The sequence below is a fragment of the Tumebacillus permanentifrigoris genome (genome assembly GCF_003148565.1).
Lineage (GTDB): Bacteria > Bacillota > Bacilli > Tumebacillales > Tumebacillaceae > Tumebacillus > Tumebacillus permanentifrigoris.
The window spans coordinates 57672-115342 of the sequence record NZ_QGGL01000005.1 but is presented as its reverse complement, the minus strand read 5'-3'; the positions used below and the strand labels follow the sequence as shown (position 1 = coordinate 115342).

The 57671-nt window shown below is 54.3% G+C and carries 56 protein-coding genes, 1 tRNA gene, 1 pseudogene and 1 riboswitch (2 of these 59 cut by a window edge); of the genes and pseudogenes, 41 read left to right on the top strand and 17 right to left on the bottom strand.

Annotation, left to right across the window (positions count from 1 at the left end):
• Positions 1-558, bottom strand: the 5' portion of a protein-coding gene (locus C7459_RS07020) for a metallophosphoesterase (protein WP_109688111.1). 135 nt of this gene lie to the left of the window's left edge; only the first 558 of its 693 coding nucleotides appear in the window; it begins with the start codon at positions 556-558; its stop codon lies off the left edge, out of view.
• A 39-nt stretch (positions 559-597) separates the two neighbouring features.
• Between C7459_RS07020 and C7459_RS07015 the strand changes: the two genes are divergently transcribed.
• The 6 genes from C7459_RS07015 to C7459_RS06990 all read left to right on the top strand — a co-directional run bounded on the left by C7459_RS07015 (position 598) and on the right by C7459_RS06990 (position 6265).
• Positions 598-1806, top strand: coding sequence for a rhomboid family intramembrane serine protease (locus C7459_RS07015; RefSeq protein WP_170119323.1), 1209 nt, complete (start codon positions 598-600; stop codon positions 1804-1806).
• A gap of 256 nt (positions 1807-2062) precedes the next feature.
• Positions 2063-2251 (top strand): NUDIX domain-containing protein, encoded by a 189-nt coding sequence (locus C7459_RS07010; RefSeq protein ID WP_109687784.1) that lies wholly within the window; start codon positions 2063-2065, stop codon positions 2249-2251.
• A gap of 5 nt (positions 2252-2256) precedes the next feature.
• The gene (locus tag C7459_RS07005; RefSeq protein WP_109688109.1) at positions 2257-2724 is read left to right on the top strand and encodes a SprT family protein; all 468 of its coding nucleotides are present in this window, start codon (positions 2257-2259) and stop codon (positions 2722-2724) included.
• Between the two features lie 70 nt (positions 2725-2794).
• A complete protein-coding gene (locus C7459_RS07000) occupies positions 2795-3745 on the top strand; it encodes a hypothetical protein (RefSeq protein WP_109687782.1) in 951 nt (316 codons plus the stop codon).
• Between the two features lie 26 nt (positions 3746-3771).
• Positions 3772-4017, top strand: coding sequence for a hypothetical protein (locus C7459_RS06995; protein WP_109687780.1), 246 nt, complete (start codon positions 3772-3774; stop codon positions 4015-4017).
• Positions 3986-6265, top strand: coding sequence for an ATP-dependent helicase (locus C7459_RS06990; protein ID WP_109687778.1), 2280 nt, complete (start codon positions 3986-3988; stop codon positions 6263-6265). The genes C7459_RS06995 and C7459_RS06990 overlap by 32 nt, the downstream gene beginning before the upstream one ends.
• A gap of 64 nt (positions 6266-6329) precedes the next feature.
• Here C7459_RS06990 and C7459_RS06985 read toward each other — a convergent pair whose 3' ends face one another.
• Complete coding sequence (locus C7459_RS06985; RefSeq protein WP_109687776.1) at positions 6330-7658, bottom strand: MFS transporter; 1329 nt, start codon at positions 7656-7658, stop codon at positions 6330-6332.
• Positions 7659-7879: 221 nt separating this feature from the next.
• Between C7459_RS06985 and C7459_RS06980 the strand changes: the two genes are divergently transcribed.
• The 3 genes from C7459_RS06980 to C7459_RS06970 are packed head-to-tail and all read left to right on the top strand — an operon-like array spanning position 7880 to position 10004.
• Positions 7880-8620: an SDR family NAD(P)-dependent oxidoreductase gene (locus tag C7459_RS06980; RefSeq protein ID WP_109687774.1), complete on the top strand. Its 741-nt coding sequence runs from the start codon at positions 7880-7882 to the stop codon at positions 8618-8620.
• Between the two features lies 1 nt (position 8621).
• Entirely contained in the window at positions 8622-9653 is a 1032-nt protein-coding gene (locus C7459_RS06975; RefSeq protein WP_109687772.1) for an S-adenosylmethionine:tRNA ribosyltransferase-isomerase, read from the top strand.
• A gap of 24 nt (positions 9654-9677) precedes the next feature.
• The gene (locus C7459_RS06970; protein WP_109687770.1) at positions 9678-10004 is read left to right on the top strand and encodes a VOC family protein; all 327 of its coding nucleotides are present in this window, start codon (positions 9678-9680) and stop codon (positions 10002-10004) included.
• A gap of 44 nt (positions 10005-10048) precedes the next feature.
• Here the strand turns inward: C7459_RS06970 and C7459_RS06965 are convergent, their stop codons facing one another.
• The 5 genes from C7459_RS06965 to C7459_RS06945 form a co-directional block, all read right to left on the bottom strand.
• Positions 10049-11521, bottom strand: a complete 1473-nt coding sequence (locus tag C7459_RS06965) for an amidase family protein (RefSeq protein ID WP_109687767.1) — start codon at positions 11519-11521, stop codon at positions 10049-10051.
• Between the two features lie 109 nt (positions 11522-11630).
• On the bottom strand, positions 11631-12716 hold the full coding sequence (locus C7459_RS06960) for a GDSL-type esterase/lipase family protein (RefSeq protein ID WP_109687765.1): 1086 nt from the start codon (positions 12714-12716) through the stop codon (positions 11631-11633).
• A gap of 4 nt (positions 12717-12720) precedes the next feature.
• The gene (locus C7459_RS06955; RefSeq protein WP_109687763.1) at positions 12721-15801 is read right to left on the bottom strand and encodes an efflux RND transporter permease subunit; all 3081 of its coding nucleotides are present in this window, start codon (positions 15799-15801) and stop codon (positions 12721-12723) included.
• The gene (locus C7459_RS06950; protein WP_109687760.1) at positions 15798-17057 is read right to left on the bottom strand and encodes an efflux RND transporter periplasmic adaptor subunit; all 1260 of its coding nucleotides are present in this window, start codon (positions 17055-17057) and stop codon (positions 15798-15800) included. The genes C7459_RS06955 and C7459_RS06950 overlap by 4 nt, the downstream gene beginning before the upstream one ends.
• 360 nt (positions 17058-17417) lie before the next feature.
• Positions 17418-17759, bottom strand: a complete 342-nt coding sequence (locus C7459_RS06945; protein WP_109687758.1) for a hypothetical protein — start codon at positions 17757-17759, stop codon at positions 17418-17420.
• 131 nt (positions 17760-17890) lie between these two features.
• Here C7459_RS06945 and C7459_RS06940 point away from each other — a divergent pair.
• Both C7459_RS06940 and C7459_RS06935 read left to right on the top strand, forming a co-directional pair.
• Positions 17891-17966: transfer RNA gene (locus C7459_RS06940), tRNA-Thr, on the top strand.
• Between the two features lie 68 nt (positions 17967-18034).
• The gene (locus C7459_RS06935) at positions 18035-18352 is read left to right on the top strand and encodes a hypothetical protein (RefSeq protein WP_109687756.1); all 318 of its coding nucleotides are present in this window, start codon (positions 18035-18037) and stop codon (positions 18350-18352) included.
• A 36-nt stretch (positions 18353-18388) separates the two neighbouring features.
• On the opposite strand, the gene C7459_RS06930 is transcribed toward C7459_RS06935, so the two are convergent.
• On the bottom strand, positions 18389-20026 hold the full coding sequence (locus C7459_RS06930) for an alpha-glucosidase (protein ID WP_109687754.1): 1638 nt from the start codon (positions 20024-20026) through the stop codon (positions 18389-18391).
• 56 nt (positions 20027-20082) lie between these two features.
• The gene (locus C7459_RS06925) at positions 20083-20514 is read right to left on the bottom strand and encodes a hypothetical protein (protein ID WP_109687751.1); all 432 of its coding nucleotides are present in this window, start codon (positions 20512-20514) and stop codon (positions 20083-20085) included.
• A gap of 157 nt (positions 20515-20671) precedes the next feature.
• Between C7459_RS06925 and C7459_RS06920 the strand changes: the two genes are divergently transcribed.
• The 4 genes from C7459_RS06920 (at position 20672) to C7459_RS06905 (ending at position 24857) form a co-directional block, all read left to right on the top strand.
• Positions 20672-21673, top strand: a complete 1002-nt coding sequence (locus tag C7459_RS06920; protein ID WP_109687749.1) for a substrate-binding domain-containing protein — start codon at positions 20672-20674, stop codon at positions 21671-21673.
• 89 nt (positions 21674-21762) lie between these two features.
• Positions 21763-22737 carry a 2-hydroxyacid dehydrogenase gene (locus C7459_RS06915; protein ID WP_109687747.1) on the top strand — a complete coding sequence of 325 codons (975 nt, stop codon included), beginning with the start codon at positions 21763-21765 and terminating at the stop codon, positions 22735-22737.
• Between the two features lie 30 nt (positions 22738-22767).
• On the top strand, positions 22768-24150 hold the full coding sequence (pepV, locus tag C7459_RS06910; RefSeq protein WP_109687745.1) for a dipeptidase PepV: 1383 nt from the start codon (positions 22768-22770) through the stop codon (positions 24148-24150).
• Positions 24151-24245: 95 nt separating this feature from the next.
• Positions 24246-24857, top strand: coding sequence for an adaptor protein MecA (locus tag C7459_RS06905; RefSeq protein ID WP_109687743.1), 612 nt, complete (start codon positions 24246-24248; stop codon positions 24855-24857).
• A 102-nt stretch (positions 24858-24959) separates the two neighbouring features.
• Here C7459_RS06905 and C7459_RS06900 read toward each other — a convergent pair whose 3' ends face one another.
• The 3 genes from C7459_RS06900 to C7459_RS06890 form a co-directional block, all read right to left on the bottom strand.
• A complete protein-coding gene (locus tag C7459_RS06900) occupies positions 24960-25421 on the bottom strand; it encodes a DUF441 domain-containing protein (RefSeq protein WP_211320355.1) in 462 nt (153 codons plus the stop codon).
• A gap of 90 nt (positions 25422-25511) precedes the next feature.
• Positions 25512-26315, bottom strand: coding sequence for a phosphosulfolactate synthase (gene comA / locus C7459_RS06895; RefSeq protein WP_109687741.1), 804 nt, complete (start codon positions 26313-26315; stop codon positions 25512-25514).
• 63 nt (positions 26316-26378) lie between these two features.
• Complete coding sequence (locus C7459_RS06890; RefSeq protein WP_245884433.1) at positions 26379-27653, bottom strand: MFS transporter; 1275 nt, start codon at positions 27651-27653, stop codon at positions 26379-26381.
• 109 nt (positions 27654-27762) lie between these two features.
• Between C7459_RS06890 and C7459_RS06885 the strand changes: the two genes are divergently transcribed.
• The 19 genes from C7459_RS06885 (at position 27763) to C7459_RS06795 (ending at position 46286) form a co-directional block, all read left to right on the top strand.
• A complete protein-coding gene (locus C7459_RS06885; protein ID WP_170119322.1) occupies positions 27763-28422 on the top strand; it encodes a nitroreductase family protein in 660 nt (219 codons plus the stop codon).
• A gap of 99 nt (positions 28423-28521) precedes the next feature.
• A complete protein-coding gene (locus C7459_RS06880) occupies positions 28522-29040 on the top strand; it encodes a DUF3231 family protein (protein WP_109687737.1) in 519 nt (172 codons plus the stop codon).
• A gap of 78 nt (positions 29041-29118) precedes the next feature.
• Positions 29119-29238: riboswitch (SAM riboswitch) on the top strand.
• A 90-nt stretch (positions 29239-29328) separates the two neighbouring features.
• Positions 29329-30513: an aminotransferase class I/II-fold pyridoxal phosphate-dependent enzyme gene (locus C7459_RS06875; RefSeq protein WP_109687735.1), complete on the top strand. Its 1185-nt coding sequence runs from the start codon at positions 29329-29331 to the stop codon at positions 30511-30513.
• Positions 30506-31654: a trans-sulfuration enzyme family protein gene (locus tag C7459_RS06870; protein WP_109687732.1), complete on the top strand. Its 1149-nt coding sequence runs from the start codon at positions 30506-30508 to the stop codon at positions 31652-31654. Before C7459_RS06875 ends, C7459_RS06870 begins: the two co-directional genes overlap by 8 nt.
• Positions 31655-31762: 108 nt before the next feature.
• Entirely contained in the window at positions 31763-33016 is a 1254-nt protein-coding gene (locus tag C7459_RS06865) for a cation:proton antiporter (protein WP_109687730.1), read from the top strand.
• Positions 33017-33046: 30 nt separating this feature from the next.
• Positions 33047-33226: a hypothetical protein gene (locus C7459_RS06860; protein ID WP_109687728.1), complete on the top strand. Its 180-nt coding sequence runs from the start codon at positions 33047-33049 to the stop codon at positions 33224-33226.
• 70 nt (positions 33227-33296) lie between these two features.
• The gene (locus tag C7459_RS06855) at positions 33297-34775 is read left to right on the top strand and encodes a DnaB-like helicase C-terminal domain-containing protein (protein WP_170119321.1); all 1479 of its coding nucleotides are present in this window, start codon (positions 33297-33299) and stop codon (positions 34773-34775) included.
• 173 nt (positions 34776-34948) lie between these two features.
• A complete protein-coding gene (locus tag C7459_RS06850) occupies positions 34949-36238 on the top strand; it encodes a Glu/Leu/Phe/Val family dehydrogenase (RefSeq protein WP_109687723.1) in 1290 nt (429 codons plus the stop codon).
• A gap of 158 nt (positions 36239-36396) precedes the next feature.
• Positions 36397-37257, top strand: coding sequence for an MBL fold metallo-hydrolase (locus tag C7459_RS06845; protein WP_109687721.1), 861 nt, complete (start codon positions 36397-36399; stop codon positions 37255-37257).
• Positions 37254-38069 (top strand): metallophosphoesterase, encoded by an 816-nt coding sequence (locus C7459_RS06840; protein WP_109687719.1) that lies wholly within the window; start codon positions 37254-37256, stop codon positions 38067-38069. Before C7459_RS06845 ends, C7459_RS06840 begins: the two co-directional genes overlap by 4 nt.
• Before the next feature lie 50 nt (positions 38070-38119).
• Positions 38120-38506 (top strand): winged helix-turn-helix domain-containing protein, encoded by a 387-nt coding sequence (locus C7459_RS06835; RefSeq protein ID WP_109687717.1) that lies wholly within the window; start codon positions 38120-38122, stop codon positions 38504-38506.
• The gene (locus C7459_RS06830) at positions 38418-39182 is read left to right on the top strand and encodes a hypothetical protein (RefSeq protein WP_170119320.1); all 765 of its coding nucleotides are present in this window, start codon (positions 38418-38420) and stop codon (positions 39180-39182) included. The genes C7459_RS06835 and C7459_RS06830 overlap by 89 nt, the downstream gene beginning before the upstream one ends.
• Positions 39183-39243: 61 nt before the next feature.
• Positions 39244-40467: an MFS transporter gene (locus C7459_RS06825; protein ID WP_109687712.1), complete on the top strand. Its 1224-nt coding sequence runs from the start codon at positions 39244-39246 to the stop codon at positions 40465-40467.
• A gap of 806 nt (positions 40468-41273) precedes the next feature.
• Positions 41274-41624 (top strand): hypothetical protein, encoded by a 351-nt coding sequence (locus C7459_RS06820; RefSeq protein WP_109687710.1) that lies wholly within the window; start codon positions 41274-41276, stop codon positions 41622-41624.
• The gene (locus C7459_RS06815) at positions 41618-42187 is read left to right on the top strand and encodes a VanZ family protein (RefSeq protein ID WP_109687708.1); all 570 of its coding nucleotides are present in this window, start codon (positions 41618-41620) and stop codon (positions 42185-42187) included. Before C7459_RS06820 ends, C7459_RS06815 begins: the two co-directional genes overlap by 7 nt.
• Positions 42188-42900: 713 nt before the next feature.
• Positions 42901-44088, top strand: coding sequence for a helix-turn-helix domain-containing protein (locus C7459_RS06805; RefSeq protein WP_109687704.1), 1188 nt, complete (start codon positions 42901-42903; stop codon positions 44086-44088).
• Positions 44088-44234, top strand: coding sequence for a hypothetical protein (locus C7459_RS23230; protein WP_170119319.1), 147 nt, complete (start codon positions 44088-44090; stop codon positions 44232-44234). The genes C7459_RS06805 and C7459_RS23230 overlap by 1 nt, the downstream gene beginning before the upstream one ends.
• A 169-nt stretch (positions 44235-44403) precedes the next feature.
• The gene (locus C7459_RS06800) at positions 44404-45705 is read left to right on the top strand and encodes a helix-turn-helix domain-containing protein (RefSeq protein ID WP_342766660.1); all 1302 of its coding nucleotides are present in this window, start codon (positions 44404-44406) and stop codon (positions 45703-45705) included.
• Positions 45702-46286, top strand: coding sequence for a hypothetical protein (locus C7459_RS06795; protein ID WP_109687702.1), 585 nt, complete (start codon positions 45702-45704; stop codon positions 46284-46286). The genes C7459_RS06800 and C7459_RS06795 overlap by 4 nt, the downstream gene beginning before the upstream one ends.
• A gap of 493 nt (positions 46287-46779) precedes the next feature.
• Here the strand turns inward: C7459_RS06795 and C7459_RS06790 are convergent, their stop codons facing one another.
• Entirely contained in the window at positions 46780-47205 is a 426-nt protein-coding gene (locus C7459_RS06790) for an Rv0361 family membrane protein (RefSeq protein ID WP_170119318.1), read from the bottom strand.
• A 167-nt stretch (positions 47206-47372) separates the two neighbouring features.
• Between C7459_RS06790 and C7459_RS23800 the strand changes: the two are divergent.
• Positions 47373-47519 (top strand): annotated as a pseudogene (locus C7459_RS23800) (site-specific integrase); the annotation flags it as partial.
• Positions 47520-47672: 153 nt separating this feature from the next.
• On the opposite strand, the gene C7459_RS06780 reads toward C7459_RS23800, so the two are convergent.
• A complete protein-coding gene (locus tag C7459_RS06780; protein ID WP_109687699.1) occupies positions 47673-51296 on the bottom strand; it encodes a rhamnogalacturonan endolyase family protein in 3624 nt (1207 codons plus the stop codon).
• A gap of 544 nt (positions 51297-51840) precedes the next feature.
• Here C7459_RS06780 and C7459_RS23615 point away from each other — a divergent pair.
• Together C7459_RS23615 and C7459_RS06775 are read left to right on the top strand one after the other, a co-directional pair.
• Positions 51841-51966, top strand: coding sequence for an FDLD family class I lanthipeptide (locus C7459_RS23615; protein WP_211320354.1), 126 nt, complete (start codon positions 51841-51843; stop codon positions 51964-51966).
• A gap of 345 nt (positions 51967-52311) precedes the next feature.
• A complete protein-coding gene (locus C7459_RS06775; protein ID WP_109687698.1) occupies positions 52312-53520 on the top strand; it encodes a BtrH N-terminal domain-containing protein in 1209 nt (402 codons plus the stop codon).
• 33 nt (positions 53521-53553) lie between these two features.
• Here C7459_RS06775 and C7459_RS06770 read toward each other — a convergent pair whose 3' ends face one another.
• Both C7459_RS06770 and C7459_RS06765 read right to left on the bottom strand, forming a co-directional pair.
• Positions 53554-54072 carry a hypothetical protein gene (locus tag C7459_RS06770; RefSeq protein WP_109687697.1) on the bottom strand — a complete coding sequence of 173 codons (519 nt, stop codon included), beginning with the start codon at positions 54070-54072 and terminating at the stop codon, positions 53554-53556.
• Entirely contained in the window at positions 54069-54545 is a 477-nt protein-coding gene (locus C7459_RS06765; protein WP_109687695.1) for a hypothetical protein, read from the bottom strand. The genes C7459_RS06770 and C7459_RS06765 overlap by 4 nt, the downstream gene beginning before the upstream one ends.
• Before the next feature lie 160 nt (positions 54546-54705).
• Between C7459_RS06765 and C7459_RS06760 the strand changes: the two genes are divergently transcribed.
• From C7459_RS06760 to C7459_RS06745, 4 genes are all read left to right on the top strand, one after another.
• The gene (locus C7459_RS06760) at positions 54706-55425 is read left to right on the top strand and encodes a polysaccharide deacetylase family protein (protein WP_245884431.1); all 720 of its coding nucleotides are present in this window, start codon (positions 54706-54708) and stop codon (positions 55423-55425) included.
• Between the two features lie 101 nt (positions 55426-55526).
• On the top strand, positions 55527-56105 hold the full coding sequence (locus tag C7459_RS06755; protein WP_109687694.1) for a GNAT family N-acetyltransferase: 579 nt from the start codon (positions 55527-55529) through the stop codon (positions 56103-56105).
• An 89-nt stretch (positions 56106-56194) separates the two neighbouring features.
• Positions 56195-56725, top strand: a complete 531-nt coding sequence (locus C7459_RS06750; RefSeq protein ID WP_109687693.1) for a nuclear transport factor 2 family protein — start codon at positions 56195-56197, stop codon at positions 56723-56725.
• A gap of 81 nt (positions 56726-56806) precedes the next feature.
• Positions 56807-57304: a nuclear transport factor 2 family protein gene (locus C7459_RS06745; RefSeq protein WP_109687692.1), complete on the top strand. Its 498-nt coding sequence runs from the start codon at positions 56807-56809 to the stop codon at positions 57302-57304.
• A gap of 37 nt (positions 57305-57341) precedes the next feature.
• Here C7459_RS06745 and C7459_RS06740 read toward each other — a convergent pair whose 3' ends face one another.
• Positions 57342-57671, bottom strand: the final stretch of a protein-coding gene (locus C7459_RS06740; RefSeq protein WP_170119317.1) for a C40 family peptidase. 426 nt of this gene lie beyond the right edge of the window; the window shows 330 of its 756 coding nt (coding positions 427-756); the start codon falls outside the window, past its right edge — the gene reads right to left on this strand; the stop codon is at positions 57342-57344.

Genomic DNA, 57671 nt, shown 5'->3' with positions numbered 1-57671 from the left:
GGGGTACTGGCGCAGGACGTCGAGGAAGCCGGTCTCTTGGTGTTTCTCGTTGGTCGGCGGGTAGTGCAACATCACCCACAGTCGCTTCGCACCTGATTTCATCGCGTGGTCGAGCGACAGTTTTAGCCGTCCGATCTCACGCTCGTAGACTTGGCGGTCATGTTCGTCAAACGAATAGCTGCCCGGACAATCCCATCCGCGTGTGGCGGCGAATGTGATGTCGCCGATGGTGATCGAGTCGTTTTGCAAGACTTGTATCGAAGGGTCGAGCGCCTTGCGTACTTTGGAGACGGTCGACCACCAATAGTCGTGGTTGCCACGGATCATCAGTTTGCGGCCAGGGAGTGCGGCGATGAAGTCGAGGTCGAGTCGGGCCTCGTCGAGCGACATCGCCCACGAGATGTCGCCGGGGATCAACACGAGGTCGTCCGGTGACACCATCGCTTCCCAATGCTGACGGATCTTCTCCGGGTGATCCGTCCAATTCCCGCCGAAGATGTCCATCGGTTTCGGGTTGGCGAAGGACAGATGCAAATCGCCGATGGCGAAGATGTTCATATGTACACATCCTTTCAAGACAAGGGAGGGAGCAGTTCTGTGAGCGAACAACAGCAGTTTAGCACCTTTCTCTATGGAATGGCGCAATACCTTATCGCACATGATGACTTTACTATTTTGCCACAGGACGCAAGTGAGGGGCAAGGCACTCCGCAAGTTCTGCTCGCTCGGCAGCAGTTTCAGTCTCTCCAATACGTGCGTCTGCTCCCAGCAGATGGACTGACTGTTGAGCGCATTCAAGCGATCATGGAGCATGATGCCAAGAGTTTTGGCGAACGGCAACGGTCGCAGAATGTGTACAGCGTTACCTTTTTTATCTTCTCCCAATGGCGATCTGATGAAAACATGCGGGAGATCGCCCGCACGACACAGTATCTCGGGTATCTAAAAAGTATCGGCGCTGCCGCCGTCGCTGTCGATCTCTCACGCGGCGTGCTAGGCGAGTGGCCGGACGGCAAGGCGGTGCGGGGGATCACGGTGGAGCCCTTGCGCGAACTGATCGCCAACTATCCGAATCGAAAGTACCCGGACGAACTGCTCTGGCGCACGAGCGAGCAGTGGGAGGACCAACTTGTCGAACTCTCTGAGCGTCGCCAAGAGCGCATCCTCTCGCCGCTCAACGAAGGGAAGAAAACGATCTTCACGATCGGCATCCTCGCGCTCACCGTGCTGATCTTCTTGATCGGGCGGCTCGACACCAGCGAGCAGTTTTTGTACAACGGGCTCATGGTGCCGGAATTGATCCGCAACGGGGAACTGTTCCGCCTGCTGACCCCGGTGTTTTTCCATTATGATGTGTCGCATATCTTTTTCAACATGTGGAGCCTCTGGGTGCTCGGCCGCTATGTCGAGCGCATCTACGGCGGTACACGGTTCCTGATCGTGTATGTGTTGGCGGGGGTCGCCGGGTGCATGCTGTCGTTTGCCTTCAATGACAATCCGTCGCTCGGTGCATCTGGAGCGATTTTTGGCTTGATGGGTGCGTTGCTGGCCTTCGGGCGCACCGATCGCAAGGCGTTCTCGATGAGCATCGGATCGTCGGTCTACTATTTGTTGGCGCTCAACCTTGTCATCGGATTTATCATCCCGCGCATCGACTACTGGGGTCACCTCGGCGGTCTGGCGGGCGGGTTCTTGATCGGAATGGTAGTCGGAATGCCTGGCTACGAAGCGAAGCAACGTTGGTTGTATGGCGCAGGGTACCTCGCGTTTGCAGCCCTGACGCTGTTGATCGGTTGGAACGCGTAAGCACCCAATCAATCGAATCATAATCATCTAGTAAACCCCGCCTCTTCTGAGGAGGGGTTTACTTTTGTTCGTTGTTTATGCGGTTTCTGTAGAAGTGATCGGACAATTTAAGATCTAGTGCGCATGAGGGCACAGCAGGAAAAAAGAGCGGGGAAGCACCCGCTCTTTTTTTGTCATCTTGTGTCAAAAAGGTTGCTTTTTTGATAGATTTTGGATAGCGTTAGAGTAGGTTTGTGGACGAGAGGAGGTCGGAAGGATGATTCGATTTGATCTGCCGGGTGGGCGTGTGGATATCCTCGAACCCTCCAACGTGACGATCGTGCGCGAATTCGCCGAGGAGTTGGGTGTTGAGGTGCAGGTCGATCGCTTGCTGTGGGTGGTGGAGCGGTTGCCGACAACCGTTCAACATGTCGTCCATGCGGATGTCGAGGACAATTTGAAGTGAGTTCGATGACGGAGCAGGAGTTGCAACGTTTCGTCGAACAGATCTCGTTGGAATCGTTCGGATGGCCGTTCCAGCACCGAGTTACTTGGAATGGGCGTCTGCGCACAACCGGCGGTCGCTATCTGTTGCGAACGCATGACATCGAGATCAACCCACACCATTACGAGGCGCATGGCCTCGACTCCATGATCGGTACGATCAAGCATGAGCTATGCCATTACCACCTGCACCTGCAAAAGCGCGGATACCGGCATCAGGACCGCGAATTCAAGGAGCTGTTGGAGCGCGTCGGCGGTTCGCGTTATTGCCCGGATACCGGGCTGCGGCGCGAAGTGAAGACCCGCTATCTCTACCATTGTGAGCAATGCAAGCAACCCTACGAGCGCAAACGTCAAATTGACGTGCGTCGCTACGGCTGCGGCAAGTGCCGCGGAAAATTAAAGCTGGTGGCAACAGGAACAGTTGGCAAATGACGGACAGGAATAGTTCCGCGAATGTCGAATCTATAGAGCGAAGCAGTTTTTTGAAGGGGATGACAGCAACATGTTGCAACAAGGAGCTTGGACGTTTCGCTATAGCCTAGAAGGCTTTTTGAAACGCGTGTTGCGCATCGCGACCGGTCCGATGAGTGAAGCGGAACTGGTCGAAGCTGTGCACAGCGAGTGGGCGGTGCAAAGTGAGAAGTCTCTCGATACGATTCCAGATCGTGTCCGTGCGGCGCTACTATCGAGAAATGGATGCTTCCGCAAACTGGATGACGAGCGCTATGCGTTGCGTGAACACTCAGGCGATGACCTGGGCGAACGCGCCTATGAATTTCTCAAACAAGTGGGTCACCCGCAGAAGCAAGGCGAGATTCTGCGCCATCTGCAGCAATCGACCGGTCGCAATCGCGGCGAGTTGATGTCGCGCGTGGATTTGGACAGCGACCCGCGCTTTGCCCGCTTGGAAGCAGGCGAATACCTGCTGACCGAGTGGGAGCTGGTGCATGACGCCATCGCTGATTTGATGGCGGAGTTGGGCCAGCGTCGGGCGGACCGTCAGGACTTGCTGGCATTAGTCAGTGAGGATGGCGTGTTCTACCCGGAGCTTGACCCGCGCTTTGCTGTGGCGGGCGATTCTGTGGAGTGCCTGTTGGTCGAGCCGGAAGCGGCGGCGACCGCTGAACGTTTGGATGAAGTCGCAGTAGAAAAAGAAACGGAGGAATCCCCGATGAACGCGCTGGAAACGATGGCAACTGTGGAAACCAACACCGAAGAAAAAGTACAGATTCCGACCGAAAAACTGGTCGATCTCGTTCTGGAACAGCTCACCCAAGCGGCTTCCGAACTTGCTACTCGCAACCAAGGACTGCCGACCGAAGTGTTGACCCTCTTCAATCTGGAAGACCTCAAGGGGATCGAGTCCCTGATGCAACAGCGCAAGCGCATCGGCGCACTCGCAGAGGACCTGCAGGCGCTGGTGGCGAAGTGGCAAGAGGAGCAAAGCGAGTAATCGCCGCGTTCGAGGGTGCTTGACGCATGCGTATGCAGCCTGAGAGCCTGGACGAGCGTTTCCTGAGGTTGCGAACGGTTGTTTCAGCTTGGGAGATTCGGTATAATCAATTGCCCGCACAAGTCGTGGCCTGCTTCAACGCGGCCGACTTGGAAACCATTGAGAACTTGATGGTCGAGAAGCGGCGATTGCAGATGTTGATTCCTGAATTTCAGGATTTTATTCGAAAGTGGGAAGACGATGCTGATTTTGAGCGAGACAGGCTTTTTTGAGGGGATCGCAAACAACGGCATACGACTCAACCCGGAACAACGAGAGGCGGTCCGCCATGTGGCGGGGCCTCTCGTTGTTTTTGCTGGGCCAGGCAGTGGGAAAACGACGGTGCTCACCTGTCGCGCCGCCTACATGATGCAAGTGGCCCGCATCCCGGCGAACCAGCTCCTGATCGTCACGTTCACCCGGGCCGCGGCGGAGGAGATGCAGACCCGGCTCGGGGTGATGCCAGGGATTGGCGAGCAGGCGGTACGCGCAACGGAGATCGGGACGTTCCACTCGGTGTTCCTGCGGATGTTGCTTCAGCAGAATGGCGGGCGGATGCCGCAGTTGTTGGAGGAGACGGAGCAGCGGACGCTGATCCGGAACCTTTTGCGGGAAGCGGGCGAGGACGGCGACGACGAGGAAGTCGCGGACACCCTGCAGAAAATCGGGCTGTGCAAAAACAACCTGATCCTCCCCGCCCGGATCAAAGCGACCAAGCCAGAGAATCAAAAGTTCCGCGACCTGTATGCCGGCTATGAAAAAGCGAAAGCGCGGATGGATCGCTGGGACTTCGATGACATCCTCGTGGAGTGTTACCACATGTTGACGAGCAACCCGCTGGCGTTAGCGTACTACCAGCGCAAGTATCGCTACATCCTCGTCGACGAGTTTCAGGACACGAACCTCGCGCAGTATGAGGTGATCAAGTTGTTGGCGGGGCATGGGAACCTGTGCATCGTCGGTGATGATGACCAGTCGATCTATCGGTTCCGGGGAGCGCGAGTGGAGTTCCTGCTGGACTTTGAATCGCTCTATCCGGGTGCGGAGAAAGTGATTCTGGCTACGAATTACCGCTCGACCGATCCGGTGATCGAGACGTCCTCGCGCCTGATCATGCACAACCGCAAGCGCCAAAGCAAGCATATCAAAGGCACGGGCCGCGAAGGAGAGCGACCGGTGCTGATTCGTCCCGAGGGCGAGCGTGACGAGGCGGAGCAGATTCTCACGCAGGTCGAAGCGTTGCTGGCGAGCGGTCAGGAGGGGCGCGAGATCGTCGTGCTGTACCGGACGAACATTCAGGTGCGGGCGGTGATCGACGGGCTGGTGCAGCGGAATTTGCCGTTCACCTTGCACGATTCGGACGGGGACTTCTACCGGCGTTGGCAAGTGCGCGATGTGCTGACCTACTTCAAGTTGGCGCTGGAACCGGATGATCTCGACGGACTGACTGCGATCATCAATCGTCCGAAGCGGTATCTGTACCCAGAGCGCTGGGTGGATGAGGTGCATCACATCCGCCGTGAGCAAGGGGATTCGTACTTGGAAGCGTTGCAGAAAGTGGCGAGCCTCGAACCTTACCAGCGGCAAAAAGTGGAGCAGTTGGCGAAGGACCTGCACAAGCTGCGGTTCCTGTCGCCGTCTTCGGCGTTGCAGATGATTCGCAAAACGATCGGGTATGACAAGTACTTGGAAGAGTATGCGCAGAAGTCGGGCAATGACCTGAAAGCAGCATCAGAGCCGCTGGAAGAGTTGGAGCAGGCGGTGATGGGGCATGGGACGATCGCCAACTTCCTGCAACACGTCGCGGAAGTCAACGAGACGATCCGCAGGAGTCGCAACAAGGGTGAAGGCATCCAGTTGATGACGATGCACAAGGCGAAGGGGCTGGAGTTTGAGCACGTCTATTGCATCGGGCTGGTGGAAGAGATGGTCCCGCACAGCAAGGCGATCAACGTCGAGGGAGATAAAAAAGACGCCGCCTACGAAGAGGAGCGGCGTCTGCTGTATGTCGGGATGACGCGGGCGAAGCGTTTCCTGACGTTGTCGGCACCGATTCGGTATCACGGCGGCAAAGCGGAGCCGTCGCCTTTTCTCTATGAGACGGCGCTGTTGCAGCGGCCGAAGAAAGTCGAGCTGAAGTCGACCGGGATGCGGGATGGTGTTCCCATCGGCAGTCAATTGGGTGGCCGCTATGGTCTGGGAACAGGACGAACGGGCGCCGTCACAGCTCCCGGCAGCATGATCTCGCCACAGGACCGCTTGAAGCTCGCCTTGGAAAAGTACGGAACCCTGTCACTCACCGCAGGCGACACGCTGCAACATCGCGAGCTAGGTACAGGTGTGATCGAGGAGATCAAGCCCCTGTCCGGCGATGGCGGTCGTCGTGTCCTCCTGCGCTTCGAAGGCCGGGACAAGCCGTTGGATGTGCATTTGGAACTCAGCATGTACCTCGAACTCATGACTGCGCCTGTGAAGGCGTGAAAAAACCTCCGGACCCATTGGGTCGGAGGTTTTTTGTGTAACGCATCGCTCGTATCGATCTGACCTACATCATCTTCTCACGATCATATGGCATGCGTGCATGAACCGCCAGACCTACCAAAACCAGAATTCCCAGCGATCCAATGGCGATGCGAGACGCGAGGTTCCCATGATCCGCCAGCAGGAGGGTGATCGTCCCGTAGATCGTCGGGCCGACAATCGAGGAGACCTTCCCGGAAAACGCGAACAGGCCGAAGAACTGCCCGCGCTTCTCTGCGGGGGTCAATTGGACGATCAGCGTCCGCGAAGTGACCCATGTCGCGCCCATCGCCACACCGTACAGCGTGCCGCAGATCCAGAACATGATCTGGTTGACGGCTAACGAAGCCATCGTCAAGGCAATCAGCAGGATGATCGCCACATAGAGGATCGCCCGCTTCGCTCCGACTCGCTTGGTCACATATCCAAATACAAACGAGCCTACGATGCTCGACACCGTCGAGACGAGGTAGAGCAGGATGAACTTGCCCGTGCTGAAGCCGACGACCGCTTTGGCATAGACCGCCATCACGGAGACCGCCGTCGCAATCGCGTCATTGAAGAAAAAGTACGCGATCATGAACAGGAAAATCGCTCGGTGCGCCCGCGCTTCCCGGAACGTCGCCAGAATTTCACGATAGCCGCTGAAAAATGGCTTTTTCTCCTGCACCTGTTTGGCCGGTTTGTCCTTGTAGAACAGGAACATCGGCAGGCTGAACACGAGGAACAGCAGGGCGGAGGGGATGAAGGCTTGATGGAAACTGTGTGCGCCGATAAAGGGGTAGACCACAAGCCCCATCAGCGTTCCCACGTAGCCGATCGCCACGCCAAACCCGGAGATCAGCGGCAGTTCTTGCTTGGTTCCGAGGTCGGAGATCATCGGGTCGTAGAAGACGAGACTGGAGTTGTAGAAAAACTTGGCGATCATAAACGCCAACAACACACCGGCTAATGACAGCGGCAACCCGAATAACTCGGCATCTGTCTTCCACATCGCGGACAACCCCATCAGGATTGTCGCGAGGATCGAGATCAGTGTGAAGGGGACGAGGTAGGCTTTTTTTCGACCCGTTCGGTCCATCCAGACACCGAATAAGGGCGAGAGGAGGACTAAGAAAACGCTTACAATTGCATTCGTGTACGTGATCATCGTGCTGGCGATCTGGTTCATCTGCTCATTGCCGCCGACCGCGTCCTGCAAATAGAACGGGAAGAAGATCGTCACGATGTTCGAGGAGAAAATCGTGTTGGCAAAATCATAGAAAGCCCAAGAGAGAATCGGCAACGCGAAATACAGTGCGAGCCCTCGTCGTGGTGAGGGAGCAGGTTGGCGCTGGAGGTTCAGTTGTGCCATCATGTCACACCTTTCGAAATTGGTCTTGCTTTTCTTCTATTGTAACTTGTATGAGCGAAATGTCCTACAATTTTGTGATTTATTTAGAAAATCGCAAGGTTTGGACATTGTATACTTTTTTGTATGGAAAGTATTGACTCAGGAAACTTCTGGAGGTATGATGAATACATAATCAATATAAAGGTTTAGAAAGTTTCTAAACCGCGAAGGGGGTAAGGAAAATGGAGAAGCAAGTCGTGATGATCACGGGAGCATCGAAAGGGTTAGGTCGGGCGTTGGCACTGGGGTTTGCAAAGCGCGGGGCGCGGTTGGCGATCAGTGCGCGTGGGGAGTCCGGGTTGCAGGAGGTTCGGCGTGCGGCAGAAGCGTTAGGAGCAGAGGTGCTGGCGGTGATCGGGGACATGTCGGTGCCACGCGATGTGGAGCGCTTTGTGGCGCAGGCGGAGGCGACCTATGGCGGAATCGACGTCTTGATCAACAACGCTTCGATTCTGGGGCCGAGCCCGATGCCGTACTTGCTCGACTACCCGGAGGAGGACTTTGCCGATGTGTTGCGGGTCAACGCAGTAGGGCCGTTTTTGGTCACGCGCCGAGTGATTCCAGGGATGCTGCAGAGAAATCGAGGCTCGGTCATCAACATCACCTCCGAAGCAGGGCATGTCGGGTATGCAGGCTGGGGGGCTTACGGGATCTCCAAGTTTGCGGTGGAGGGGCTGACCCAGACTTGGGCTGATGAAGTGAGCGAGACGGCGGTGCGCGTGAACATGGTCGATCCGGGCGAGATGGACACGGAGATGCATGCGTTGGCGGTGCCGGATTGCGACTATGAATTGGCAGATCCGAACGATCTGCTCGCTGTGTTCCTCTACCTCGCGTCGGAGGCGTCACAAGCTGTGAACGGCCAGCGGTTCCAAGCCCAAGAGTTTTCAGCCCAAGAGTTTCAAGCGGAAGGGGAGAAGTAACATGGAAGCGCGCCACCTACACCAGTTCCACCTGCCAGATGCCCTCAACGCCACCACTCCGCCCGAGCGGCGCGGGGTGCGGCGGGATCATGTCCAGATGATGGTGCTCGACCGTGCGACGGGGCAGACCCAGCACGAGACATTTTTTCAACTGGATCGGTTCTTGAAACCGGGTGATCTGCTGATTCTGAACGCTTCGAGGACAGTGCCTGCTGTTTTGAAAGCGACCCGACTTGCAGGTGCAGAGCATGTGGAAGTTCGCCTCGCCCACCGCTTAGATGAATCGGTGTGGCAGGCGCTGGTGGTGGCGCAGGGGGTCTGCATAGGTGAGCGGCTGCGTTTTTCCCCGACGCTTGAGGCAGAAGTGGTGGCGCAACAGACAGGGCGACCCTTTGTGACGTTGCAGTTCTCGCGGGAAGGTGCAGCGTTGTATGACGAGATCTACCAGCTCGGCGAGCCGGTGCGCTATGAATACATCCACACCGATTGGGGCCTCGATTACTACCAGACGGTCTACGCCTCCGTGCCAGGCTCCGTCGAGATGCCGTCCGCCGGGCGCGCGTTCTCGTGGGAATTGTTGTTCAAGCTCCAGCGCAAGGGGGTGCGCCTCGCCTACATGCAACTGCACACCGGACTGAGCTACTTGCTCGATGACCGCTGGCACCAAGACCCGCGTGAGAACATCGAGCAGTACATGATTCCACAGGAAACGGTGGAGGCGGTCGAACAATGCAAAGCGGCAGGCGGTCGCGTGATCGCGGTCGGCACCACCGTGGTACGCTCGCTGGAAACGGCCGTCGACACTGACGGCATCCTCCGCGCTCAATCCGGCTGGACGAATCTCTACATCCATGACCGCTATCCGTTGCGTGTCGTCGACGGTCTGATCACGGGCTTCCACGAACCGGAGGCCAGCCATCTGGACTTGCTGTCTGCGTTTGTCAAGCCAGAGCTGCTCTATGCCGCGTACCAAGAAGCGATCGACCGCCAGTATCTCTGGCATGAATTTGGCGACATGAACTTGATCTTGTAAGCCAAATAGGAAGGTTGTGTGCCCATGAAATTCCACCACCTCGGTCTTGAAGTTGGCAACTTGGAACGGGCGGTGACGTTCTACCGCTCGCTCTACGGCTTCGAGGACATGCAGCGGCTGACGTTGCTCAACGAATCGATCGTCTTTTTGCAAAAAGGCGAGTTCCGGCTCGAACTCTACGAAGGTCCAGATCCTTCTGCGTCGCATCTGTGCTTTGAAGTGCCGGAACTCGAACCCTTGCTGACCACACTACCCTTGCTGGAAGGGCCGAATGAGTTCGAGAACGGCTGGCGGAACGCCTTTTTCCAAGGGCCGGACGGGGAAGTGTTGGAGTTTTTGCAACTGGAATAAAAAATAGACAGTCCCATGTGGGAACTGTCTATTTTTTTCATTTCCTATAGTTGTGGTGGCTTGCGATGCTTCGTTCCTTGTTCATAGGCATAGGCGAGCTTGATCAGCTTCGGTTCGCTGTATGCGCTCGCTGTGAAGGTGAGCCCGACCGGAAGGCCGGCCTGTTCACCGCTGGCGAGGGTGCCGCTCGGGACGACGACCGACGGATACCCCGCGCGGGCGGCGAGCCAGCAGCCCCATGTGCTGAAATAGACGAGGGCATCGAGGTTGTGTGTGGCCAGCACATCGTCGATGTCTTGGGCATAGACCGTCTGATGCGAGATCAGCTCACGGATGTAGTCTGGCGAAGTCAGCGTGCCGCTGGTTTGCTGCGCGTCGAGGAGATGTTTCTGCCCATATCGCAACGCCACTTCGGCATGGGCTTCATTGAATGCGATCAAGTCTTCCAATGAATGCACAGGCACGTTCGGTCCGCAGGTGGCGAGGTATGCGTTGAGGTCGATTTTAAATTCCTCGGTCATGACGTGCGGTGTCCACGGCAGTTTTCCAGTCGCGACTTCTATGCCCTCGATCACTTCTGCACCGAGACGGCGCAGGTCTTCTAGGGCTGCTTGGAACAGCGCGGACTCCTCCTCCTTCAACTCCATGAAGTCTGCCACGCCGATCCGTGCACCCTGAAGCCCATCGGCTTGCAGGAACGGCGTGTAATCGCGATGTGCTTGTGCCGCACCGCTCCAAGTCGCCGGGTCTTGGCTGTCCTCGCCCGTCATCGCGCCGAGCAGAACCGCCGCGTCGCGAACGGTGCGCGCCAACGGGCCTGCCGTGTCTTGGGTGTGGCAGATCGGGATGATCCCCGTGCGCGAGATCAGGCCAACGGTCGGCTTGATGCCGACGACGTTGTTTTGCGAGGCGGGTGAGAGGATCGAGCCGGACGTTTCCGTGCCCACGGTGACCGCTGCGAAGTTCGCGGCACACGCCACACCTGCCCCGGCGCTGGAACCGCCTGTCGAGTAGTCGCCCGGTTTGTACGGGTTCAACGCTTGCCCACCGCGAGAGCTGTACCCGCCTGGCATGTTCTCCGCCATGAAGTTCGCCCATTCGGTCATGTTGGTTTTGCCGAGCAGGACCATGCCCGCCTCGCGCAGTTTCGCGGCGACAACGGCATCCTGCTTCGCAGAATGATTCGCCAGCGCAATCGACCCGGCCGAGGTGCGCATCTTGTCCCCGGTGTCGATGTTGTCCTTGATCAAAACAGGGATGCCGTGCAACGGGCCACGCGGGCCTTTTTGGGCGCGTTCAACATCCAGCGCCTTGGCGATGAACAGTGCGTCCGGGTTCAGTTCCAGCACCGAGTTGAACGTCGGGCCGCTTTTGTCATACGTGGCGATGCGTTCCATATACAGGAGCACGAGGCCGTGCGAGGTGAGCTCGCCTGCCTCCATTTTGGCTTGCAGATCTTCAAGTGTCGCCTCGACGAGCCAGTCCTCGCTGAGCGCTTTCAAGCTTTCTTGCCGCATGATTGGCTTCCCCTCCAGATATCAGTGTTTCTAGAGTCGCAATTTTCGGCAAGATTGTCAATGCGCCTATCGCAACAGGTGTGCGACTGGGTCTGTTGCTGGCGCTCGTTTACTCTTTTTTGGTCATCACGGAGATCGTCTGGCTGTCCTCGATCCAATAGACTTTCGCCCCTAGCGCGAGGGAGACTGCTCGCAGTGGCAGATAGGGGTGCCCGTCGACCAGCAGCACCGGCGAGGGCAGTTTGACTTTTTGACCGTTGACGTGCATCCACCAGAGGCCGACGCGGAACCACCATTTTTTCAAAACGCCCTTGTGCAGGGCGGCGACTTGGTCGGCGGCGAGGTAGACGGTGTCATTTTCCACCAGCAGCGGGGCATTCAATTTTTTCGGCTTGCCGTTCCAGAGCAGTGTGGGCTTCATGTCTGGGGCGATGACCAGCCGATTAAAATGCCCAAACAGCGCGTGGGAGATCTGTTCCGCGATCCGCGTGTGTCCGGCGACGTTGGGATGGATGTCGTTGTTCGCGAGGTTGATGTATTCCTTTTCATGGTCGAGAAAAAGCGACGCTGTCGGCACGACCGTCGCTTCATGCGTGTTCGCCGCCATCGCGATCGACTCGTTGGCCCATTGAATGTACTCGCTCAGGGCTTGGTGGCGGGAGTCGTCTGGAGAAAACGGGTTGTACACCTCCAGCACGAACAAGCGAGCAGCGGGGTTCTGGTCGCGAATCTTGGCGAGGATCGCTTCGATATTTCCCTCGTACTTGGACAGGGCATCGCGCATCTTGGCAGTATCGCCGGGTGACTTGTAGTCGGTCCAGATGATGTCATTGCCGCCGAGCGACAGGGTGATCAAGTCGGCGTGCTTGATCACGGCGCTCGCTTCCGGCCAGTGGTCGAGCAGGAACAGAAACTGTCCGCTGGTCAAACCGGGCACGCCGAGGTTGTGCAAGTCGGCAGGGCCGCGTGTCAGCAATTGGCGATGCAACTGTGAGGCGAATCCATTTCGCCGCATGCCGTCGATCGCAGGCGAACCCCAGCCCGCTGTGATCGAATCGCCGATCGCCACATAGTCGACCCGCTCTGGCAATGTTGGACGATGGATGGCTGCCAGCGTGGGTGTAGGGATCGCGAGCGTGAGGCAGACGAGCAGCAAGAGGAGCCGCGTGGGATGCAACCGGCCCAAGATTCCCATGTTCTCACCTCCGGGCTTGTCGTCGTTCCAACCAGCTATCAAGCGACAGGTACACGACAGGGATCAATACCAGAGTGATCAAGGTCGAGAAAGTCAAACCAAACAGCACGACCGTCGCTAGCGGGGCCTGAATTTCCGCGCCCTCCCCGAGACCCAATGAGGCGGGCACTACGCCTAGCACGGTCGCCCCAGCGGTCATGAGGATCGGGCGCAGACGCACAGGTCCGGCGCGGAGGATCGCTTCCACGCGATCAAGTCCCCGTCGGCGCAAGCGGTTGACATAGTCGATCAGGATGATCGCATTGTTGACGACGATTCCAACCAACACGATCAGGCCGATAAATGCCCCCACACCGAGCGCTCTCCCGGTGACCAACAGGCCGAATACAACGCCGACCGCCGTCACAGGAATCGAGAACATGATCACGAAGGGGTGGAAAAACGACTCGAATTGCGCCGCCATCACCATATAGACAAGCACGATGGCAAGCACCAGCGCGCCTTCGAGTTTTTTGAACGCATCGCTCATCTGTTCAGACTCGCCCCCATACTCGATCGCATACCCCGCGGGCAGCTTCAATTGATCACCGAGGGTCTTGCGAATGTCGTCCATGATATGCCCGATGTCGCGGCCGATGTAATCAGCCTCCACCGTCATCTCACGCAAGTTGTTGTAGCGAGAGATCGTCGACGGGCCTTCTGCGAGCTGCACGTCAGCCAGCGTACCGAGAGCGACAGAGGTTCCCAGCGGTGTGGGCACTTGCAACTGGCGCAGACGTTCCAATGAGTTGCGCATCTCCACGGGGATCTGCAGACGCACGTCGACTTCCTCCGTCCGGGTGCGGTATTGCGTCGCCAGTTGGCCTTGGGTGGCTTGGCGGATCATCTGGGCGACTTGTGCGTTGCCCAGCCCGTAGTTGCGGGCTTTTTCACGGTCGACAACGATCACGATCTCTCGGGTGAGCCGTTCACGTTCGGCGGCTGCTTCACGAACGCCTGCGACATGGCTGATCAGTTGGGTGGCCTGTTGCGCCAACTGGCGCAGGACGTCCGGGTCGTCACCGCGCAACCGCACTTGGATCGGCATGCCTGCGCCGGTCAGTTGGTCGCCGGAGACTTGCACGTTGACCCGCGCATCTGGGATGTTCGTCAGGCGGACGCGCAGGTCGTCGGCAACTTGTACGGTGGAGCGGGTGCGGGCGCTTCGATCCTTCAATTGGAGGTTGAGGACGGCCTTGTGCGACTGTGTACCCGCCGTCGGGTTGTAGAGCGTGCCGCCCCCGATCGTCACAAAGGTCTTGTCCAGCTCCGGTGTTGCGGAAAGTTTTTGCTCGATCTCCGTCACCCGCTGCCCCGTTTTGTCGAGCGGGGTGCCAGGCGAGAGGGTCATCGTGATCTGGATGACGCCTTGGTCGCCTTTGGGCAGAAATTCCTGACCGATCAGCGGGTAGGCCGCAGCGGTCAGCCCGAGCAGGAGCAGGGTGGTCAGATAGACGGTTTTGCGGTGGTTCAACGCCCAGTGCAAGATGCTCCTGTACCAGAGCGAGAGACGCCCGAGCGATTCATTTTGCTCAGGGTCTTGACCTGCTGGCACCACCGGCGAGGTGGTTTTTTCCCCGCGCAGGAAGTAGTAGGCGAACATCGGCACCAGCAACAGCGCGCTGAATAGCGAGGCCAAGTGTGAGAACGTGACCGTCAGCGCCAAGGGGCGGATCAATTGAGCCGCCAGACCTGAGACAAAGATGATCGGGGCAAAAACGACCACGGACGCGAACGCCGCGGACGTTACCGCCAGCGTCACCTCACTGGAGCCTTCCAAGACCGCTTCGTACAGCGGGCGCCCCATCTGGCGGTGGCGGAAGATGTTTTCCAAGATCACGACCGCCGTGTCGACCATCGCGCCAACCCCGAGCGCCAGACCGCCCATCGTCAGCATGTTCACCGACTGCCCGGAGAAATAGACCATGATGAATGTCGCGATGATCGAAACGGGAATCGCCAGCGAGATGACCAGCGTACTGCGCCAAGAACGCAAGAACACGTACAGGATCACGACGGCAAACATCCCGCCGAGCAGCATGTCGCGGCTCAACGTGCGAATCGATTGCTTGATGAACGACGCTTGATCGAAAAGCGGCGTGATCTGCACGTTCGCGGGCAGTGCGCTTTTCAAGTCGGTCAGCGCCTCTCGCAGACCGTTCGAGACTTGCACCGTGTTCGCGTCGGAGAGCTTCTGGATCGAGATCGCCACGCTCGGCTGCCCGTTCATGCGGGAGATCTGCGACTGGTCTTGGAGGGTCTCCTCCACATCGGCCACATCGCGCAGGTGGAAGCGGTTGCCCTGAGTACTTGCGAGCGGTAGGTTGCGGATGCTCTCGATGTCGGGGAAGTCCCCACGGATGATGACCGCCATGTTGCGATCCGCCTCACGCACGAGACCGCCGGAGAGCGTGAGGTTCTCGCTGGCGAGGATCTGTCGCAACTGTTCAAGTGTGAGACCACGCGCCTGCAAGTCATAGGGATGCACCGTGATGCGCACCTCGCGTTCGGCTCCACCCGAGATCTGGACGGCAGCAACGCCCTCCACGCGAGAGAGTGCGCGCTTGACGGTTTCGTTGGCGAGTTTGCCAAGTTCTTGTAGGTCTTTGCCCCCGGTCATGCCGAGTTGAACGACGGGGAGCAAATTCGGGTCGAATCGGATCACGACCGGAGTTTGTGTGCCTTCTGGAAGGTTCTGCTTGATGTAGTCGATCTTCTCGCGCATCTGCAGGGTGGCGTAGTCCATGTTGGTGCCCCAGTCAAATTCGACGAGCACCATCGTGCCCCCGTTGCGGGTGGTGGAGGCGATGTTTTTGACCCCGTTGGCGGTGCCGAGGATCTCTTCGAGCGGGCGGGTGATCATCGTCTCGATCACTTCGGGCCCGGTGCCAGCGCTTTGCACGGTGACGGCTGCCAGCGGAAACGTCATCCGTGGAAATAGCTCCACGGGTAACCGAAACAACGACACGCCGCCGAGAATCACCAGAGCGACGATGATCATGACAGCGGCGACAGGGCGTTTGACAGACAGTTCCGAGAGTCTCATCCTCGTGTCTGTGCAGCGGCGATCTGGACTTTGGTGCCGGGTTGCACGCGGTCAAGACCTTCGTGGATCACTTCATCGTTTGCTTGGAGCCCAGTGAGAACTTCTGTGTAGGTGCCGTTGTTGTATCCGGTGGTGATGGGTTTCTTGATCGCTGTGCCGCCCTGTACTTGCAAAACATACGAGCCTTGGGCATCTTGGAGGATCGCGGAAGTCGGCACGCTCAGTGCGCCGCGATGCGGGTCGAGCGTGATCATCGCTTGTCCAACTTCGCCGGGTTTGTAGGCGCTGCTCTCGTTGTCGAGCGTGGCATGTGCGGTGAAGGACTTCGCTTGCACGTCGAGCGATGGGGAGACGGAGGCCAGTTGGACGGTAACGGGCGCATGGCCGCCGATCTGCACTCGTGCGGTTTGCCCTTGCTTGAGTCGGGTTTGCAGGGCGGAATCGACGAGAATCTCAAAATCGACATCGGCTACACTCCCCACGCTGAACAGCGGAACGCCAGGGCCGGACGGTGTGCCGGCGATGGCGTTTTTGGCGAGGATCACGCCGTCGAAGGGTGAGGTGATCCGTGTGGCTTGCAGTTGAGCTTCGGCAAAACGCACCGCTTGGCGGGCTTGGACGAGCTGTGCTTGTAACGTCTGGAGCAACGGCGCTCGAAACACTTCGAGGCTTTTCCCGATCAGCGTCTGGGCTTGCAGGAGGGAGACTTGGCTCTGTGCCTGTTGAATCTGACGCCCGATGTGGACCAATTGCGGCAAGGTCTGGAGGCTGCTCGGGGATTGCAAGTTGGCGATCAGGGTGGTGAGGTTGGCCTGTGCTTCTTGTTCCAATTGTGTGATCTTCTGAGGGAGGCTTGCCGGTGTGAGTGCGCCGTCTGTGTTCCCCAAGGCGGTGGTTTGGAGATGGCGCACTTGTGTTTCCAAGCCGTTCAGGGCGAGACGAGTTTCGTTCAGGCTGGACTGACTCCCGCCCGATTCGAGCGTGGCGAGGAGCTGGCCTTTTTTCACGGAGTCGCCGACATGGACGAGCACCGATTGGATTTGGCCTGCTGTCGTTGCAACGACGGAGGTCTGTTCACGCGGCATGACACGACCGGGGAGCAGCAACGTTTCGGGGAGGTCACGCGGCGTGGCGCGGGCCATGCTGACGGGAACGACCGTCGCTTCCTGCGTCGCCTGTGGAGACTTGGCACATCCTGCGAGCAAGAGACTGCCCGCGAGGAGGGTCAGTCCGGTTTTTTTCCAATGCACGTTCATCGACTCACCTCCACCACGTCAAACTTTTCCAAGGTTGGTAGTTGTAGTGTGGGTCGAATCGACAAATCTTATGAATGGGTGCAGATGAAGGGAGAGAGAGGAAATAGAAGGATATCTGAATATGAAGGAGGAGATCGCGGCTGAAGGAGGGAGAACGAGGAAAAGCGCCTTGAATGAAATGATGAGGTAGAGTATATTTTTCTTAACAAAACGACGTAATTCGACAAGCGTTGTCGAAACACCCCGATAGGTGCTGCTTCCAACTTTGCTTTCATGAGTTCTTCATACATACGTGAAAGCACCTACATACTAAGTACGCTCTGTTGCAGAATTGACTGCGGCAGGGCGTACTTTTCAATTTTAGGGGGTTGTACGCCGTTCGAGCAGACGCAAGACCCAGAACCCGATCCCGCCGCCGCCCATGATCGTGATCAAGTCGAGCAGGAGCCGGAGCAGTTGTTTGCCGTAGAAAGCGAACTCGTTGTGCGGATGTCGAAACTGGTGGACGAAGATGGCGAGCACCACGATGCCCGCAACGGTCAGCATCGCCCCGTAGACGCCGCGCAGTCCGAAGATGAGAAAGAAAAACAAGCCCAGCAGCATCGTTGCAATCAGGTGCGGTTGTTCTGCTGTCGGCATGATGGTCATGTTGGCGATCAAATAGAGGGTGAAGACCACCCACGCGAGCAACCATTTTTTCACGTCGGACGCCTCCCTTTTCCCTAGTCCAAGCATATGTAGTTTGGATGTTTTTTACGACTGGTGATGATTGGTTGAAATCATTTGTTGACAGGCGGTTGGGAAGCTGATATAGTAGGACTTGTTCTTAACGCGCCGGTGTAGCTCAGTTGGTAGAGCAACTGACTTGTAATCAGTAGGTCGAGGGTTCGATTCCTTTCGCCGGCACCACAACGCATTATGAAAAGGTGTTCTCCTGCGAAGGAGAGCACCTTTTTGCATAGGGAGGGGGTTTTCCGATGTCAAAGGTAGAAATGCAGGCAGCATTCGCTACGATGCAAGAGAATTGGCAGCGTATGCAGTCCAGTGATTTTGACAATGCGGCCGAGGATGCGGAGCGTTTTGAGGGTTCGTTTTACAAGTTCACCGAGGCGGTACAGGCGTGGATCAAGAGCTTGGAGGAGCCCAAACCTCACGATCTCGCGGCGGTGTTGGAGTTGCCGGAGATTCAAGCGTTTTCGGACGAACTGCCGACTCCGCTGATGCTCAACTTCGAGACGGAGCTGGAGTTGATGATGGAGGGGATCACGAGGGAGCCGGACGAGAAGTACGAGTAAAAAAAGGAATCCGCGCGTGTGCGGATTCCTTTTTTTTTACATGCGGTAAATTCGCGCCTCATGCGGACGCAACGTGGTATGGTCGATCGATTCGTCCCCCGTCACATCGGCGTAGTTGGCGAGCACGAGCTGCTTGTTCGCATCGTTGTAGCCAGCGGGGAGGATGAACTCGCTCTCGTGATCTGCGTGGTTCAGGATCACCAGCCAGCGCACACCATCCAACTCGCGCTTGTAGATGTAGAGATGCGCATCCCCTTCGGAGAGGTCGAAGTAATCGCCGTAGACCATCACCGGGTTTTCCTTGCGCAGTTGGATCAGCTTTTGGTAGTAATAGAACACTGAGTTCGGGTCGGCGAGCGCCTGTTCGACGTTGATCTGCGTGAAGTTCGGGTTGACTTTGATCCACGGTTGTCCGGTCGTGAACCCGGCATTCTCACTCGTGTTCCACTGCATCGGGGTGCGCGAGTTGTCGCGAGAGAGCGGCAACAGGCTTTCAAAGACTTCCTGCGGGTCACGCCCCTCTGCCACGGCATCGCGGTATTTGTTGCGCATCGCGATGTCGTCGTAGTCGTCGATCGACGGGAAGCGTACGCCGGTCATGCCGATCTCCTCGCCTTGGTAGATGTACGGCATACCAGGCAGGGTATGGACGAGCGTTCCGAGCAGTTTCGCAGACTCTACGCGGAATTCACGATCATTGCCGAAGCGCGTGACTTGGCGGGTATGGTCGTGGTTGTTGAGGAATTGCGAGTTCCAGCCGGAGTCTTTTAGGGCCTCATACCAACGGGTCTGAATTTCCTTGAACCGCAACATGTCCCACGTCGGCATCTCATCGGCCACTTCAAAGTGGAACAGGGTGTTCAACTCACCGCGATCTTCACCCGTGTAGAGCGGGCCGTCCTCTGGTTTGATGAAGCCAAGTTCACCGACGGTGAGCACGTCGTAGTGCTTCAGCACGTTTTCATGCATCTCATGCAGATACTCGTGTACGCCGGGATTGTTGGAGAGGTAGGAGATATCCGCCGGATTCTCCGCATCTGGGTAGCCTTCTGGTTTGGCGATCAGGGCGACAGCATCCATGCGGAACCCGTCAGCGCCTTTGTCCAGCCAGAAGCGCATCATGGAGTACACTTCCTCGCGCAGAGCCGGGCTCTCCCAGTTCAGATCGGGTTGTTCGACGGCGAAGGAGTGGAAGTAGTACTGGTTGGTCGTCTCGTCGTATGTCCATGTCGAAGGTTCGAAGTAGGAGCGCCAGTTGTTCGGAGCGCTGCCGTCCGCCTTCGGATCGCGCCAGATGTAGTAGTCGCGCTTCGGGTTGTCCAGCGAGGAGCGGGATTCGAGGAACCACGGGTGTTGGTTGGACGTGTGGTTGACGACGAGGTCCATGATCAGCTTCATGCCACGGTTATGTACTTCGGTGAGCAGGGTTTCCCAGATCTGCATCGTGCCTGCTTTTTCCATGATCGAGGTGTAGTTCGAGATGTCATATCCATTGTCGCGGTCGGGGGATTCGTAGCAGGGATTCAGCCAAACCACGTCGACACCGAGCGATTTGATGTAGTCCAGTTTTTCGATGACGCCTTGCAGGTCGCCATATCCGTCGCCGTTCGTGTCGTTGAACGAGCGCCAGTAAATTTGATACACAACGGCTTCTTTCCACCAAGTACGTTTCATGTGACACACTCCCATACCTACGTAAAGTTACTTCCTCAATTATCAGGGTTGGCGAATCACTTGTCTAGGAACTCCGCCGAGAACCCATGCTCGCGAATCGCGGCGACCAGCTCCGGCAGGCGATCTGGTTCGACCACGGCGCCTTCCTCCACACTCAGCGACACCGTCAGATGGATCTCCTGCCAGCGCACCAATTCCACGATCAGCGACAGAAACGCCTCACTGACCCCGACCAACCGCCACTCGGGGTTCGTCACGGCAATCGTATGCGCACACGCCAGCCCGATCTCAGGAGTGGGGAACAGGGTGGTCACCATCGCTTGCTGCCCAAAGCTCATCGGCAGCCCCGGATAGGCAAACAACTCGCCAGTATTCCGATCGCCGTCAAACTTCATCAGGGTGTAAAAAGGCTCGCCAGCCGTACCGGCTTCCGGCAAGCTCTCCTCCCACTGAACTTGTAGCTCCTGCACCTGCGCTTCGGTCAACATCGGGCACACGCTCCTCTCAAACAATTCAATCAATTTCCAACAGTATAGAATAATTTGGGTGGATCAGCAATGTTTCCCTCACTTTGTGCTTTTTTGCACTTAGCACCTGTGGTATGATGAAAGGAATTAATGAAGATGAAAAGTAGGTGTGTGTCCGGTGAACAAAACAATCTATGATGTAGCCCGCGAAGCTGGCGTGTCGATGGCGACCGTCTCCCGCGTCTTGAACGGGACTGCCGTTGTGAAGGATGAGACCAAAGCCAAAGTCCAAGCGGCGATCGACAAGCTCGGCTACCGTCCGAATGCGGTGGCGCGTGGCTTGGCTAGCAAGCGCACAAAGTCAATCGGCGTCGTTCTCCCGGATGTCTCCGATCTCTTTCATGCGGAAGTGTTGCGCGGTATCGAGGACATCGCGACGATGTACCAGTATCACATCATCCTCGCCAATTCTGACGCTCGCGAAGACCGCGAAATCGACCTGATCGGCACGATGTGGGAAAAACAAGTCGACGGGTTGATCTTCATCTCTGAACGGATTACACCGAACATTGTAAAAACTTTCGAATTGGCACAATTGCCCGTTGTGCTCTGTGCGACCGACGACCCGGAAGGTCGCATCCCGGCCGTATCCATCGACAACAAACTCGCCGGTACAGACGCGACGAATTACTTCCTACATCTCGGGATGGACAAGATCGTATTCCTCGGCGGACCGACCACGCATCCGATTACGATGGAACGCCTCGCAGGGTATGAGCGAGCGCTGGCTGAATCCGGTCGCGAACTCGACACGACCTTGGTCCTGCATGCGAAGGATCAGCACTACGAAGCAGGGTACAAGATCTCGAACGAATTCCTCGATGCAGGGCACACGGCAGATGCTGTCGTCGCGACGAGCGATGAACTTGTGCTGGGGTACTTGAATGCTGTTCGTGACCGTGGCGGCAAGGCACCAGACGATGTGCTGCTGCTAAGCTTTGAGAACACGCGCTTGACCACGATGATTCGCCCAGAGTTGACCACGATCGCCCAGCCGACCTATGACCTCGGCGCGGTCTCGATGCGGCTCTTGACCAAACTTTTGCGAGGGGAATCGATCGAGGAGTACACCGTGCTGCTCCCGCACTCGATTTTGGAGCGCACCTCGACCAAGCGCTAAGACCTATGTCACAATCGGAGGAGTCGTCCGCACCTGTAGAGGAGGCGTGCGGCTCTTCGTCTACTTTAATAGGAAAGCGAGGCGATGACATGTCGCACAAGCAACCCCGCGTGCTCGTCACGCGCGAGATTCCAGAGGCAGGCTTGAGCATTCTCCGCCAATGCTGTGAGGTGACGGTGTTTTCCTCGGAGCAGCAACCGACTCGCGAGCAACTGGCCGCGCTGCTTCCGACCTATGACGCACTGCTCACGATGCTGACCGACCCGATCGATCGCGAGTTGATGGCCACAGCTCCACAACTTCGCGTGATCAGCAATTACGCCGTCGGCTACAATAATATCGACATCCAAGCGGCGGAGGAGCTCGGCATCGCGGTGACCAACACGCCCGGTGCGATGACTGACGCGACCGCAGATATCGCGTGGGCGCTTTTGATGGCGGTGACACGGCGTATCGTCGAAGGCGATGCCTACGTACGCGCTGGCAAGTGGACCGGATGGGCTCCCTCGCTTCTGCTCGGCATGGAATACGGGGGCAAGACGCTCGGGATCATCGGCGCGGGTCGAATCGGGCTCGCGATCGCGAAGCGGGCGCGGGCGTTCGATATGAACGTCGTCTACTACAACCGCCGCCGCTTGGATGAAGCGACAGAGCAACAGTACGGATTGAGCTACGTCGATCTCGACACGCTCGTTCGCAGCTCCGACATCCTGTCCGTGAATGTACCGTACAGCGCAGAATCGCACCACCTGTTGAACGCTGACCTGTTGGCCCGCATGAAGCCGACCGCTTACCTGATCAACACGGCGCGCGGAGCGATCGTGGAGGAAGCGGCCCTCGTCGAAGCGTTGCGCACCGGCCAGCTCGCCGGGGCGGGGCTGGACGTTTTTGAAAAAGAGCCAGAGGTACACCCTGGCTTGTTGGAACTGCCCAATGTCGTGCTCGCCCCGCATCTGGGGAGCTCGACAGTCGAAACGCGCGATCGGATGGCGGTATTGGCGGCCGAGAACATCGTTCGCGTCCTGCGGGGCGAGCCCCCACATTCACTCGTCACTTCAAACTAACAGACTAGATCGAGCGGAGGCGTACATACAATGTTTGAAAAGTGGATTGAACAGCATCGCGATCACATCATCGCAAACACCCAAGGCGTTTTGCGCATCAACTCAGTCGGTGGCCCTGCAAGCTCGCCGGAGCAACCGTTTGGCCCAGGATGTGCTGAAGCGTTGGAGTATGTGTTGAACTTGGGCCGCGAGATGGGCTTCACGGTGAAAAATGTCGACGGCTACGCAGGCCACATCGAATTTGGGGAAGGTGATGACTACATCGCCGTGCTCGGTCACCTTGATGTCGTCCCGGTCGGCACAGGCTGGACGCACCCGGCATTTGGCGCGGAGATCCACGAGGGGAAAATCTACGCGCGCGGCGCGATCGATGACAAAGGCCCGACGATGGCAGCGCTCCACGCCTTGCAAGCTGTGAAAGAGTCTGGCGTGCCCCTGTCGAAAAAAGTCCGCGTCATCCTCGGCTTGGACGAGGAATCGAACTGGCGCTGCATGGATCACTACTTTGCCAAGGAACCGAAGCCGATCGGCGGCTTCACCCCAGATGCTGACTTTCCGCTGATCTACGCGGAGAAGGGCATCCTCTGCTACGATGTGAAAAAAGGCCGCTCTGTCGCTGACACGGCGACCGTCCTCGTCCGCGAAGTGACGGGGGGCAACCGCATCAACATGGTGCCGGATCACTGTGCGGTCGTTCTCGATGTCAAGGGAGATCTCGATGCGGTTCTTGGCAAGATCCGTGACCTCGCGGAATCGTACAATGTCCAATATGAGTATGAAGCCGGCGACGATACGATCAAATTGCACATCGCAGGCGTTTCCGTCCATGCGATGGCACCGCACCACGGCGTCAATGCTGTCGTGCAAGCGGCGCGCATCCTCGCTGAACTGGATACGGCAGAGCAGGACCTCTGGAAGTTTGTTTCCGAGATCGACACCGCAGGCGAGCGGCTCGGCGTCCAGATGGTCTGCGGTGAAACGGGCCCGCTGACTTGTAACCTCGGCCTCGTACACGCCGATGAAAAAGGTGTGAAACTCTCCTTCAACATTCGCTTCCCGGTCGACCAAACGTCTGAAGCGCTGATGGCGATCATGCAGGAGAAGTTGGCACCGGAAGGCTACACCGTGGAGGCCAACGAGCATGCGAACATGGCACCGCACTACGTGCCAAAGGACTCTGAGATCGTGACCAAGCTGCTCAAAGTCTACGAGGCAGAGATGGGGGAGAAGGCAGTGCCGATCACAATCGGTGGCGGCACGTATGCGCGGGCGATTCCGAACGCGGTGGCCTTCGGGGCGTTGTTCCCCGGTCAGGAAGAGTTGGCGCACCAGCGTGACGAGAACTGGGCGGTGGATGACTTGATCCGTTGCACGAAGATCTACGCCAAAGCGATCTACGAATTGGCGAAGTAAACCATGTAATCTGTCTTACAGAACCAAGCGCCTGTCCACTGCATAATAATGAGTAATAACACCCAAGTCATTTCTCGGGCAAAGGAGTGAGGAGAATGAAGGTAGAAAAACTCGGCAGCAACAAAGTGCGTATCTACATCACCTACGATGATCTTGACACTCGCGGTATTGACCGGGAGGAGATCTGGCAAAACGGACGCAAAGTCCAGGAACTGTTCTGGGATATGATGGAGCATGCCTATGCAGAAGTCGGGTTTGAAGTGGCCGGTCCATTGGCGGTAGAGGCATTTACGATGCCAACCGAGGGGATCGTGGTCATCGTCACCCAACTACCTCCGTCGCTGGCTGGCAACGCAGACCAAGCCTTGCTGGACGACGAGGATGACTTGGAGGACGAAGTTGTCCCGGCCGATATCAGCGAAGCCTTCATTTTCGTGTTCCAAGACTTAGAAGATGTGATCCGGGCAGCTCACTCGCTACGAGCGCATGACGGATTGGGTGGTTCGTTGTACCACTACAAGAACCGCTATCACTTGTTCTTCGATGAGGAAGAGATTGCCGAGGACTTGTACGATACCATCTGGTCGATCCTGCACGAGTACGGAGATCTCTCTGCTACCACCACCGCCATGCTAGAGGAATACGGCAAGCGCGTGATGGACGGCAACGCAGTTCAAACCATTACGGAACACTTCCCGCTTCAATAAATACGTAACGGACCCCACACACTCGTGTCGGGGTCTTTTTTATCCCGCTATTTTCGCCGCTATCAAAAAACTCTTCGCACACAGGGTGGGCGAAGAGTTTTTTTATCGGAAGAAATATTGGTAGAGCTTCATCAACATCGCGGCGATCGCGGCTGCCATCAGGGGACCGACGGGGATGCCTTTGAACACCACAATGCCGACGACAGAGCCGATGATCATGCCGACCATCAATTCCGGGTCCATTTTTAAGAGATAGAGTCCTTGCCCATTTACGTAGGTGGCGATGATGCCACCGAGGATGGCACAGATACCGCCGATGGTGAGGAACGTGCCGAGCAGGTCTTTGGTCTGGATCTTGCCGTTGACCATCGGCACCAACACCGAGATCATCAGAAACAACAGCCCAAGTTCCAACCCACGACGCTCGATCATCGGGAAGAACCGCTGCAAACTCAATAACTTCATCATCAACAGCAAGCTCGCCGCCGTTGCGAGGATGCTCGCACGGCCGACGATGCCGATGATGATCAACACGACGAGGATGATCTCTCCGGCCACACACATCCGTCCTTCCTACACATGCCTTGGTACAGATATATATGGACGAGTGTGTGACGATAGACCAACCAGTCCTGCCCATTGAACGTTCTCTGCTTACAGCGTGTAGCGCAACGTATCGCTACGCAACCCGCACCGGAGTGCTTCCAGCGAGATGATGTCGTGCGGCTTGATGTTGCCGAAATTTACATTGGGGCCAAACAAATGGATCAGTTCTTCCTGTTGACTGCGCAGCGGTGCTTCCCAGATCAGTTGCTTCGGGTTGCCGACGGACTTGACCAACTCATCGAACTCGTCGCGCAGGATCTGCCCGTTTCCGTCAAAAAGGCCGACGCCCTTGCCGGACTCGCGGCCTTCGATGATCACTTTATAGGCGCCTGCTTCGAGGTCGGTGGCAATCATCTGGAGCTGGGTGCTCACCGGGAGATGGGAGTCATTTTCTTTTTTTCCGACTTCGGTGATCACGTTGAAACCAAGTTCCCGGGCGGTCGTGATAATCTCGCGGCGCAGTTCGGCCGACAACTGGATCGTTCCGTCTGACACTTCGACCGTCCGCAACCCCAGTTGCTGACAGCGCAGGAGAAACTCGCGCCACTTGTCTTGAAGCACCGCAGCTTCGAGGAACGTGCCACCTGGGTAGACATCGATGCCCGCGCTGTGCAGGAGCGCTATTTTTTCTTGCAACACGTCGGTGGGGTAGAGTTTGGAAGTGCCAAAGCCGAGTTTGATAAAATCGATATAGGCACCGGCCAAACGCACGAGATCAGCCGTTTCCTGTACGCCGAGGCCGGTGTCGATCAGCATCGTCAGACCGTGGTCAGAGCGGGGTTTGGCGAGCCGACCAGGGAGAGGGTCGCGCAGGATGTCGTCCCACGCACGTTCAAGCGCTTTTCGTTGCATCGCAGGTATTGGCTCCCTTCTAGGAGTAGGCTCCTGTAAGATATGAAAAGCGCGGGCGTATGGTTACGCCCGCGCTTTTTTCATCGCCAGTAACTTGCGATCCCATTCGATTTTCTCATACGGGTCACCGCCGCCCTTGTCCTGCTTTTTCACAGCAATCCACATCCAGCAGGCTACGAAACACAGTGCCGACAAGCCCGCCATGATCAAGTACATGAGCCGTGGAGTATCCATCAAGGCACCAAAAATCGGCGGCCCTGCTGCCACGCCGAGGAAACGAACGGAGCCGTACAGAGAAACGATCGCCCCACGCTCTTCTGTTTTGACAGAGGAGGTGATCATCGTGTTCAGGCACGGCAACATCAACCCGGTGCCGACCCCGGAGACGACGAGCAGGCTGAGTTCCACATATGGGTTTTTTAGAAACGCGTTGATGACCAGCGGGAGGGTGATCAACGCCAAGCCGACGAGGATCAAGGTCTTCATCAGTCCGTAGTTTTTCTTGATCTTAGTCCCTGTGATGTACGAGGTGGTTGCCATCGCCAACAACGGACCGGAGAGGATAAAACCACGCATCAGACCGTCTATTTTGTGGACTTCCTCCAGAATTTGTGCGATGTAAAACAGGAAGCCGAACAGGGTGAACAGCGCCACCGCCCCCGCGAAATAGGCGGTGAGCAAGAACTTATACTGCTTTTTGAACGTGCCTTTGAGGGTGTTGAGGTATTGTTTGACCTGCTGCTTGGGGCCGGTTTTTTTCGGTTCCTTGACAAAAAAATAAACGAGTGCCGCCGACAAGATGCAGATGATCGGGAAGGCGAAAAAGGCAGCGTACCAGAACAGCATCGCGAGCAAGACGCCAAATATCGGAGATAAGACTTTGCCTAAACCGTTGGAGGCTTCGATCAGACCGAGCGCTTTTGCCCGTGATGCGCCCTTCCAGAGGTCACCTGCCAGCGCCATCGCGATCGGGGCGGTTCCTGCTGCACCTAAGCCTTGCAAGACGCGACCGACCATGATCAGCCAGTACGGACTGCTCAGCAACCAAGCCGCCAAACCCGCGACGACACCGCCCGCTCCATACAGCAACAGGGCGGGGACGATGATGACTTTCCGACTGTACCTGTCTGAGAGAAAACCAGCCAGCGGGATGATCACTCCAGCAGGGACGGAGAACATCGTGATCACCAGCGAAGACTGGTTTTTCGTGATGCCAATGGTCTCCTGCATCGTCGGCAGGATCGGGATCAGCATCGAATTCCCAAGCACCATGATCAGCGGGACGGTCGCCAGCGCGAACAGGGGCAGGAAATGAATCTTTGATCCGGTCTTTTCCAACAGGTCTCACTTCCTTCAGTAAAGTCGATTTTCGTCCATGCTTGTAGTTTGCAACAGGACAGGTGTACCCTATGAGTGGGGAATCTTGGACAGAAGGAGTTGTACATCCATGAACGGAGTCAATCCACAAGACTTGTTGCACCTCATCTCGACCCGCCGCTCGATTCGCCAATGGACGGAGCAGGAGGTGCCCGACGAACTGTTGCGCGAGGCGCTGACCGCTGCGACATGGGCGCCCAACGGCGGCAATTTTCAACCGTGGCATTTCGTCGTGGTGAAAAACAAGGACCTGATCCATCAGCTTGCCGACGCCGTACAGGAGAAGACGTTGCTGATGGCATCGTGGCCGGAAGCAGAAGCGTATGCAGAGCATATCGAGCGCTGGAAGCAGTCGAGCGATTTTTTCCGTCACGCACCGTGTTGCATCGCGGTGTACATGGGGGATTATCGCTCGATTGCCGACCGCTTGTTGGCACAGCGGGGCAGGCAAGACCCAGAGGCTGCGGCGATGGAGGATGCGCGTCTGCTGGGCAGTTCACGCTTGCAGACCATTGCCGGGGCGGTCATGCAATTGTTGCTGACGTTCCATGCCCAAGGTCTCGGGGCGTGCTGGATGGCAGGCCCGCAACAGGCGAAGCGCGAGATCGAAGCCTTGTTGCCCCCATTAGACGGGATGGACTTCGTGGCCTTGGTGCCGGTGGGGTATCCCGCACAGGAGCGCGAACTGACCCGCAAACCGATCGAGGAAGTAACGACTTGGATTCTGTGAAAAAAAGCCATTCGCACGTAGGTGCGGATGGCTTTTTGCATTCGGTGCAACCTAGAGGAGGTCATCTATTTAGTTATCACGATACGAGGAGGGGTTAGGATGGGAATCTTGAGTGGCAATCCGAAACACGAGCCGATGCATTATGGGGAAGTAAGTGGTGCCTGGGGTTCGCTAGTCGCAAAAAAAGGCATGATCTCTTACTACCAAGTTCTGCACAACCATACCGGGGACGCCGACCTGCGTGACTTCATCGAACAATCGATCGATACCGCACGTGAGGAAGCGGCGGAGCTGGAGCGCGTGTTGAAGGAAAACGGGGTCCCGCTGCCACCGTCTCCGCCGGAGAAACCCAAGGCTGATCTGGAGCTCATCCCGCCGGGTGCTCGCTTGACCGACGTGGAGGTTGCATCGTTGGTCGCAGCAGATACTTCGATGGGCCTCGTCGCCTGTTCGCAAGTGATGGCGATGTGCATCCGTGAAGACCTTGCAGCCCTCTATTTGACCTTCTACACCAAAAAAGCGGAGATGGGCCTGCGCATGCTCCGCATGCAAAAGGAAAAGGGATGGCTCGTCGTTCCACCGCTGCATGTGAACACGGCAGAGGTCCAACACGCCTAGACTTTTCCCTTGACAGAAAATTATGTGTGCTGTACTGTAGTGAAGTAGCAAGACAATGGAACAAGCAAACTAGATATTCTCTTATCCAGAGTAGGCGGAGGGACTGGCCCGATGAAGCCCGGCAACCGACACGCAGCTTGAAACACGCGTGCACGGTGCCAATTCCTGCAGGATCATTGTGATCCTGAGAGATGAGAGAAAGGTCTCCTTATGCATGCGTATAAGACCTTTCTCCACTGGGAGAGAGGTCTTTTTTGCTTGTTGCGCACACATAAGGGGGAAAACACCATGAACAACATTGAAACCACGCTCGCCCAGATCGGCAACCGCCGCGATCCGCAAACTGGATCGGTATCGGCTCCGATCTACCTCTCCACGACCTACAGCCATCCGCAACTCGGTGTGAGCACCGGGTTCGACTATACACGCACGAAGAATCCGACCCGCCAAGCGCTGGAGGATGCCATCGCTGAGCTGGAAGGCGGCGTGCGCGGCTTCGCGTATGCATCCGGCATGGCCGCGATCGCTGGCGTGTTCGGCCTGTTTGCCCAAGGCGATCATCTGATCGTCTCGCATGACCTCTATGGCGGCACGTACCGCCTGATCGAACAAATTCTTCCGAAGCAAGGCATCACCGCCACCTACGTGGATACGGGGGACGTGCAAGCGGTTGAACAAGCGATACAGCCCAACACCAAGGCGATTTTCGTCGAGACGCCAACCAATCCGACGATGCGGATCACCGATTTGCGCGCTGTGGTTGAAGTGGCCCAGCGACATGGGGTTCTGACCATCGTCGACAACACCTTTATGACCCCCTACCTCCAGTGTCCGTTGGCGTTCGGTGCAGACATCGTCGTACACAGCGCCACCAAATACCTCGGTGGACACAACGACGTGTTGGCAGGTCTGGTCGTCGCGCGTGAGACGGAAGTTGCAGATCGGATTTACTTCTTGCAGAACTCGATCGGCGCAACCTTAGGACCACAGGATTGCTGGTTGCTGATGAGGGGGATGAAGACGCTCGCCCTGCGCATGGATCGTCACCAAGAAAACGCGCTGCTCGTCTCCGAATGGCTGGCGAAGCATCCGCTGGTGAGCACGGTGTACTTCCCTGGCTTGTTCGGACATGAGGGACGGGATACGCACGTAGGCCAATCGCGCGGGTATGGCGGGATGTTGTCCTTTGAGGTAAAATGCGAGCAATTGGTCGAGCCCTTGCTGCGCCATTTGCAACTGATCACGTTTGCCGAATCGCTTGGCGGCGTGGAATCATTGATCACGTACCCGGCCCGCCAAACGCACTTCGACATCCCAGAGGAGATCCGTGTGGCGGTCGGCGTCACTAACTCTCTGCTTCGCCTCTCCGTCGGGATCGAGCATCACGCCGACCTGATCGACGACTTGGCTCAAGCGCTGGCGGCAGCAGAGCAGGAAATTGGAGTGAGAGGAGCACAAGCACAGTATGAGTGAGAAAAAAAGATCATTTGCCACCCACGTTTTGCACACTGGAAATGAAATCGATCCAGTGACGGGGGCGGCGGCATTTCCCATCTACCAAGCCTCGACGTTCCACCAAGAAGATCCGTGGAACCCGCCGCTGTACGAATATGCGCGCTCGGGCAACCCGTCTCGCCACGCCGTGGAGGACACGCTCGCCAAACTCGAAGGCGGAACCCGCGGGTTTGCATTTGCCTCTGGGATGGCGGCGATCACGACGACACTGTTCCTGTTTTCACAGGGCGATCATCTCATCGCTTGTGACGACATCTACGGGGGCACGTTCCGGGCGCTGACCCAGTTGATCACTCGCTTCGGGATCGAGACGACGTTCGTGGATGCGACCAACCTCGACGAAATTCGGGCGGCGATCCGCCCGAATACCAAGGGGCTGTTCCTTGAGACCCCGTCCAACCCGACGATGAAGATCATCGACTTGGCAGGTGCGGCGCAGATCGCCCGCGAACACGGCTTGCTCTCGATGATCGACAACACCTTCATGACCCCGTACCTCCAGCGCCCGCTCGATCTCGGGATCGACATCGTCATCCACAGCGCGACCAAGTTTCTCAGCGGGCATTCGGATGTGGTCGCAGGCGTGGTGGTCGTGCGAGATGAAGAACTTGGGAAACGCCTGTACTTCCTGCAAAACGCCTGTGGCGGCGTGCTCGGACCACAGGACTGCTTCCTGCTCCAGCGCGGGGTGAAGACGTTAAAAGTCCGCATGGACGCGTCCTGTGCAGGTGCGGAGAAAATCGCGCACTACCTGTCTGAGCGCGGTGATATCGAAAAAGTGTACTATCCAGGTCTCGCGTCGCACCAAGGGCATGAGATTCAAAAGCGACAAGCAGACGGCTACGGTGCTGTCGTGTCGTTCGATCTCGGGAATGAGGAACGCGCCCGTCGTCTGATGGAGCGCGTACAACTTCCGCTCGTCGCTGTGTCGCTGGGGGCTGTCGAATCGATTCTGTCCTACCCTCGCATGATGTCACACAACGGCATGCCCACAGATGAACGTCACAAGCGTGGGATCGGGGATGGTCTGTTGCGGTTCTCCATCGGTTTGGAGGACCCAGACGATCTGATCGCTGATTTGGAACAAGCATTGAAGTAGAGATTGGCATTGTGTAAACTAAAGCCATTGAAGCATCCTAACCTGTACGATGTAGGGTAGGATGCTTCTTGCTGTTTTTTATTGGAAGATCTAGAAGGTGGGAGAACGATGGAGATCACAACAATGGAGATGGTCCACCGGTACATAGGTTTGGTGTTGATCGTCCTGATCGTCGGGATGTTCGGCGGACGTTTGGCGCGGCTGTTGCGAATACCGGACGTAGCGCTGTTTTTGTTGATCGGTGTGTTGGTCGGGCCGATCCTGCATGTGGTGGAACTGTCACCGCAGTCGGTGGCCGATCAGTTGATCATCACGGTAGGGGCTACATTGATCCTGTTCGACGGTGGGCGAGCGATTCAATTCAACATCTTGAAAAAAGTCTGGTTCACGCTCTCGATGCTCTCGATTCCGGGAGTGTTGATTACAGCGGTGGTGACAGCTGCTGCGGCGTATTATCTACTGGATCTGCCGTTGTCGCTGGCCTTTCTGTTGGCGGCGATCATCTCCTCCACAGACCCCGCGACGCTGATTCCGGTGTTCCGCCAAGTGCCGATCGACGAAAAAGTCAAGCAGACGGTGGAGTCGGAGTCGGCGTTTAACGATGCGACAGGATCGATCGTGACCTTCACGACGCTTGGTATCGTGACGGGCGAAGCGCATTTTGCCATCGGCAGCGCACTGTTGGAATTTGTGAAGATGGCGGTTGGTGGGCTCGTGATCGGGCTGATCTTTGGCTGGTTGGCGACTGTGCTGATCTCCAAGCGACCCGGTGGCTTTTTGCGCGAGTACGCGTCGATTGTCGTGATCACGGTGGCGTTGGGCGCCTATCTGGTGGGCGATCTGATCGGTGTGAGCGGTTTTATGGCGACATTCACCGCCGGCTTGATGCTTGGCAACCACGAACAGCTCAAGTGGCCGACCGACGAAGATCGCTTGCGGGAGGTCGGCCACTTTTTTGACGGCATGACGTTGATTTTGCGCATGATGATCTTCATCCTGCTCGGGTCGCAGGTGGACTTCTCCTCGCTGGCCGATTTCTGGTGGCAAGGTCTCTTGATCGTGTTGGTGCTGATGTTCATCGCACGACCGCTGACCGTGTTCCTCTGTGCAGGGCCGGATCGGATGGCGAAGTGGTCGCTCAAGGAATTGCTTTTTATGTGCTGGGTGCGGGAGACGGGAGTGATTCCGGCCGCGCTCGTCGCGTTGATGGCAGGACTTGAGCTGCCACACTACCGCGAGATCTCCTCGGTGACCTTCATGGCGATCCTGTTGACGATCATCCTGCAAGCGGGCACGACCGGGATCGTCGCTCGAAAACTCGGGGTGGCGTTGGATGGCTCTGCTGGCAGTGGGAAACACTAGGTGTAACCACTGTACATAGGAGGATCAGCCATGAAACCTTTTAATGGGGTCACGCACAAAGACGGGGGCGATCAAGACATGATCGCTTTTGACAACCCGGATGATGGCGATGCGCTCGAAGGCATCCCGCAGGCAGCACAAGGCTACGAGGAAAAGCTGGTCGTCGTGGACAACCCGGATGACTTTGACGATGAAGGTGAAGATTTGTAAGCTTGTGAATTTTCTGGCGACAACCCGACCTTGCTTCTGTTAAAATGAGGGCAAGGGAGGGATGTCCGCCATGACGATGTTTCAACCCGCGATTGGGACTGACGATTTGGAAGCGCTCGTCAGCAAGTACCAGAAGCAATTTAGCTTGGAAGCCCTGACGTATCTGGAAAGTCGGGACATCTCTGAGAAGACGATCATCAACTTCTCGCTGGGTTATGAGGACATCATCATCGGGTTCTCCGTTCAACAGAACAGCGGCCTGTTGCCAGGTCGGATTATTTTTCCGATCCGCAACATGGAGGGTCGAACGCTCGATCTGATCGGTCGCTCTGTCGACGATCGCGAGCCCAAGTACAAGGCCCTGCTCGGCGTCACGCCGGTGCTTTTTAACGAACCGGTGTTGGCCGACAATTCTGAGGTGGTCTTGGCAGGCGGGATGTTTGACGTCCTGTCGCTTGAACAAGTGCCGCTCCCGGCGGTCGCTGTGCCGGATTGCTATTCGTTTCACAAGGAACATGCGCAACTGTTTGCAGACAAACGTGTCTTTCTGTGCTACGGCAACGACGAGGAAGGGCGCCGCGAAGCAGAGCGCGTTTCCAACCTGTTGGAGTCGGTGGCGGAGGAAGTCTTTATCGTCACGCTACCAGAGGGAATCAAGGATATTAGCGACTTGTTCACACGTGCGGAGAATGCCAAGGAAGTGTTCGTTTCCCTGATCAACCGCGCAATCCAGACCAAGCAAGAGTCGGGCATGCCACCAGACGAACACTACTTGACGATGTACAACGAGGAATTTTTGAAACGCCAGCGTGGACAGACGACAGGTATTCCGACTGGTGTATCCGAACTGGACGATCTGTTGCTGGGGGGCTTCCGTCCGGGACTGTATGCCTTGAGCGGCCCGATTGGAGCTGGCAAGACGACGTTCCTCCGCCAGATGGCCGACCATGCAGCGTTTCTCGATTGTCCGGTCGCGTACTTCTCGTGGCAGAACTCGTCGTTTGAACTGTGGGCCAACTCGATTGGACGACTCTCGAAGATCCCGTGGCGAGATATCTTGCTCGGCAATGCCGACCCGGAACTTGTCAAGCAGATCAACGAGCATTACAACGAGTTTGCAGGTCACATCTGGACGTTGGAAGCATCTGTGGACAACACGTGTGAGGACATTTCCGATTTTGTGCAACGGATTGCACAAACGATTGGCAAGGAGCCGATCGTGTTCCTCGACTACTTGCAGCGCATCCCGCATACCAAGCAGGAGATGTTGCCCTCGCAAGAGCGGGCTTCGATGGTCGCCTATGAGTTGCACATGCTGGCGCGCGATTTGAATTGCCCGGTGATCGTGGCTGCCAACGGTGACCGCGATGGGCAATTGCTGGCACAGGCGCTGGAGGCGACGGTGGACGTCTGGATGCATTTATCTGTCTATGATCCAGAGGATGGAACGCACGCGCTCGAGGTGCTCCAGAACAAAAACGGCGACCGTGGAGCCATACGTGTCGCAATCGGCCAAGATACGACCGTTTTCCGCTCAGCGGGTGAATGAGTGAGCTATCTGGCCTAGCGAGTGAGCTAAGCACGCTGGAATGGAGTATTTGGACTTGTACCGTGTATCATAGCTTCTTACCGTCCATGCATGAACTTCCCATGTTCGGATGGAAGGTGTATATTGGTTGAGAGTTAGAAACCCTTTCAATTGTTCAAAGGTGGTCGAGTCGAATGAGTAGTACCCAGGACACAACTTCGAATGTTACGAAAAGCGAACCAACTGAAAACCTGAATGTGTTGACCAGTACCCAACTGGTCATTGCTGATGCGCTGAACAAGCTTGGCTACGGCCCAGAAATGTTTGAATTGCTCAAGGAACCGCTCCGTGTCCTGACCGTCCGCATTCCGGTCCGCATGGATGATGGCACTGTCAAGGTCTACACTGGCTACCGTGCGCAGCACAACGATGCTGTCGGCCCGACCAAGGGCGGCATCCGGTTCCATCCGGAAGTGACCGAGGACGAAGTCAAGGCTCTGGCGATCTGGATGTCGCTGAAGTGCGGCATCGCGAACCTGCCGTATGGCGGGGGCAAGGGCGGCATCATCTGCGATCCGCGTGAGATGTCGTTCCGCGAACTGGAGCGTCTGTGCCGTGGATACGTCCGTGCGATCTCGCAGATCGTCGGCCCGACCAAGGACATTCCGGCTCCAGACGTGTTCACCAACTCCCAGTCGATGGCTTGGATGATGGACGAATACTCCCGTATCCGTGAGTTCGACGCACCGGGCTTCATCACCGGCAAACCGCTGGTGCTGGGCGGCTCCTATGGTCGTGATTCCGCAACCGCACGCGGTGTGGCGATCGCGATCCAAGCAGCGGCCAAAGTCCGCGGAGTTGAACTGAAAAACGCACGCGTTGTCGTGCAAGGTTTCGGGAACGCAGGTGGCTATCTCGCGAAGTTCATGCATGACCTTGGTGCAAAAGTTGTCGGGATCTCCGACGCTTACGGCGGTCTGCATGATGAGAATGGCCTGGACATCGAGTACTTGCTCGACCGTCGCGATTCGTTTGGCACGGTCACTAAACTCTACAAAAACGTGATCACGAACCAAGAACTGCTCGAACTGGATTGCGACATCCTCGTGCCGGCGGCGATTGAGAACCAGATCACCGCGCGCAATGCGTACAACATCAAGGCTGGCATCATCGTGGAAGCAGCCAACGGCCCGACCACGATCGAAGCGACCAAGATCCTCTCCGAGCGCGGCATCCTGCTCGTTCCGGACGTTGTGGCAAACGCAGGTGGCGTTATCGTTTCCTACTTCGAGTGGGTACAGAACAACCAAGGCTTCTACTGGAGCGAGAACGAAGTGGACGAGCGACTGGAGAAGATCATGTCGCACTCCTTCCATTCCGTTTACGAAACGGCACGCGTGCGCAAGATCGACATGCGTCTCGCGGCCTACATGGTCGGCGTTCGTCGCATGGCAGAAGCTTCGCAACTCCGCGGTTGGGTCTAAGATCAACTTTTGGTATACTAAAAGGGTGGGGCCCGTTCACGGGCACCGCCCTTTTTTGCACACGACGAACCTGACCTACATACCACACACCTAGAGGCTCCCGCACAGTAGTAGTTCGTTAGCGGGAGCATTTTCATATCACGAGGAGGGCGATGAGGATGGCGAAACGACTGGAAACGAACGTACCGGGGGATTTTTACGTCAATACCAACTGCATCGATTGCGACCAATGCCGCCAGATCGCCCCAGCGAGTTTTTCAGCCGTGCGCGGGATGTCGGCGGTGACGACCCAGCCACGCGATGAGCAGGAACGGCGGTTGGCGCAATACGCGTTGCTCAGTTGCCCGACGGGTGCGATCGGCAGCGAGAGCAATGACGGGCTGCAGGAAGCGATGAGCGACTTTCCGCTGTTGGTCGACGAGAACATCTACTTCAACGGCTTTACGGCCAAAAACTCCTATGGCGCGAGCAGTTACTTGCTGGTGCATCCAGAGGGGAACTGGCTGATCGACTCTCCGCGTTACCTGCCACAATTGGTGGAGAAGTTCGAGGCGATGGGCGGAATCCGTTACATCTTCCTCACCCACCAGGACGACGTGGCCGATGCGGCGCGATATGCGGAGAAGTTTGGTGCTGAGCGGATCATCCATGAGTGGGAATTGCAGGCACAACCGGGGGCGGAGCATGTGATCCACGGAACGGAAGCGGTGGAGTGGAGTCCTGAATTCCGCATCATCCCCCAACCGGGCCATACGCGTGGGCATCTCGTGTTGCTGTACCAAGGCCGGTATTTATTTACCGGCGACCACCTCGCGTGGGATCGCGACACGCAAGACCTAGATGCCTTCGAAGACTTCTGCTGGTATTCGTGGGCGGAGCAGGGGCGATCGATGCAACGGCTCGCTGAGGAATCCTTCGAATGGGTGCTGCCCGGTCATGGTGATCGCAAGCAGCTTCCTGCAGCAGAGATGCAAGCACGGATGGCACAGTTGGTGCAACGGATGGAGGTTCCTTCATGAGGCTTTTGATTCTATCCGACCTCCATTGCGACAACAACCACCAACGTCTCGGTCGGAGCATCATCCCTGAGGTGGCGGCCTACATCCGCGAAGTGGCGCCAGATCACGTGATCGTGGCCGGAGATATGGCCGGCGGCGCGAAGCGTTGCATCCAGTACATCGAGGAATTGGAACAGCTCTCCGGCGTGCGGCTGTCCTATATACCTGGTAACCACTCGATCTGGACAGACAAACTCAACGACTCGTGGAAGGAGTATGAGCAACTGCGCAACCACCACTCCTCGCTGATCGGCAACCCTTTATTGCTAGGGGAGAAGTGGGCGGTGATCGGGGATATGGGCTGGTACGATTACAGCTACCGGGAGGAATCGTGGACGCGAGAGGAGTGTGTCAGTCGCAAGGAAAGCTACTGGCGGGACAGCGCATTTGCCAAGTTTGGCATGGACGACGAAGCGGTGACCGACCGGATGTTGGAGTCGTTTCGCACACAGTTGGCGGCACATCGCGACCGGAACGTGATCTTTGTCAACCACTTCATCCCGTACCGCGATTATGTGCCGATCTCCCCGCATAACAAGGTCTGGAACATGATCCGCCCGTTCATGGGCAGCAGCAGGATCGGCGACTTGCTCGACGAATCGCCTCATGTACGGCACGTGATCTTCGGGCATGTGCATTGGCGGTTTGGGTCAAAGCGGCGCGGAGATCAGTGGGTACACTGTCACCCGCTCGGGTATGTCTACGAGTGGAAGACCGAAGACTTGGCACAGGAGATCCGCGATGCGAGTCATGTGATTGAGATCGATGTCTAGCCAGAAAACACCCTCCTCGGTATAATGGTTTCCGAGAGAGGTGTTTTTTTGTGGCCCATCTGCACTTTCAAGCGGACGCTTGGTCCGTTACCTATAAAGGCACCCGCATCACGCTGCTCCCGAAGGAGTACGCGTTGCTCGACTTTCTCTACCGCAACCAAGGACACGCGTTCACCCGTGACGAGTTGTTGGATCGCGTCTGGCCGTTGGAAAGCCCCGTCGACCGCCCCGTCGACGATCACATCTATCGCCTGCGGAAAAAGTTGAAGAGTTGGTCTGAGGTGATTACCCTCGACACCGTGCGCAGTGTGGGATATCGCATGACGATGAAAAAAGGAACTCCAGTCGATGACTGTCGTTCCATCGCTCCTCGATGCGGAGGTCAACACCTATGTGAACAAGATGTTCAGACGTTACCACTTGCTCGGGCAGGGTGAATCGATGCAAGTGCTGTTTGACCAACAGAAAGTGCTGGGGATCGAGCTCGATCCGTTTTACGAACTGTACCTACAGTTCATCACAGGTGAATTCGTGTGGTTGGCGGAGACCAATGAGTTTTCGGTGGAGGACCGGCTGTATTTTTTGTTGGTCACCTACTTCTACATCCTGTTCCCCTACACGATGACGGGTCGTGTGGAAAAAGCGCTAGAGCGCTTAGCGAGTACCACACATCAGACGGTGACAGAATTGGGAATCGAGGAGGGGTTTGCGATCCCGGTGGCGCTCACCGAGACGGTAGCGTATTTTGTGGCTGGACAGTTTGACCGGATGGAGGAGAGCTTGAATCGGATCGGGGCGATGGTGGAATCGTCTCCTTACTTGCGTGAAAGTGGCAACTACCGACTGGTTTGTGGTCTCTGGGAGTTGCACGAGGGGCGCAAGGACGCGGGCAAAGCGTTGCTGGATGAAGGATTTGCTGTCTTGCGCCAGTCGAAGTTCGTGCCGCAGAATTTGATGTATTTGCGGTTGATCCACTTTTTCTTGGAGCAGTACCTCGACATGCCGGATCTGTATCGAGAGTACAAAGCCTTGTGGAAGGAAATGTCCACCCGGTACAACTTCGAAGTAGCTGCACAGAAGATGCGAGAAGTTTTGCGCCAGACGTTGCTCTGAAATTCCTCTGACATTCCCCCTGTATGCTGAACGTATCAAGCAGCCTACAGGGGGAATTTTGATGTTGTGGAGCAACAAACCGTTTCAGCGGTTGTTCATTTCGTATACGTTCTCAACACTAGGGGATTGGTTTGACATGATGGCGATGACGGTGATGATCGGCTATGTCTGGAATTCCGACCCGATGATCTTGGCGATGGTGCCGCTGACCTTTGCAGTTCCAGGGCTGTTGTTCGGGCAGATCGCAGGCGTGTTGGCGGATCGCTGGCCGAAACTGCGCTTGCTGATCGTGATGGACATCTTGAGTGCAGGGTTGACGGTGGCGTTGATGTTTGCGCCCAATGTGTATGTGCTGTTGGCGTTGCTGACCTTGCGTTCCTGTGCAGGAACGTTCCATTACCCGGCGCAGCAAGCGCTGACCCGATTGCTTGTGGCGAAGGAAGAGCTGTTGAAAGCGACCTCGTTGAACGGGATCGTCAACCAAGTTGGCAAAGTGTTGGGCCCGGTGCTTGGCGGGACGTTGGTCGCGGTGTTCTCGCCGCAAGCGTGCATGTTGGTGAATGCGGTGTCGTTTGCACTCTCGGCGATGATTTTGTTGACGGTTGGGCGCGTGGAAGAGAGGCGATCTAGTGAGGTGCAGAGCGAGGCCGGAGCAGAGGCATCGGAGCCAAAGCTCTCTTTTGGGCAAGAGTGGAAGGCAGGGTGGTCGATGGTCGCGAGCAATCGCGTGCTGTTGAACTGGTTGGTGTTCGGGCTGGTCGCATCGGCTGCGTTGCAGTTGGGTGACTTCCAGATCCCGGTGGTGTTCCGCGAGTATGATGCGACCCGGACAGACTTGTTCGGCTATGCGGTGTCATCGATTGGGGTGGGGTCGGTGATCTCGATTGCCTTGCTGAGTCGGCGCAAGGAGATCAAGTCCTATGGCTGGCTATTTGGCGCAACGGGCTTGCTGCGACCAGGGATGGCTTGGTGGATGATCATCGTCGTGGCGCTGATCGGCGGGCTCGGGAACGGGTTGACGATGACGGGGACGAATTATGTGATGCAGAAAGAGACCCCGCCGGAAGCGATTGGGCGCGTGTCGGGGATCATGAACTCGATGTTTAGCGTGGTGCTGATTGTGTCGCCGTTGACAGGTGGGGTGTTGGTACGGACGTTTGGGGCGAGCCCGACGTTTCAGGGGATTGGGATGTTTTTGGTGGTGATGGGGGTTGTGGGGATTTTGGTGGATCGGGTTTGGTTTCAGAAGAAGCGGACAGCGAGTACGATGAACGCGACATCTTGATTCTCCACGGTAATGAACACTGGGAACCGAGGATAATGAACTTTGTCACTATTCAATTGGTGAATTCATAGTAACATAGGTATGCAGATGAGGGAATAGGAAATTTGAAAATACAATGGGGATTGAGTGGGTCAATTCGACCCGCTCATTTTCTTGTACTGAGAACGACATATAAAGTGAAAATATCATAGCGCGATAAATTCATATTTAAAATAATTGTTTATAATTCGTATGATCGAGAGTATCATCCTCTATCAAGGACAGTGGAGTGTCCTTGGATTCACCGCTGATAATTGGACAGGAGATTGGGCGATGAAAGCCGGAGATTTTCAAAACATTCGAGTCCTCTTCATCACAGATGATAGGTACATGAATCTATGTCTGAATAATTTGGTTCGAGGGAAGTAAATCGGAAAGGCAAATGCCTCTTCTTTTTGTTTTGACCACTTAGAACGCCAATTTTTTCAAGGGAGTGTCCAAAGCTGGCGATCTTGCCTGTCAGTAGTTTGACGGATCGAATGTCCAACGTAAAATATATTCACGAGTTTTTGATGGCTTGCTAGATCGTTATGTGGTCAGCTTCTTTGTCAGTCCTTGGACATGGTACGAAATCAACTTTTGGACTTGATTGTCGCTTGCGGCCAGTTGGATCGACACGCTATCTTTGTCGAGGTGGAATTGTGCAGAGTAACGCGGCGAGGGAGTGGGGGATATTTACTGAAAACAATAAAATATTGCATCTTAAAAAATAATGTGCTAATATGATTTCGTTATAAAATTAAATAAAAACTAATGGGGTAACAATGATGAACGTTTGGAAACAGAAACTCGCAGTTAGTCTCGTGGCTTTGAGTGCGCTATTGGTTCCGGTTGTGGCATTTGCAGCAAATAACACCTATGACATTCAGTACAACTTTGACTCTAACTTGACAGGGACAACAAGAACGTTTGGTGGGTCTAACATTGCAGTTGATCTTAACTCTAACTACAATGGCACAGATAAGAGTAACTATTTCTCGGTAGATCTGTTCCGTCACCACACTTTTTCTTCGGATGATTTCATTAGCACTGGTACTGCTCCGTCCATCGGTACAAAGACCATCCAATGGGGGGGTGTTGGTGCTGGTGACTTCAAAGAGGGGGAATCTATATGTTGAGATCACCATTATTGATTTTAATTTTGACAATAGTTTATTTGATTGTAATAATATATAATATTTTTAAAAAAACACCACCTATGCAAATTTTCGTTTTTTCTGCCTTGTATGTCTATCTGGGTGCAGTAGTAAGCCTTGTATTTTTTCCTTTCCCATTCCAGCAAAGTTATCTAGAGCATTTACGTAGTTTGCCGTATCAGCCGCAAAACAATATTGTTCCGTTTAAAGAAATAATTCAAATTTGGGAATACGACACAGGACTTGATTTTCTGAAGCAAATTGGTGGTAATATATTGATGTTATGTCCATTTGGTTTCCTTGTTCCGCTAGTTTTGCAACGTCCAAAATTCTCGAAAGTGTTACTCCTAGGCTTTCTTTTCTCGGTTCTCCTTGAAACAGCGCAACTGGTATTGGATACGATCATCAACTACAATTATAGAACGGCCGATGTTGATGATTTAATTTGTAACACGTTAGGTGTACTTGTAGGATATCTTGCTTGGAGATTGCTGGAAAAGCCCTTCAGCTTGACATCAATGATGGGTAGGGAAATACGATCCTAAATTGGTATTAGCTCTGTCAAGTAGATAGAAAAAAGAAGTAATTTTTATGCAATGGCCGCTTCTCGATATTCTTTCGGGGAGCGGTCTTTTAGTTTTTTCTGAAAGAACTAGGAGGTTTATAGCGCTGAACGTGATGAATTCCAGCGTTGAGGATGAAGAAAAAAAATCTGAAAAAATATCATTGGAATACTTCCTTCCACATGATCCTGTTATCTTCCGATTCCGATTAAACGCCTTTTTCGGGTGTGAAATTGCATCTAAGACAAGGAAAATAGTCATTCCCTCGATTGCGTTGAAAATTGCAATTTTAGCGTGTCGGTAGTGTTCACCGTACGAAACTATTCAGATCATCTCAAAAACATTGTACAAGCCAAATACGAGGCGGATAGATGGATGCGGGGAGCCAATAATAGGGCTTCCTTTTTGTTGTTCGACCCGAATTCAACCACTTGCTGCAAATGCCTTCTACGTCATCTCAAAGGTCACAGACGATACGCCAAGCCCGCGTGCCCTACCTCAACTAGCCCGCCAGGTCTGCGAAGCTGAGATGAGCGTGTAGAAAGCGAAATACAAGACTGAACGAAATACTTACTGCATTCAGAATCGCAGTAACGAATTGTATACTTCTTTTGTGTAATTCGCTATAATTGAAATGGTATGTTGTTTGATCAGTGGTTTACCTTTAAAGTCAACTCGTTCATGGAGGGAAATACATGAGTACGATAGAACATACAGCAAGCGTAACTTTTGGCAAAATCCCGTTAGGTCGGAGAATTGCAGAATTGATGCAAGAAAAAGGGGATGCTTTCTCGATCCGTGCCTTCGCGGAGAGATTAGGAGAAAACCGTGAAACATTCAGACAAACACTTTTGGGGAACCGTCCAATTGCAATCGCATTGCTGGAAAATGTTGCAAAGGGACTTAAAGTTGAAGAGGATAGATTGCGTCAAAGAGATACATATAAAAAGGAAGAAGAATTAACTACCCTACTATCCTCACAGAGAAGAACCAAGGACTCTATGCTTCGTGCCGAAAAACTAGCCAATGAACTTGTTAGTGTTGCATTGGGTTTTACAGAACGTTGCATGTGTTGGGCGAATCTAGGACGCGCTCAATACTATCTCCAAAAGTATGACCTTGCTCACGAATCCTTCTTGACTGCAATGGAATATGCTGAGAAGGTCAATGAAACGTTCAGTGATAGTGCATTGCTTTACCATGTAACGTCATACATCATGGTGACATTTACCATTAGAAAGGAATACACCAATATAGTCCATACTCTGAATGTAGTTGAGAGTGCCTTTTCGGACGATGCCGAAAAAATGGGCTATGTTCACTTCACACGTATGAAATGGCATGAGCACAGGGGGGATTTAGAAAAAGCTAAAAAGCATTCTTACCTTGCTCTAGAATACTTCGAGAAAACTCACAAAGAAGTGCAAATCGGAAAAGCCTACATAAATGTTGGGCATTATGAATACCATTTAGGAAATTACCAGGGTGCAAAAAAAGCTCTAGAGAAAGCACTAGTCTTGCTCCATCATTTCGAGTATCCGAGACTTTTCGCTATTAAAGAATATGCGAAGACTCTGTTAAAATTGGGAGAACGAACAGCGGTTAATACATTAGTTTTGGAAAACAATATCGTGTCAAAGGAATTTCCAGACTTGCATGGGAAACTGCAAATTCTGTATTCAATGTCACAGGATGACCCATCATTTGCTATTCGTGTAAGCGATGATTTAAATGTTGGAATGGCTGTACGTTATTCCGCATGTAAATATTTGATGGAGTATTACGCATCCAAGGGTGACTCAGAATCCTTGTTGCTTTACTATATGAAGAGTAACACACTGATGCAGAATTACGGTGGGTTAATCGACGAGGAGGGATTCTAATGAAAAAACTTTTAGCTGTAAGTATTTCGCTGATTGCAGTAGTTGTCATAAGTACAACTACTGCATCAATAGTTCATTCAGTCAAAGTTGCAGAAACAATTCCACCTGACCTTAGCTCAAAAGCAATCACCAAAGATTGGAAATAGCAATGCTCTAAGCCCCTCGTTAATGGTAGATGAGGGGCTTTAGATTGTCACTTCTCAATTTGACATTGTAACATGCAGTTGAACCTACAACAGCCATTCATTGGAAAAACCATCCCAAGATCAAAGGGATGGTTTATTGTGTTTATAGGCAATAACACAAAACGAAGAGGTGGTTAATGTGGAAACTTTCGGTCAACGTCTCCGCCAACTACGGATGAAAAAGGGTTTAACCCAAATACAACTAGCAGAGGGGATCGTAACCCCATCAATGATTTCACAGATCGAATCGGACAAGGCCAAACCAAGTTATCACGTCTTGGGCAAGATCGCAGAGAAACTTGAGATCCCTCTAGACGAACTGATTGGGAACTTGGAAATGAACCTTGTCATCATCAGCGAGTACAGATTGGCGAAAGGCATGCTATCTGCCGGTGAATTTTCAGGTGCGCTGCCGTTTTTGAAAAAAGTTATCCAAACAAACAATGGCAAGCTCGATCCGTTTGAAATTCGCTACGATTACGCCTGCTGTTTGCTTGGGCTGAGTCAATTTCGAGAAGCAGAAGAATCGTTCCAGCAATTGTTAGATCACGCACATTCAACCAACGGAAGTCCCATCATGCTCATCCGTGTCTTGCATCAGCTAGGGCAGTTGGAGTTGAAATGCAGACGTTATCAGATCGCGGAGCATTATTTGACAAATGCTCTCACACAGATGCGGTCATCCAATTTGAAGGACGTACATCTCCAATGCTCACTGCTTCTGACGTTGGCGGAGATTCAAAATAAATCGGGTCAATTGAAACAAGCAGTTGCCACGCTTCAACTGGCCTTGCCGATCTTGGAGGAAAGAGAGGACATCCAAGGGATTGGAAACCTCTACATGAAGCTGGCACAGTCCTCTCACGTAGCCGACCAGTACGAGCAAGCGGCTGACTATGCACAACGCGCTCAGTGGTATTTCGAGACATTGAGTTGCAAGACGGAGAAGTTGACTCTTGAAGTCCGGCTTGCAGTTCTCCAAGGGGAGATGGGGAATCGAGACAAAGCGATAAGTAGTTTAGAGACTATCGTGGAGGAATACAGAAGACTTCGGCGGGATGAGGAAATGGGGACCACGGTAACCGAGCTTGCGAAACTCTACCTCGCTGGTGGGAAACTCGATCAAGCAGAGGAAGCGTGTCAATCGGCTAGGAAGCTGTTGCCAACCGTCCATTCCTACCAAGCATGGGTAGCCAGGACTCAAGCCGGTATCGCTCAGGCACGCAATCAACAGGCTGTCGCGGTCAAATACATGAAACAGGCGGCAGACTGCTTCAAACTCACTGAGTTCCACACGGAATATGAGGAGACGATGCAGGAGCTATCTCACTTGTACGAGTCCCACGATGACTGTCAAAGTGCGTTACGTGTGATGCATGAGATGTGGTCATTCAACCGCCAAGCACGGGAGCAAAGGGGGATCGTGCTATGAGTCAGGTTGTTTTGCCGAAAAACGTCAGCGAGTTTGTCCGTACTGATTCTGGCTCACACCTCCTCCTGTTACTATTGGAGCAATCGTTCGGACATTCCCTCCAGCGGATCAATCCCGTTGAACGTGCAAACATGGCACGAGAATACGGCAACGACTCAACCGTAGAATTGGACTTGGAGGTACTGTTAGATCACCTCTCCATGATTCGGGTGGTTACCAACCTAAACAGTCGTGCAGAGGAAAGTCTAATCAACTATTGGGCTTCGGAGAACGGATCAATCTTTCTAGCTGATGCGCGGCGTTATGTAGCTGATGCCTTGCGAATCGCACCACAGAAACATCCTGAACGTGGTAGAGCCTATAAGAACCTTGCCTATCTCCTACTGGCACGGAACAAGACACAAACGGCCTGTGAACTCATCTGCAAGGCAATGGAGATATTCCAGCAGAATGGACTGATGGAACAGATCGAGGAACTTCTTGAAATGATCTCAACCCGAACAGATACTGAGTGTAATTTGGTACAAAAAAACATTGCAGCTGTACTTCGGAAAATGGAAGTGGAAGGGAATCGAGTTTGAAGCTCCAACGCCCAAAGTGGCGATTGAGATGTTGATGAGTCAACAGGTAGGATTGGAACTGGGGAACGCATGATTAAGTAGGGCAACCTAGAAGGTTGTCCTTTTTGTTTGGCTAATCTGGTTGGTAGATGTTTGATCTTCATGAGTGCCATAGGTACGCTAACTTCCGTAGAGAGAGCAGGCTGGCAAGTAAAAAGACGACCCCGCTGGGATCGTCCTTGTGTGTGTGTGAACCTAGTAACCATCGTAGGCGTTGCCAGCACCATTCATTCCTACCGAAGATTTAGGAGTCATGCGAATAAAATACCCAGAACCTGTAGCAATGGAGTTAAAGGTGCGGGTGTACCATGCGCCGTTTTTGGGGAATGTGCCTGAGATCGGAATTGTTGCAACACTTGAAGAACCAAAAAAAGCAGATTTACGAAGTTCGTAGTCTACGCTCGGTGTACCAGCACTAGGGGAACTTTGCCATCCGTTAATCGTGACAACGCTTCTATTCAGCATTTTTCTTTAGATCAATGTCTTCAATCACAACTTTCCACGTACCGTCTTCCTTTACTACGGGTAGCGTTACGTCTTGTATTCCAGCGGACTTTAACTTTGCGTGAAGTTCGAAGGTTGCGTGAGAGTCATCAACAAGTTTGACCGAGACGACTTCGGCTTTCAGAACGTCTTGTTCATTTGTTAAATTACTGTAAAGTTGTTTACGTTCAGCGTCATTCTTGAATCGAACGTCTTTAGAATACTGCATGATTTTGTCAACATTGCCGGTTTTCAATCCATCCACATATTGCTTGACTGCTTGTTTAGCTTCTTGCTCTGGGGTTGCAGACGCTTGGGACTTAGATACGCCAAAGTACAGACCACCAGCTACACCTACAGCAATCAGTGTTGCGAGTAAAGTAGTTTTTTTGTTCAATAAACTAACCTCCTTGTGATATATCAAGTCATTACAATTCTAAAATTTTTTCAAAAGGATTACAAGTACATTTCGAAATGTGATCATATGTATTAATGGAACGCATGAATGTAACACAATGCCTATTGTGTTACTTTAGGGAAAACCCGAATATTGTCATCACAGAGGAGAAGACGGAAAAGGAGGATACGAGGGTACAGGCATACCGAATTATGAACACCGTTGCGAATAAGGTTGGACTAGACGAGATCGGAACTCATACGCTTCGGAAAACGTTCGGGTATCACTTGTATCAGAAGACGAAAGACGTGGCTTACAACAATACGTGGAGGTGGTTTTTATGGAAACTTTCGGTCAACGTCTCCAGCGGGATTGTGTTTATTGCGATGCAATCCAAGGACTCGTACAAGTAGAAAAACGCGTCAGAACTTAGTTCTGACGCGTTTTTTGCAGAGGTGCGAATCTGTTTAGTTTTGAACCACGCTCAGGTCATCCACGTAGAACGTGCCCGATGCGTTGTTTGCTGATGCGCGGAGTACTGCATATAGGCGGAACGACGCCGTGTTCGCCGGGGTGATAATGCTTCTCGTCAACTGTACATAGCCCGTGGTGGTCAAGGTGTTCGCCATCAGCATATAGCCCGGCTCGGTATCGTTGTCCGTCAATTGCATGTAGCTCGGGACGGTCACACCGTATTTAACGGAGTTTGATTTGATAAAATGCCCATCGACGTCGTAGAAATCGATGTAGAGTTGCACAAAGGCATTGTTTAAGCTTTCGATGTTGTACATACCGCTGACGGTATAGGCTGTGTTTGCTCGTGCTGCAACGGATTGGTAGACATCGATGGCGGAACCGTTGGGAATCCCGGAACCCGCCACTTTTTGTGCGTACCTTCCCGAATAGACGGGGGACGTGACGACAGCGAGATCCGGGACGGCACCAGTAGGTACATAGGACGTCCAATTTTTCCCGACCTGCAAGCCAGTTGTGTCAGAAGCGGTGCCATTTTCAAAGCTTGGGTTAATCAGCAAGTTCGAAGATGCCATCGGCGTCAACGAAATCGTGTTCGACGCTGCCGATTCGCCGCCTGTGTTCACGGCGGTGACGTAATACGTGTAGGACGTGCCATTTGTCAGATTGGCGTCGACAAAGGTCGTGCTCGTCACAGGAGCCGTGTTGATTAGCACGCCGTCTCGGTAGACGTTGTAACTCACAGCTCCATCTGGCGCGGTCCAAGTCAGAGCGACCTGTGCATCCCCTGCCGTACCCGTCAAGTCACTCGGGGCCACGAGGATGGGGACGGGGATTACATTCACAGTATTGGAAGGTGCGGATTCCCCCGCGTCGTTGATTGCCGTCACAAAGTACACGTAGTTAGTTCCGTTAACGAGACCTGTGTCCGTAAAAGTTGTGTCTGTGAGGGGAGAGGTATTCACCTTCACCCCGTCACGGAAAAGGTTGTAACCCGTAGCCGACGCGGATGTTTTCCAAGTCAGGGTAGCTTGAGCATCCCCGGCTTGGCCTGTGAGATCGACGGGAGCATTCGGTGGGTAAGCATCCGGTGTGCCTCTCAGATCGAGATCATACATGTTGGCCGAGTACGTGGGAGAGGTATTCGTCACGACTACTTTGGCTACGTGTTGGAAATTGAGAGCCGTGAAAGCGTTGACGGGCGAGGCGGACGGTGTGTAGGTACCCAACAGCGTACCTGCCGTGTCATACAATTTGATCCGGAAATACCCATGCCCATACGAGTTCAGTCCCGTCACGGTCGCTGGGGTAGGCAGGACAAAGGTTTGGTTGTTGTTGTAGCCGTAGTAAGAGAACGTTGCATTGTCGCCGTCCGTCAGGTTCGTCACGCCCGTGGTGGACGCGAGCCCTCGCAGCAAACCAGCCGGTGACTTTGGCAAGGCTGAAACGGTGCTCAGCAATCCCTCACCGGATGTTGTGATCGGGGCGAGGTAGTAGGTGTAGGTGTTGCCGTTGATCACGTTCGTGTCAATAAATGTGGTGTCCGTAATGGGCGAGGTGTTGATCTTGTTGCTCGACTGAACCCCGTCTCTGTACAGATTATACTGAGTAACACCAGGCACTGAACTCCAAGTAAGGGAAACCCGGGCATCGCTAGAGGTTGCAGCAAGACCGGCTGGGATGGTATTGGCATCCGGAGTGCCTGTCAGATCGAGATCATACATGTTGGCCGAGTACGTGGGAGAGGTATTCGTCACGACTACTTTGGCTACGTGTTGGAAATTGAGAGCCGTGAAAGCGTTGACGGGCGAAGCGGACGGTGTGTAGGTACCCAACAGCGTACCTGCCGTGTCGTACAATTTGATCCGGAAATACCCATGCCCATACGAGTTCAGTCCCGTTACGGTCGCCGGGGTAGGCAGGACGAAGGTTTGGTTGTTGTTGAAGCCGAGGAAAGAGAACGTTGCATTGTCGCCGTCCGTCAGGTTCGTCACGCCCGTGGTGGACGCGAGCCCTCGCAGCAAACCAGCCGGTGACTTCGGCAAGGCTGAAACGGTGCTCAGCAATCCCTCACCGGATGCTGTGATCGGGGCGAGGTAGTAGGTGTAGGTGTTGCCGTTGATCACGTTGGTGTCTACAAATGTGGTGTCCGTAATGGGCGAGGTGTTGATCTTGTTGCTCGGCTGAACCCCATCTTTGTACAGATTAAACTGAGTAACACCAGGCACTGAGCTCCAAGTAAGGGAAACTCGTGCATCGCTAGCGGTTGCAGCAAGACCGGTTGGGTAGGCATTGGCATCCGGAGTGCCTGTCAGATCGAGATCATACATGTTGGCCGAGTACGTGGGAGAGGTATTCGTCACGACTACTTTGGCTACGTGTTGGAAATTGAGAGCCGTGAAAGCGTTGACGGGCGAGCCGGACGGTGTGTAGGTACCCAACAGCGTACCTGCCGTGTCGTACAATTTGATCCGGAAATACCCATGCCCATACGAGTTCAGTCCCGTTACGGTCGCTGGGGTAGGCAGGACGAAGGTTTGGTTGTTGTTGAAGCCGTAGTAAGAGAACGTTGCATTGTCGCCGTCCGTCAGGTTCGTCACGCCCGTGGTGGACGCGAGCCCTCGCAGCAAACCAGCCGGTGACTTCGGCAAGGCTGAAACGGTGCTCAGCAATCCCTCACCGGATGCTGTGATCGGGGCGAGGTAGTAGGTGTAGGTGTTGCCGTTGATCACGTTGGTGTCTGTAAATGTGGTGTCCGTAATGGGCGAGGTGTTGATCTTGTTGCTCGACTGAACCCCGTCTCTGTACAGATTAAACTGAGTAACACCAGGCACTGAACTCCAAGTAAGGGAAACTCGGGCATCGCTAGTGGTTGCAGCAAGACCGGTTGGGATGGTATTGGAATCTGGAGTGCCACTCAGATCGAGATCATACATGTTGGCCGAGTACGTGGGAGAGGTATTCGTCACGACTACTTTGGCTACGTGTTGGAAATTGAGAGCCGTGAAAGCGTTGACGGGCGAAGCGGACGGTGTGTAGGTACCCAACAGCGTACCTGCCGTGTCATACAATTTGATCCGGAAATACCCATGCCCATACGAGTTCAGTCCCGTTACCGTCGCCGGGGTAGGCAGGACGAAGGTTTGGGTGTTATTGTAGCCGTAGTAAGAGAACGTTGCATTGTCGCCGTCCGTCAGGTTCGTTACACCTGAGGTGGACGCGAGCCCTCGCAAGAGCCCCGGTGTCGATTTCGGCAAGAGGTTCACAGCGTTTGACGGGTCCGACGTCGTATTCCCAATGATCGCCGAGACCGTGTAGGAAAACGTCGTGCCATTGATGACCGTCGTGTCCACATAGGTGGTGTCTGTGACTGGTGTGCTTGTAATTTTTGTACCGTTTCGGTAGACGTAGTACCCAGTTGCGTCTGTGACAGGTGCCCAGTTCAATGTGACTACTGCGTTGCCAGCAGTCCCGCTAAGCGTTACAGGTCCCGTCGCTGCATACGCAGTTGACGTGGAAAAATCTAAAGTTGTGTTTGCCGAAACCAACAGCAGTGCACTAAGCACAGTCAAGCCGCTTTGCCACACTTTCGATCGTACTTTTTTCCAATTTTTCATGAAGTCACACTCCACCTGAAAGTCTCTTGCTCACACAAAATTAAAATCCAGTATTTCCTAGGATTCTCAACGAGTATAACATGGATAAATCTAGTATTCTAGAGATTGTTATCATTTTTTTATGCGTATAATTGCAAAACATTTGCTTTCTTGCTTCTGTTCGAATCCCGCTATTCCATATTGTAGAAGTCGCGCTGGGACTGGGTTCTGGCGCGTTTTTGTGTGTAGAGAAATGTGTTTGAGATAGTCGCAATGCAGGGATTTTGGCGGAACGGTTTTGGTTTCGGGGGAAACAGTCGGCGGGGACGATGTAAGAAGACTGATTGGGTGTGCCAACAAGCGAGACGCAAGCGCTACTGGAACTGGATTTGAATGATTTCAACGAAATATCACAATTTTCATAATCATCTTGAAATTATTGTTCTACCTGTGCTATAACAGATTTGAGAGAACTTTGTTAGAAATTCTTTTAACAAATGTGAACTCACCTAACAACTGAGACATACAACCTTGGTCAGTATGAACCTATAGGAGGTGGATTCGAATGGAAAACTTCTTTGATCTCGACGTTCAAGTAAAACCAACCAGCGTAGCTAGTGCAGGTGTGGTTCCCCTCTGGACAGGAGAGCTATGTTTCTCGCTCTCCTCTTGCCGACCTGCAGATATGTAGGAGGCCTGCTGATAATCCTGCCGGTCGTAGATTGCAAAAACCATCACCTGTTCTGAATCGAACGGGTGATGGTTTTTGTCTTTAAGGGAACTGGAGTGTGAATCTTAGCTTGAGAAGGCGGTCATGAACTTTGCAACGAGAGGGTAGGTCAAATGAGACCTGCTCCTATTATTTACCTGTATCAGAGCCGGTGATCAACCAAATATTGGAAAGTGGAGCTATCATAACAAGACCAGCCGAAATACAGACCTCCACTTCCTCGCCATCCGCCAAACCCTCAACCCCTTCCCTTTTGACATGTGAATCGTTATAATTCTGTAAACTAGTTCTAATCTGGAGGCACTCATGATAAAACAAAATGAAGACCTGCGACTAGGCGGGGTCTATTGCGAGACGACGGCAGCGCGTCACCTATTTGATCGGGCCGGACTGGTCGCTGCTCACAACGGCAGGCCGCTCAGTGAGGCGATGCTTTTTGGGATCAGCGGCGGCATCGGCTTTATGTATTTCAATTTTGAGTACGAGGGACACCCTCCCAGTATGTACATCGGGACTGCACACCGCTACAAAACGAAATTCGGCGCGTTGATGGACAACCTCTACCAACGGGTCGGCGTCCAGACCGTCGTGAAAACGTCCATGTCTGAAAAAGTGGCAGAGAAAAACCTCCGTCAAGCGCTGGAGCAGGGGACACCTGTTCTCCTGAATCTATGCTGGGGCGGACTGCCGTATAGTGGTACGAACGAAATGTACGCTGATTATGCGGTCGTCGTGACGGGCTTTCACGAACAAGAGGGCGTATATGAAATTGCAGATCGAGCCTCCGTGCCGCTTACCATCAAACCGGAGGCGCTTTCGAGAGCTCGTGCGGGAATCGCCTCCCTGAAAAACCGTAGCCTCACGTTGGCGCCAACAGATCAATCTCCATTGGATCTTCGCGAGGCAATCGTGGCGGGCATCCGTGCCTGTTTTGAAAACATGCTGAACCCGCCCACACCCGTCAACAACTTCGGCCTCAAGGGGCTTGAAAAGTGGGCGAACGTAGTGAATGATCCCAAAAACAAAAAAGGCTGGCCACAGGTATTCGCTACCGATGCAGACTTGTTCCAAGGCTTGTTTTCGACGTTCCGCTACTTGGAAATCGGCAATGGCGGTGGGGCGATGCGCGAGTTGTACGCTGCGTTTTTAACCGAAGCAGCAGAGGTCTTGAACGAACCGGAACTGCTCAACGTCGCCACGCAATATCGCGAGTGCGCCCGTTACTGGACGGAAGTGGCACATGCTGCGCTACCCGATTCAGAACCGCTTTGGAAGGAACTGAAACATATGACCTCGCTCAAGGAGCGACTGCTCTTGGAAAAAGGCATGGAATCTCCCCGTGAAATCGAGCCGATCAACGAACGCCTACACGTGATCGCGACTGCGATGCGAGAGTCGTTCGCATTTGACGCGAGCCAACGCCAAGAGCTGTTGGACGACCTACATCGAAAGCTTGTCAGCCTGGGACAACTGGAAAGAGCTGCAATTTCCAGCCTCCAGAAGTTGTTTTCATAAAAAAGGAGCAGCACGCAGGCTGCTCCTTTTTTTCTATTCCGTTCGCAAGTCGCTGGAGGCCTGTTTCGGTGGGCGCGTCAACCAGTGGTAAAAGACCAGGGTCATGCTCTGTGTGAACAAATAGATGACAAACGAGTAGGCGATCGTGTAGCCGTTCTTGTAGGTCAGCACGTGGAAGTACACCATCAGCCACTCAACGCCTACCGCAACAAGGGACCACCCGAGAATATAAAACACAACAGCTCGACCTCTGGCCCGCAACCATTCATAGAAGTAGATGAAAAAATACCCAAACGGAGCAAAGAAAAAGTACGAGACGAGGTCCATGATGCAATACCTTGGGGAATCGTTGACATCGTAGTAATCGAATAAACCACCACCGAGCGTAAAGTCATAAAACTTTGGGGTGGTAAAGGCCCAGATACAGAGCAGCAACGTGGTCGAGGTTGGCAATCTCTTGGGCAGCAACAGCAGCCCCGTGTACGTGACCACAGCTCCGATGATCACAAACCATTCATTCTGATCGAATTTATCGATCGCAAAGATGCTCATGGCAACCCCACCTCTTCCTTGGCAAACGCATACCGAAACCATTTGAGCAACAGCACGGCGATCAGCAGATACGAACCCGCAACCACCAACTCCTTTAGCATGTTAAAGTCGGGGAACGTGAAGGCTTTATATCGGATGCACAAGGTCTCCAAGCCCCAGACAGCCACCAAGTATCCAGCCACAGGCAGTGTTTTTTGCAAAAAGGTACGGCAAACCAACAGCAAATTGATACACAGCACTGGCAGCAACGGGACGAGTACACTTCGGTACACCACATACATGAGATACGTCGAGGTCTGTTTGGAGATCTCGATTTTCCCCAGTTCATATCCCAAAATCCACGAAACGCTGATGTTGATGTCCAAAATCACCAAGAACAGAAAGACACACTCGCGCCTGCTGAGCTTCTTAGGATAGGTGATCAAGATCGTAAGCAACAGCCAACAGATCGTAAGCAAGATCGTCAATCCCATCTGTTTATCTCCTTCACACTGACATGATCTCTTACCAAGGTTCCCCATGCAGACAAATCCCATGTAAGCGCGCCGCTCATTATGATCCACTTATCAGCCGGCAATCATTGCCGACCCACCGCTTCGCATGGTCTGATAGAACCAGAGGAGGGTTTTTCCCTTGAAGAAAAAAAGATCCATCATCGCACTGGCAATCGCACTCGTCCTGTTCATCTATTGCATCACGACCTACAAACTCATGAGTTCCCGCACGTATCAAGTAGCGGGCGAACTCGTCTCGCGCGTGGAGACCAGCCAGAAAGTCGTCGCCCTCACCTTCGACGATGGTCCGAGCGGGCACACAGATGATATACTCAAAACGCTCGAACAGGCGGACGTCCAAGCGACGTTTTTCCTGATCGGCACAGAGATCGAAAAGCGCCCAGAAGATGTCAAGAAACTGCTCCAAGCCGGTCACGAGATCGGCAACCACACCTACCATCACAACCGAATGATCTTCAAATCCCCGTCCTACCTGCGCGATGAGGTGGAAAAAACGGACCAACTGCTGCGCGACGCCGGGGTTACAGGCGAAATTCTGTTCCGACCGCCCAACGGCAAAAAGCTGCTCTACCTGCCGTATTACCTCAGCCAACACGACCGCAAGACGATCATGTGGAATCTCGAACCAGACTCGCTCGATGAGATCGCCTCCAGCGCGGACCAGATCGTCGAGTACACGCTCACCAACATCCAACCGGGCTCGATCATCCTGCTTCATGCCATGTACGACTCCCGCGCCGAATCGCTCAAAGCCGTGCAGGGCATCGTCTCAGGGCTCAAAGCTCAGGGCTACCAATTCAAAACGGTCTCCGAACTCTTGCAAATGCAAGGCAAGTAGCGAAAAAAGACCCCATCCACCAGCCGTGGATGGGGTCTTCTAGCGGGTTGTTGAATAGCATGGAGTGACCCAACCATTCCTGTTACGGAGGGATCGACCGCATGGCTTCCAACCCGCGCAAGACAGCCAAGAAAACCGCCACCACCAAGCGCAGCACAATCACCAAGAGCACCAGAAGCACCAAGACCCCCAAGCGTACAAGCAACATCCCACATGAGAAAAAATCCGCCGGTGCAAATGTATCCCTGCGGATGCTCACGGAGGCGGACGATGCATTTCTGCTCCAGAGCACGCGCCAGACGATGAAGGAAGTTTTCGAAAAGTCGGTCGGTGTGGAACTGACCGACAAGCTGATTCTCGAACAGATCAAGAGCAGCGGGGTCACGCTGATCATCGAACAAGGCTGCGTGCCGATCGGCTACACCTGCTACACCCTCTACAAACCGAAACGCATGTACTGGGGAGCGCTGGTCCTCCTGCCGACAGCACAGGGTCATGGCATCGGTTCACGCATCTGCGACAACCTATACGAGCACGCACGCCAATTAGGCTGTGAGGCCATCGACGGACACGTGCAGGTACACAATGAGGTCGCGGTAAAGTTTTGGAAAAGTCAAGGCTTTGAAGTCGTCGGAGGGCCAACGGCAGGCTCGTATGAAATTGAGAAAAAACTTCGATAAAAAGCAGCTACCCTCTTTCAATGTAACATTGTTTCATGTAATATAGGTGATAGAAGGATAACCTATATTAATGGAATGAGGGAGAAGTCATGCATCCGAACAAGCAGTTGCTCATCAACTTCTTTACCGCGATTCAGAACAATGACGTTGACGCACTGTCGGACTGCTATCATGAGGAACAACAAGATTCCGACCACATCTTGGACGATCTGCACGGGGACGACGCACGGATGATGCTGAATTGGTTTGTCAGCACTCGTGAGCAAGCACGCATGTTGGGTTACCGGATCTTGGAAGTGAGTGACAGCCAAGGTCGCGCGCGTTGGGAGATCGAATACCGCTCCGCACGTCGCGGTCGTCTGATCCGCCGGGAGATCGAATCTGAATTCCAATTCGAAGACGGCAAGATCATCCACCACCACGATTACTTCGACTGGGGCCGTTGGGCGCGCCGCACGTTTGGTCCGTATGGTTCCCACGTTTCGTGGGCACCGACCCGCGATCGCGTGCGCCGCAAAGTACGCAACACCATCGATGACTATACACATAATTGGTCCTATGGTATTGATATTAATGTGAATGGGAAGGAAATTCACATTGTAACGGGGAAAAGAAAGTAGTACAGGTTGAGTGGAAGCAGCTCGAGACCGCCTGAGGCGGTTTCGAGCTTTTTTCAGAGAGAAGGGGCAGGGGATCACAGGATGCAACATCCGAATGAGCAGTTGTTGGCCAAGTTTTACACCGCGTTTCAACAGAATGATTACGACGCAATCGCGGAGTGCTACCACGAGGACGCACAGTTTTCGGACGATATGTTTGAGAACCTGCGCGGTGACGAAGTGCGGGCGATGTGGCATATGTTTACACGAGGACAAGCCAGTGACAAAAAGATGACGTTCCAAGTCATCGACGCCGACGACCATCGGGGTCGGGGACGCTGGCACATCGACTATCACTTCTCGGTGACCGGGCGACCGATCCACAACGACATCGAATCGGAGTTTCGCTTCGTCGATGGCAAGATCATCTCGCACCACGATTCCTTCGACTTCGGTCGCTGGACGAGACAAGCGTTTGGCTTCAAGGGGATTTTCATGGTCTTGGGCCCGATCCGCAGCAAAGTGCAGCAAAAAATTCGCGAGACGCTCCAGGCGCATCATGTGAAAAACGCCGAAGCCGTGCGAGTGAAAGCAACGTAGAAAAAAGACCAAAGGGCTCCAGCCCTTTGGTCTTTTTTTAATAATATCTGCGCGCCCCGAGATAATGGGGGCCCCAATAGGAGTTCGAGAGGGTGTAGACGTAGATCCCGCGGCTGTTGGTCGCGGAGATGAATTTGTTGTGACCGACGTAGAACCCAACGTGCGAGACGTAGCCCGGTTGCTCCAGCGAGAAAAACACGAGGTCGCCCGGTTGCAATTGCGATTTGTACACGACTTTGCCCATGTGGTACATGTTGTTCGCCGTCGTGCGCGGCATCCTCACACCAAATTTGTTGAACATATAATAGATAAAACCCGAGCAGTCAAACCCACTCGGAGTTGCACCACCCCATGCATACGGGATGCC

Excerpts from the sequence above, each read along its gene's own strand:
- C7459_RS07010 (WP_109687784.1), top strand. The coding sequence starts at position 2,063 with ATGATTCGATTTGATCTGCCGGGTGGGCGTGTGGATATCCTCGAACCC.
- C7459_RS07005 (WP_109688109.1), top strand. The coding sequence starts at position 2,257 with ATGACGGAGCAGGAGTTGCAACGTTTCGTCGAACAGATCTCGTTGGAA.
- C7459_RS07000 (WP_109687782.1), top strand. The coding sequence starts at position 2,795 with ATGTTGCAACAAGGAGCTTGGACGTTTCGCTATAGCCTAGAAGGCTTT.
- C7459_RS06995 (WP_109687780.1), top strand. The coding sequence starts at position 3,772 with ATGCGTATGCAGCCTGAGAGCCTGGACGAGCGTTTCCTGAGGTTGCGA.
- C7459_RS06990 (WP_109687778.1), top strand. The coding sequence starts at position 3,986 with ATGCTGATTTTGAGCGAGACAGGCTTTTTTGAGGGGATCGCAAACAAC.
- C7459_RS06985 (WP_109687776.1), bottom strand. The coding sequence starts at position 7,658 with ATGGCACAACTGAACCTCCAGCGCCAACCTGCTCCCTCACCACGACGA.
- C7459_RS06980 (WP_109687774.1), top strand. The coding sequence starts at position 7,880 with ATGGAGAAGCAAGTCGTGATGATCACGGGAGCATCGAAAGGGTTAGGT.
- C7459_RS06975 (WP_109687772.1), top strand. The coding sequence starts at position 8,622 with ATGGAAGCGCGCCACCTACACCAGTTCCACCTGCCAGATGCCCTCAAC.
- C7459_RS06970 (WP_109687770.1), top strand. The coding sequence starts at position 9,678 with ATGAAATTCCACCACCTCGGTCTTGAAGTTGGCAACTTGGAACGGGCG.
- C7459_RS06965 (WP_109687767.1), bottom strand. The coding sequence starts at position 11,521 with ATGCGGCAAGAAAGCTTGAAAGCGCTCAGCGAGGACTGGCTCGTCGAG.
- C7459_RS06960 (WP_109687765.1), bottom strand. The coding sequence starts at position 12,716 with ATGGGAATCTTGGGCCGGTTGCATCCCACGCGGCTCCTCTTGCTGCTC.
- C7459_RS06955 (WP_109687763.1), bottom strand. The coding sequence starts at position 15,801 with ATGAGACTCTCGGAACTGTCTGTCAAACGCCCTGTCGCCGCTGTCATG.
- C7459_RS06950 (WP_109687760.1), bottom strand. The coding sequence starts at position 17,057 with ATGAACGTGCATTGGAAAAAAACCGGACTGACCCTCCTCGCGGGCAGT.
- C7459_RS06935 (WP_109687756.1), top strand. The coding sequence starts at position 18,035 with ATGTCAAAGGTAGAAATGCAGGCAGCATTCGCTACGATGCAAGAGAAT.
- C7459_RS06930 (WP_109687754.1), bottom strand. The coding sequence starts at position 20,026 with ATGAAACGTACTTGGTGGAAAGAAGCCGTTGTGTATCAAATTTACTGG.
- C7459_RS06925 (WP_109687751.1), bottom strand. The coding sequence starts at position 20,514 with ATGTTGACCGAAGCGCAGGTGCAGGAGCTACAAGTTCAGTGGGAGGAG.
- C7459_RS06915 (WP_109687747.1), top strand. The coding sequence starts at position 21,763 with ATGTCGCACAAGCAACCCCGCGTGCTCGTCACGCGCGAGATTCCAGAG.
- pepV (WP_109687745.1), top strand. The coding sequence starts at position 22,768 with ATGTTTGAAAAGTGGATTGAACAGCATCGCGATCACATCATCGCAAAC.
- C7459_RS06905 (WP_109687743.1), top strand. The coding sequence starts at position 24,246 with ATGAAGGTAGAAAAACTCGGCAGCAACAAAGTGCGTATCTACATCACC.
- C7459_RS06900 (WP_211320355.1), bottom strand. The coding sequence starts at position 25,421 with ATGTGTGTGGCCGGAGAGATCATCCTCGTCGTGTTGATCATCATCGGC.
- comA (WP_109687741.1), bottom strand. The coding sequence starts at position 26,315 with ATGCAACGAAAAGCGCTTGAACGTGCGTGGGACGACATCCTGCGCGAC.
- C7459_RS06885 (WP_170119322.1), top strand. The coding sequence starts at position 27,763 with ATGAACGGAGTCAATCCACAAGACTTGTTGCACCTCATCTCGACCCGC.
- C7459_RS06880 (WP_109687737.1), top strand. The coding sequence starts at position 28,522 with ATGGGAATCTTGAGTGGCAATCCGAAACACGAGCCGATGCATTATGGG.
- C7459_RS06875 (WP_109687735.1), top strand. The coding sequence starts at position 29,329 with ATGAACAACATTGAAACCACGCTCGCCCAGATCGGCAACCGCCGCGAT.
- C7459_RS06870 (WP_109687732.1), top strand. The coding sequence starts at position 30,506 with ATGAGTGAGAAAAAAAGATCATTTGCCACCCACGTTTTGCACACTGGA.
- C7459_RS06865 (WP_109687730.1), top strand. The coding sequence starts at position 31,763 with ATGGAGATCACAACAATGGAGATGGTCCACCGGTACATAGGTTTGGTG.
- C7459_RS06860 (WP_109687728.1), top strand. The coding sequence starts at position 33,047 with ATGAAACCTTTTAATGGGGTCACGCACAAAGACGGGGGCGATCAAGAC.
- C7459_RS06855 (WP_170119321.1), top strand. The coding sequence starts at position 33,297 with ATGACGATGTTTCAACCCGCGATTGGGACTGACGATTTGGAAGCGCTC.
- C7459_RS06850 (WP_109687723.1), top strand. The coding sequence starts at position 34,949 with ATGAGTAGTACCCAGGACACAACTTCGAATGTTACGAAAAGCGAACCA.
- C7459_RS06845 (WP_109687721.1), top strand. The coding sequence starts at position 36,397 with ATGGCGAAACGACTGGAAACGAACGTACCGGGGGATTTTTACGTCAAT.
- C7459_RS06840 (WP_109687719.1), top strand. The coding sequence starts at position 37,254 with ATGAGGCTTTTGATTCTATCCGACCTCCATTGCGACAACAACCACCAA.
- C7459_RS06830 (WP_170119320.1), top strand. The coding sequence starts at position 38,418 with ATGACTGTCGTTCCATCGCTCCTCGATGCGGAGGTCAACACCTATGTG.
- C7459_RS06825 (WP_109687712.1), top strand. The coding sequence starts at position 39,244 with ATGTTGTGGAGCAACAAACCGTTTCAGCGGTTGTTCATTTCGTATACG.
- C7459_RS06820 (WP_109687710.1), top strand. The coding sequence starts at position 41,274 with ATGAACGTTTGGAAACAGAAACTCGCAGTTAGTCTCGTGGCTTTGAGT.
- C7459_RS06815 (WP_109687708.1), top strand. The coding sequence starts at position 41,618 with ATGTTGAGATCACCATTATTGATTTTAATTTTGACAATAGTTTATTTG.
- C7459_RS06805 (WP_109687704.1), top strand. The coding sequence starts at position 42,901 with ATGAGTACGATAGAACATACAGCAAGCGTAACTTTTGGCAAAATCCCG.
- C7459_RS23230 (WP_170119319.1), top strand. The coding sequence starts at position 44,088 with ATGAAAAAACTTTTAGCTGTAAGTATTTCGCTGATTGCAGTAGTTGTC.
- C7459_RS06795 (WP_109687702.1), top strand. The coding sequence starts at position 45,702 with ATGAGTCAGGTTGTTTTGCCGAAAAACGTCAGCGAGTTTGTCCGTACT.
- C7459_RS06780 (WP_109687699.1), bottom strand. The coding sequence starts at position 51,296 with ATGAAAAATTGGAAAAAAGTACGATCGAAAGTGTGGCAAAGCGGCTTG.
- C7459_RS23615 (WP_211320354.1), top strand. The coding sequence starts at position 51,841 with ATGGAAAACTTCTTTGATCTCGACGTTCAAGTAAAACCAACCAGCGTA.
- C7459_RS06775 (WP_109687698.1), top strand. The coding sequence starts at position 52,312 with ATGATAAAACAAAATGAAGACCTGCGACTAGGCGGGGTCTATTGCGAG.
- C7459_RS06770 (WP_109687697.1), bottom strand. The coding sequence starts at position 54,072 with ATGAGCATCTTTGCGATCGATAAATTCGATCAGAATGAATGGTTTGTG.
- C7459_RS06765 (WP_109687695.1), bottom strand. The coding sequence starts at position 54,545 with ATGGGATTGACGATCTTGCTTACGATCTGTTGGCTGTTGCTTACGATC.
- C7459_RS06755 (WP_109687694.1), top strand. The coding sequence starts at position 55,527 with ATGGCTTCCAACCCGCGCAAGACAGCCAAGAAAACCGCCACCACCAAG.
- C7459_RS06750 (WP_109687693.1), top strand. The coding sequence starts at position 56,195 with ATGCATCCGAACAAGCAGTTGCTCATCAACTTCTTTACCGCGATTCAG.
- C7459_RS06745 (WP_109687692.1), top strand. The coding sequence starts at position 56,807 with ATGCAACATCCGAATGAGCAGTTGTTGGCCAAGTTTTACACCGCGTTT.